The organism is Bacillus sp. MMSF_3328 (assembly GCF_030733525.1).
GTDB classification, from domain to species: domain Bacteria; phylum Bacillota; class Bacilli; order Bacillales; family Cytobacillaceae; genus Bacillus_AB; species Bacillus_AB infantis.
Genome location: NZ_JASHIV010000011.1, coordinates 1 through 57,671 on the forward strand (window position 1 = coordinate 1; position 57,671 = coordinate 57,671).

The 57,671-nt window shown below is 48.8% G+C and carries 53 protein-coding genes and 3 pseudogenes; 7 read left to right on the top strand and 49 right to left on the bottom strand.

Annotation, left to right across the window (positions count from 1 at the left end; translation table 11 throughout):
* The 8 genes and pseudogenes from RBB45_RS16850 to rpiB all read right to left on the bottom strand — a co-directional run.
* Window positions 1-359, bottom strand: a pseudogene (locus RBB45_RS16850) (group II intron reverse transcriptase/maturase); the annotation flags it as partial.
* A 530-nt stretch (window positions 360-889) separates the two neighbouring features.
* The gene (gene wecB / locus RBB45_RS16855) at window positions 890-2,038 is read right to left on the bottom strand and encodes a non-hydrolyzing UDP-N-acetylglucosamine 2-epimerase (RefSeq protein ID WP_022544502.1); all 1,149 of its coding nucleotides are present in this window, start codon (window positions 2,036-2,038) and stop codon (window positions 890-892) included.
* A gap of 15 nt (window positions 2,039-2,053) precedes the next feature.
* Window positions 2,054-2,683: a uracil phosphoribosyltransferase gene (gene upp / locus RBB45_RS16860; protein ID WP_009792624.1), complete on the bottom strand. Its 630-nt coding sequence runs from the start codon at window positions 2,681-2,683 to the stop codon at window positions 2,054-2,056.
* Window positions 2,684-2,846: 163 nt separating this feature from the next.
* Window positions 2,847-4,088 carry a serine hydroxymethyltransferase gene (locus RBB45_RS16865; protein WP_306010000.1) on the bottom strand — a complete coding sequence of 414 codons (1,242 nt, stop codon included), beginning with the start codon at window positions 4,086-4,088 and terminating at the stop codon, window positions 2,847-2,849.
* A gap of 132 nt (window positions 4,089-4,220) precedes the next feature.
* Window positions 4,221-5,219 (bottom strand): anti-sigma factor, encoded by a 999-nt coding sequence (locus RBB45_RS16870; protein WP_009792622.1) that lies wholly within the window; start codon window positions 5,217-5,219, stop codon window positions 4,221-4,223.
* A complete protein-coding gene (locus RBB45_RS16875; protein ID WP_306010001.1) occupies window positions 5,200-5,745 on the bottom strand; it encodes a sigma-70 family RNA polymerase sigma factor in 546 nt (181 codons plus the stop codon). Before RBB45_RS16875 ends, RBB45_RS16870 begins: the two co-directional genes overlap by 20 nt.
* 440 nt (window positions 5,746-6,185) lie before the next feature.
* The gene (locus RBB45_RS16880) at window positions 6,186-6,749 is read right to left on the bottom strand and encodes a TIGR01440 family protein (protein WP_009792620.1); all 564 of its coding nucleotides are present in this window, start codon (window positions 6,747-6,749) and stop codon (window positions 6,186-6,188) included.
* Between the two features lie 20 nt (window positions 6,750-6,769).
* Window positions 6,770-7,210, bottom strand: a complete 441-nt coding sequence (rpiB, locus tag RBB45_RS16885; RefSeq protein WP_094769150.1) for a ribose 5-phosphate isomerase B — start codon at window positions 7,208-7,210, stop codon at window positions 6,770-6,772.
* 209 nt (window positions 7,211-7,419) lie between these two features.
* On the opposite strand from rpiB, the gene RBB45_RS16890 reads away from it, so the two are divergent.
* Window positions 7,420-7,935: a C40 family peptidase gene (locus RBB45_RS16890; protein ID WP_009792618.1), complete on the top strand. Its 516-nt coding sequence runs from the start codon at window positions 7,420-7,422 to the stop codon at window positions 7,933-7,935.
* 27 nt (window positions 7,936-7,962) lie between these two features.
* On the opposite strand, the gene RBB45_RS16895 is transcribed toward RBB45_RS16890, so the two are convergent.
* The 20 genes and pseudogenes from RBB45_RS16895 to RBB45_RS16985 form a co-directional block, all read right to left on the bottom strand.
* Entirely contained in the window at window positions 7,963-8,595 is a 633-nt protein-coding gene (locus tag RBB45_RS16895) for an NUDIX hydrolase (protein WP_009792617.1), read from the bottom strand.
* Window positions 8,596-8,713: 118 nt separating this feature from the next.
* On the bottom strand, window positions 8,714-9,661 hold the full coding sequence (locus RBB45_RS16900) for a methyl-accepting chemotaxis protein (protein WP_410110759.1): 948 nt from the start codon (window positions 9,659-9,661) through the stop codon (window positions 8,714-8,716).
* Window positions 9,653-10,006: pseudogene (locus RBB45_RS26425) on the bottom strand (HAMP domain-containing protein); the annotation flags it as partial. The gene RBB45_RS16900 and the pseudogene RBB45_RS26425, both read right to left, overlap by 9 nt.
* A 16-nt stretch (window positions 10,007-10,022) precedes the next feature.
* The gene (locus RBB45_RS16905) at window positions 10,023-10,460 is read right to left on the bottom strand and encodes a low molecular weight protein arginine phosphatase (RefSeq protein ID WP_306010002.1); all 438 of its coding nucleotides are present in this window, start codon (window positions 10,458-10,460) and stop codon (window positions 10,023-10,025) included.
* Window positions 10,461-10,893: 433 nt separating this feature from the next.
* Window positions 10,894-11,451, bottom strand: a complete 558-nt coding sequence (locus RBB45_RS16910; protein WP_022544503.1) for a manganese efflux pump MntP — start codon at window positions 11,449-11,451, stop codon at window positions 10,894-10,896.
* Window positions 11,452-11,856: 405 nt separating this feature from the next.
* A complete protein-coding gene (locus RBB45_RS16915) occupies window positions 11,857-12,897 on the bottom strand; it encodes an L-threonylcarbamoyladenylate synthase (protein ID WP_094769145.1) in 1,041 nt (346 codons plus the stop codon).
* Between the two features lie 176 nt (window positions 12,898-13,073).
* Window positions 13,074-13,514, bottom strand: a complete 441-nt coding sequence (locus tag RBB45_RS16920) for a GNAT family N-acetyltransferase (protein ID WP_009792611.1) — start codon at window positions 13,512-13,514, stop codon at window positions 13,074-13,076.
* Window positions 13,515-13,671: 157 nt separating this feature from the next.
* A complete protein-coding gene (gene gsiB / locus RBB45_RS16925) occupies window positions 13,672-14,055 on the bottom strand; it encodes a glucose starvation-inducible protein GsiB (protein WP_306010003.1) in 384 nt (127 codons plus the stop codon).
* A gap of 186 nt (window positions 14,056-14,241) precedes the next feature.
* Window positions 14,242-14,940 carry a stage II sporulation protein R gene (gene spoIIR / locus RBB45_RS16930; protein WP_306010004.1) on the bottom strand — a complete coding sequence of 233 codons (699 nt, stop codon included), beginning with the start codon at window positions 14,938-14,940 and terminating at the stop codon, window positions 14,242-14,244.
* Window positions 14,941-15,272: 332 nt separating this feature from the next.
* Complete coding sequence (gene prmC, locus RBB45_RS16935; RefSeq protein ID WP_306010005.1) at window positions 15,273-16,172, bottom strand: peptide chain release factor N(5)-glutamine methyltransferase; 900 nt, start codon at window positions 16,170-16,172, stop codon at window positions 15,273-15,275.
* Complete coding sequence (prfA, locus tag RBB45_RS16940) at window positions 16,165-17,238, bottom strand: peptide chain release factor 1 (protein ID WP_009792606.1); 1,074 nt, start codon at window positions 17,236-17,238, stop codon at window positions 16,165-16,167. The genes prmC and prfA overlap by 8 nt, the downstream gene beginning before the upstream one ends.
* Window positions 17,239-17,589: 351 nt before the next feature.
* The gene (locus RBB45_RS16945; RefSeq protein WP_141195050.1) at window positions 17,590-18,051 is read right to left on the bottom strand and encodes a hypothetical protein; all 462 of its coding nucleotides are present in this window, start codon (window positions 18,049-18,051) and stop codon (window positions 17,590-17,592) included.
* 139 nt (window positions 18,052-18,190) lie between these two features.
* Entirely contained in the window at window positions 18,191-18,811 is a 621-nt protein-coding gene (locus RBB45_RS16950) for a thymidine kinase (protein WP_094769143.1), read from the bottom strand.
* A 163-nt stretch (window positions 18,812-18,974) separates the two neighbouring features.
* On the bottom strand, window positions 18,975-19,187 hold the full coding sequence (rpmE, locus tag RBB45_RS16955; RefSeq protein ID WP_009792603.1) for a 50S ribosomal protein L31: 213 nt from the start codon (window positions 19,185-19,187) through the stop codon (window positions 18,975-18,977).
* A gap of 156 nt (window positions 19,188-19,343) precedes the next feature.
* Complete coding sequence (gene rho / locus RBB45_RS16960) at window positions 19,344-20,618, bottom strand: transcription termination factor Rho (RefSeq protein ID WP_009792602.1); 1,275 nt, start codon at window positions 20,616-20,618, stop codon at window positions 19,344-19,346.
* Window positions 20,619-21,048: 430 nt separating this feature from the next.
* Window positions 21,049-22,011 carry a class II fructose-bisphosphatase gene (gene glpX / locus RBB45_RS16965; RefSeq protein ID WP_009792599.1) on the bottom strand — a complete coding sequence of 321 codons (963 nt, stop codon included), beginning with the start codon at window positions 22,009-22,011 and terminating at the stop codon, window positions 21,049-21,051.
* Between the two features lie 37 nt (window positions 22,012-22,048).
* Window positions 22,049-23,335, bottom strand: a complete 1,287-nt coding sequence (locus RBB45_RS16970; RefSeq protein WP_306010006.1) for a UDP-N-acetylglucosamine 1-carboxyvinyltransferase — start codon at window positions 23,333-23,335, stop codon at window positions 22,049-22,051.
* 319 nt (window positions 23,336-23,654) lie between these two features.
* A complete protein-coding gene (gene fsa / locus RBB45_RS16975; RefSeq protein WP_009792597.1) occupies window positions 23,655-24,302 on the bottom strand; it encodes a fructose-6-phosphate aldolase in 648 nt (215 codons plus the stop codon).
* A 110-nt stretch (window positions 24,303-24,412) separates the two neighbouring features.
* Complete coding sequence (locus RBB45_RS16980) at window positions 24,413-25,270, bottom strand: class II fructose-bisphosphate aldolase (RefSeq protein WP_009792596.1); 858 nt, start codon at window positions 25,268-25,270, stop codon at window positions 24,413-24,415.
* Window positions 25,271-25,570: 300 nt separating this feature from the next.
* Window positions 25,571-25,945: a response regulator gene (locus RBB45_RS16985; RefSeq protein WP_009792595.1), complete on the bottom strand. Its 375-nt coding sequence runs from the start codon at window positions 25,943-25,945 to the stop codon at window positions 25,571-25,573.
* A 442-nt stretch (window positions 25,946-26,387) separates the two neighbouring features.
* On the opposite strand from RBB45_RS16985, the gene RBB45_RS16990 reads away from it, so the two are divergent.
* Window positions 26,388-26,918 carry a DUF2529 domain-containing protein gene (locus RBB45_RS16990; RefSeq protein WP_129613014.1) on the top strand — a complete coding sequence of 177 codons (531 nt, stop codon included), beginning with the start codon at window positions 26,388-26,390 and terminating at the stop codon, window positions 26,916-26,918.
* 264 nt (window positions 26,919-27,182) lie between these two features.
* Here the strand turns inward: RBB45_RS16990 and RBB45_RS16995 are convergent, their stop codons facing one another.
* The 10 genes from RBB45_RS16995 to RBB45_RS17040 all read right to left on the bottom strand — a co-directional run bounded on the left by RBB45_RS16995 (window position 27,183) and on the right by RBB45_RS17040 (window position 41,230).
* Window positions 27,183-28,790: a CTP synthase gene (locus RBB45_RS16995; protein ID WP_009792592.1), complete on the bottom strand. Its 1,608-nt coding sequence runs from the start codon at window positions 28,788-28,790 to the stop codon at window positions 27,183-27,185.
* 221 nt (window positions 28,791-29,011) lie between these two features.
* Entirely contained in the window at window positions 29,012-29,578 is a 567-nt protein-coding gene (gene rpoE, locus RBB45_RS17000; RefSeq protein WP_009792590.1) for a DNA-directed RNA polymerase subunit delta, read from the bottom strand.
* A gap of 349 nt (window positions 29,579-29,927) precedes the next feature.
* Complete coding sequence (locus RBB45_RS17005) at window positions 29,928-30,107, bottom strand: hypothetical protein (RefSeq protein ID WP_224948820.1); 180 nt, start codon at window positions 30,105-30,107, stop codon at window positions 29,928-29,930.
* Between the two features lie 169 nt (window positions 30,108-30,276).
* Window positions 30,277-33,543 (bottom strand): fused isobutyryl-CoA mutase/GTPase IcmF, encoded by a 3,267-nt coding sequence (gene icmF / locus RBB45_RS17010; RefSeq protein WP_009792588.1) that lies wholly within the window; start codon window positions 33,541-33,543, stop codon window positions 30,277-30,279.
* Window positions 33,540-34,217, bottom strand: a complete 678-nt coding sequence (locus tag RBB45_RS17015) for a TetR/AcrR family transcriptional regulator (protein WP_009792587.1) — start codon at window positions 34,215-34,217, stop codon at window positions 33,540-33,542. Before RBB45_RS17015 ends, icmF begins: the two co-directional genes overlap by 4 nt.
* A 122-nt stretch (window positions 34,218-34,339) precedes the next feature.
* Complete coding sequence (locus RBB45_RS17020) at window positions 34,340-35,479, bottom strand: acyl-CoA dehydrogenase (RefSeq protein WP_094769199.1); 1,140 nt, start codon at window positions 35,477-35,479, stop codon at window positions 34,340-34,342.
* Window positions 35,480-35,521: 42 nt separating this feature from the next.
* Entirely contained in the window at window positions 35,522-36,652 is a 1,131-nt protein-coding gene (locus RBB45_RS17025; protein ID WP_224948817.1) for an acyl-CoA dehydrogenase, read from the bottom strand.
* 38 nt (window positions 36,653-36,690) lie between these two features.
* Window positions 36,691-37,542 carry a 3-hydroxybutyryl-CoA dehydrogenase gene (locus tag RBB45_RS17030; protein WP_224948815.1) on the bottom strand — a complete coding sequence of 284 codons (852 nt, stop codon included), beginning with the start codon at window positions 37,540-37,542 and terminating at the stop codon, window positions 36,691-36,693.
* 37 nt (window positions 37,543-37,579) lie between these two features.
* Window positions 37,580-38,767 carry an acetyl-CoA C-acetyltransferase gene (locus RBB45_RS17035; protein WP_224948812.1) on the bottom strand — a complete coding sequence of 396 codons (1,188 nt, stop codon included), beginning with the start codon at window positions 38,765-38,767 and terminating at the stop codon, window positions 37,580-37,582.
* 351 nt (window positions 38,768-39,118) lie between these two features.
* On the bottom strand, window positions 39,119-41,230 hold the full coding sequence (locus tag RBB45_RS17040) for a (Fe-S)-binding protein (RefSeq protein WP_009792581.1): 2,112 nt from the start codon (window positions 41,228-41,230) through the stop codon (window positions 39,119-39,121).
* 275 nt (window positions 41,231-41,505) lie between these two features.
* Between RBB45_RS17040 and cls the strand changes: the two genes are divergently transcribed.
* Together cls and uvsE are read left to right on the top strand one after the other, a co-directional pair.
* The gene (gene cls, locus RBB45_RS17045; protein ID WP_009792579.1) at window positions 41,506-42,645 is read left to right on the top strand and encodes a cardiolipin synthase; all 1,140 of its coding nucleotides are present in this window, start codon (window positions 41,506-41,508) and stop codon (window positions 42,643-42,645) included.
* 63 nt (window positions 42,646-42,708) lie between these two features.
* The gene (uvsE, locus tag RBB45_RS17050) at window positions 42,709-43,665 is read left to right on the top strand and encodes a UV DNA damage repair endonuclease UvsE (protein ID WP_022544510.1); all 957 of its coding nucleotides are present in this window, start codon (window positions 42,709-42,711) and stop codon (window positions 43,663-43,665) included.
* A gap of 459 nt (window positions 43,666-44,124) precedes the next feature.
* On the opposite strand, the gene RBB45_RS17055 is transcribed toward uvsE, so the two are convergent.
* The 5 genes from RBB45_RS17055 to speE form a co-directional block, all read right to left on the bottom strand.
* Window positions 44,125-44,304, bottom strand: coding sequence for a XapX domain-containing protein (locus tag RBB45_RS17055; RefSeq protein ID WP_129613044.1), 180 nt, complete (start codon window positions 44,302-44,304; stop codon window positions 44,125-44,127).
* A gap of 128 nt (window positions 44,305-44,432) precedes the next feature.
* Window positions 44,433-46,103, bottom strand: a complete 1,671-nt coding sequence (gene argS, locus RBB45_RS17060) for an arginine--tRNA ligase (RefSeq protein WP_129613019.1) — start codon at window positions 46,101-46,103, stop codon at window positions 44,433-44,435.
* Complete coding sequence (locus RBB45_RS17065) at window positions 46,100-46,552, bottom strand: YwiB family protein (protein ID WP_311225302.1); 453 nt, start codon at window positions 46,550-46,552, stop codon at window positions 46,100-46,102. Before RBB45_RS17065 ends, argS begins: the two co-directional genes overlap by 4 nt.
* 418 nt (window positions 46,553-46,970) lie before the next feature.
* The gene (gene speB, locus RBB45_RS17070) at window positions 46,971-47,846 is read right to left on the bottom strand and encodes an agmatinase (protein WP_094769437.1); all 876 of its coding nucleotides are present in this window, start codon (window positions 47,844-47,846) and stop codon (window positions 46,971-46,973) included.
* A 42-nt stretch (window positions 47,847-47,888) separates the two neighbouring features.
* A complete protein-coding gene (speE, locus tag RBB45_RS17075; RefSeq protein ID WP_009791651.1) occupies window positions 47,889-48,716 on the bottom strand; it encodes a spermidine synthase in 828 nt (275 codons plus the stop codon).
* 263 nt (window positions 48,717-48,979) lie between these two features.
* Between speE and RBB45_RS17080 the strand changes: the two genes are divergently transcribed.
* Window positions 48,980-51,052, top strand: coding sequence for a transglycosylase domain-containing protein (locus RBB45_RS17080; RefSeq protein WP_306010033.1), 2,073 nt, complete (start codon window positions 48,980-48,982; stop codon window positions 51,050-51,052).
* Between the two features lie 163 nt (window positions 51,053-51,215).
* On the opposite strand, the gene RBB45_RS17085 is transcribed toward RBB45_RS17080, so the two are convergent.
* The gene (locus RBB45_RS17085) at window positions 51,216-51,728 is read right to left on the bottom strand and encodes a YwhD family protein (RefSeq protein ID WP_022544515.1); all 513 of its coding nucleotides are present in this window, start codon (window positions 51,726-51,728) and stop codon (window positions 51,216-51,218) included.
* 72 nt (window positions 51,729-51,800) lie between these two features.
* Window positions 51,801-52,463 carry a site-2 protease family protein gene (locus RBB45_RS17090; RefSeq protein ID WP_094769435.1) on the bottom strand — a complete coding sequence of 221 codons (663 nt, stop codon included), beginning with the start codon at window positions 52,461-52,463 and terminating at the stop codon, window positions 51,801-51,803.
* 169 nt (window positions 52,464-52,632) lie between these two features.
* Here RBB45_RS17090 and RBB45_RS17095 point away from each other — a divergent pair.
* Window positions 52,633-52,857: pseudogene (locus tag RBB45_RS17095) on the top strand (2-hydroxymuconate tautomerase); the annotation flags it as partial.
* A 47-nt stretch (window positions 52,858-52,904) separates the two neighbouring features.
* On the opposite strand, the gene RBB45_RS17100 reads toward RBB45_RS17095, so the two are convergent.
* The 3 genes from RBB45_RS17100 to RBB45_RS17110 all read right to left on the bottom strand — a co-directional run bounded on the left by RBB45_RS17100 (window position 52,905) and on the right by RBB45_RS17110 (window position 55,286).
* Window positions 52,905-53,411: a YwgA family protein gene (locus tag RBB45_RS17100; RefSeq protein WP_224948810.1), complete on the bottom strand. Its 507-nt coding sequence runs from the start codon at window positions 53,409-53,411 to the stop codon at window positions 52,905-52,907.
* Window positions 53,412-53,460: 49 nt separating this feature from the next.
* Window positions 53,461-54,759, bottom strand: coding sequence for an HD domain-containing protein (locus RBB45_RS17105; protein ID WP_009791657.1), 1,299 nt, complete (start codon window positions 54,757-54,759; stop codon window positions 53,461-53,463).
* A 302-nt stretch (window positions 54,760-55,061) separates the two neighbouring features.
* A complete protein-coding gene (locus RBB45_RS17110; RefSeq protein ID WP_022544517.1) occupies window positions 55,062-55,286 on the bottom strand; it encodes a YuzB family protein in 225 nt (74 codons plus the stop codon).
* 316 nt (window positions 55,287-55,602) lie between these two features.
* Between RBB45_RS17110 and RBB45_RS17115 the strand changes: the two genes are divergently transcribed.
* Window positions 55,603-56,382, top strand: a complete 780-nt coding sequence (locus tag RBB45_RS17115; protein ID WP_094769433.1) for an RsfA family transcriptional regulator — start codon at window positions 55,603-55,605, stop codon at window positions 56,380-56,382.
* Between the two features lie 106 nt (window positions 56,383-56,488).
* Here RBB45_RS17115 and lipL read toward each other — a convergent pair whose 3' ends face one another.
* Window positions 56,489-57,343: an octanoyl-[GcvH]:protein N-octanoyltransferase gene (lipL, locus tag RBB45_RS17120; RefSeq protein ID WP_224948808.1), complete on the bottom strand. Its 855-nt coding sequence runs from the start codon at window positions 57,341-57,343 to the stop codon at window positions 56,489-56,491.
* Between the last annotated feature and the right edge of the window lie 328 nt (window positions 57,344-57,671).

Consider the following 57,671-nt stretch of genomic DNA (forward strand, 5'->3'; position numbering starts at 1 on the left):
CTAAAGTGGCTGAACTGCCTTTCAAATATAGGTGTTAACCTTTGAACCATGGCTTGCTGAATCACTCGGTCCGTCACAGTAGGAATCCCAAGTTGTCGTTTTCCACCATTAGCTTTTGGTATCTCAACCCTTCTAACTGGCTGAGGTTTGTATTTTCCTTCTCGTATCAGTTGAATAATCTCTTGTCCATTTTCCCTCAAATATAGGCGAGTAGCTTCTATATCTTTCTCATCGACACCTGCTGCTCCTTTGTTTCGTTTAACCTTTTTAAAAGCAAGGTCAAGGTTTTCAGTATCAACGATACGGTCAATTAATGTTTGGTTACATTCCATATTGTTTCCATGCTCTTGAGATTGCACAAAAGTAACTCCACGCTAGTTTAAGGTTTCCAGCTTTCCGAGCTTTCTGCCTTAAACCAGATTTGTTGGCTGTGTCATCGTTCTTTTGTAAAGTTCTCTAACATGGTAGCTCCTTTCGTTCCGCCCTTCTCAACAAATCGTTGATACTATGGCTTCTGCTGACTTCTCTTAGTTCAGCTGCTTATCACTAAGCAGGTTCTCCTTCCGGAGGTTTCTAAGAGACCTCCCGGGGTAAGTTCATCCACTTTCTCCTCATATATCTGCCACATTTATGTCTGTTCCATCCGGGGATATTTTGGACTTTGTTTTGTTTTGCAAACTCGTCCTGAAACAGTCCACCTCAAATGTGATTCGTGTACCTCAGACCGAGGATTTGCCTAGGGCTTCCTTCAGATTCCACGTCGCCATGGACACCCTTGCCTTCAGCTAATGGTTCGCATATCCCAACGCCCATAGCGGACTTGCACCGCCTAGTTGATGAACATGCCCGGCACACAAAAAAACCAGCCGCATTTCCGCGGCCGGTCCCATTAATTCGGATTATAATCTTCCGGTCTTTCTTCTGTCTGTTTGAAATAGTAACGGATGGCTTCTCCGATCCGGGCAGAGGCGTTTCCGTCTCCGTACGGGTTGGTGGCTTTGGCCATTTTTTCGTAGGCTGCCCGGTTTGTGAGAAGTTCTGTTGCCATTTCATAGATCGGCTGTTCTTCAACACCGGCAAGCTTGAGAGTGCCGGCATCGATTCCTTCTGGCCTTTCTGTTGTATCACGCAGGACAAGCACAGGAACACCGAGTGACGGAGCTTCTTCCTGGACTCCGCCTGAATCGGTAAGGATCAGCTCTGCCCTGGAGGCGAAGTTATGGAAGTCGATGACATCCAGCGGTTCGATCAGGTGGATGCGTGGGTCGTTTCCAAGGATTTCGTCCGCCACTTCCCTTACAGCCGGGTTCAAGTGGACAGGATATACCACTTGGATATCCTGCTGCTCTTCCACGATCCGCTTGATTGCCTTGAACATATTCCTCATCGGCTGACCAAGGTTTTCACGGCGGTGGGCCGTCAGGAGGACAAGTCTGTCATGGCCAAGCTTTTCAAGCACTTCATGCGAGTAGGCATCCTTGACGGTCGTTTTCAGCGCATCGATGGCTGTGTTGCCTGTCACAAAGATGCTTTCATTTTTCTTGTTTTCCCGGAGAAGGTTTTCTGCAGACATGGCTGTAGGCGAGAAGTGGATATCTGCCATGACGCCTGTCAGCTGGCGGTTCATTTCTTCCGGGAACGGAGAGTACTTATTCCATGTACGCAGACCTGCTTCCACGTGGCCAACCGTGATCTGGTTGTAGAAAGCAGCAAGGCTTGCGATGAAAGTCGTAGTTGTATCACCGTGGACAAGGACGATATCAGGCTTCGCTTCCTTCATGACCTTATCAAGGCCTTCAAGCCCTCTGGTCGTTACATCGACCAGCGTCTGGCGGTCTTTCATGATATTCAGGTCATAATCAGGCGTGATGCTGAAGATACCCAGCACCTGGTCAAGCATTTGGCGGTGCTGCGCCGTAACCGTAACGATCGATTCAAAGTGTTCCGGGTGCTTCTGAAGTTCAAGGACGAGCGGAGCCATCTTGATGGCTTCCGGCCTTGTCCCGAAAATAGTCATGACTTTAATAGGACGATTCATGTAAGACACCTCTTCTTATTTAGTTCCAAACAAACGGTCGCCAGCGTCGCCAAGGCCTGGTACAACATAGCCTTTTTCGTTCAGCTTTTCGTCAAGTGCAGCAATGTAGATGTCTACGTCTGGATGTGCTTCTTTCACTGCTTCCACACCTTCAGGGGCAGCAACCAGGCACATGAATTTAATGTTTTTTGCGCCGCGTTTTTTTAAGGAATGCATCGCTTCAATGGCAGATCCGCCTGTCGCAAGCATTGGATCGACTACGATGAAGTCCCTTTCCTCTACATCGCTTGGCAGCTTGGCATAGTATTCAACCGGCTGAAGTGTTTCCGGATCGCGGTAAAGGCCGATATGCCCTACCTTGGCAGCAGGGATCAGCTTCAAGATGCCGTCCACCATGCCGATTCCCGCACGCAGGATTGGCACGATTCCAAGCTTTTTGCCGGAAAGGACATTTGATTTTGTTACGCTGACAGGAGTTTCAATTTCGATTTCTTCCAAAGGCATGTCGCGTGTGATTTCAAAGGCCATAAGTGTTGCGACCTCATCAACCAGTTCGCGGAACTCTTTCGTGCCAGTGTTTTTTTCTCTGATGTATGTAAGCTTGTGCTGAATGAGCGGGTGATCAAAGACGTATACTTTTGCCATTGAAAATCTCTCCTTTATTCTTCGCTATGTTTCGTTTACACTTCGTCTAATTTTACAGAAAAATAAATGCAAGGGCAACTGAGAGCAGAAATTGTTAATAATTCGTAATGAGTCTTCGCTGCTCTCCGCAAAAAGAGCCCCCCGCAAAGGAAGGCCCTCCATTTTAAAGCTCTTTATAAAGGATGAATCTGCCTGTGAGTTCCTCAACACGGCTGCTTGCTTCTGCAAGCTTTGCTTCGTCTTCATGGTTCTTGAGGGTGAAGGCAATCAGGGATGCGATTTCCTTCATCTCTTTCTCGCCGAAGCCGCGGGAAGTGACTGCAGCTGTTCCGATGCGGATGCCGCTGGTAACAAACGGGCTTTCCGGATCGAATGGAATCGTATTTTTATTAACAGTGATGCCGATTTCATCAAGCACCTTTTCAGCCACTTTGCCTGTCAGGCCAAGGGAGCGGAGATCGATCAGAAGAAGGTGATTGTCCGTACCGCCGGAAACGAGGTCGATGCCTTCCTCTTTCAGTCCTTCTCCCAAAGCTTTAGCGTTATTAATGATATTTTGCGCATAATCCTTGAAGCTGTCCTGCAGTGCTTCGCCGAATGCAACAGCCTTGGCTGCAATCACGTGCATCAATGGGCCGCCCTGGATGCCAGGGAAGATAGACTTATCGATCTTCTTCGCGAATTCTTCACGGCAAAGGATCATGCCGCCGCGCGGTCCGCGCAATGTTTTATGTGTAGTGGTTGTTACAAAGTCAGCATATGGCACAGGATTTTGGTGGAGTCCCGCTGCGACCAGGCCGGCAATATGGGCCATGTCGACCATCAGGTAAGCACCGATTTCATCGGCGATTTCCCGGAAACGCTTGAAGTCGATTTCACGCGGATAGGCACTTGCACCGGCTACAATCAGCTTCGGCTTATGCTCGCGCGCTTTTTCAAGGACATCATCATAATTGATTCGGTGCGTTTCTTTATCCACCCCGTATTCAACAAAGTTGTACTGGATGCCTGAAAAGTTGACAGGGCTGCCGTGGGTGAGGTGTCCGCCATGGGACAGGTTCATGCCAAGGACAGTATCCCCTGTTTCAAGGATCGTGAAATAAACAGCCATATTCGCCTGCGCGCCTGAGTGAGGCTGGACATTGGCATGCTCTGCCCCGAAAATCTGCTTCGCACGGTCGCGCGCCAGATTTTCCGTCACATCGACATGCTCGCAGCCGCCATAATAGCGTCTGCCCGGATAGCCTTCGGCGTATTTATTGGTCAATACAGACCCTTGCGCTTCCATCACCGCTTCACTGACAAAATTCTCGGAAGCTATTAATTCGATCTTCGTTCTCTGGCGCTTCAATTCATCCTGAATCGATTGAAAAACCTGCTCATCCTGCTGTGCTAAATGCTTCATTGTAATCCTCCCTTTTTGAAAAACTACATATGTATGCTTTTTTTTGTAAAATCCTCTTACATTCTATCATGTTTTGGTTTTAAAAAGGAACCCAACTTCAACACCCCGCCAAAAACAGGCGGGGCTCTTTGATTATTCCGTCCAGTTCCAGTAATCCATCTCGCCAAGCTGGGCGCCGCGCAGCTCTTTTACCTCTCTCAGCTTCAGCAGCTCCTTGACTGGCCCCGTTACAACAGCTCCGTATACCTGAAAGCCATTTTCTTTCAGATAAGCATGCCTTTCTTCAAGATAGCCTAGTCCGAGGAATCTCTCATAATAGCTTTTCCGCTCTTCTTTTAGAAGCTTCTCCATCTGTCCGAGCATCAGCTCCTTATTTCTGCCGAGCATTTCCTGTGTAAACTCGTATTCACTTTCTGACATGCGGTCATTGCTGATTTCCCTTCCGCCCGTCAAACCGAAGGCAGGAATCGGAGAAATGGAATTGCCGCCGCTGCCTTTGTTTCCTTTAAAAGTCTTTAATTCCCCTGTATACAAAGGCATCCACAGGACATCCAAGTCATACGGCTCAAGGAGAGCGAAGAGCTCCTCCGGCTCCATAAACCGGTCTGTCGAAAAAGCTGCCTCTGCCACCGTTCCCTCATGAACCTTATCCAAGGCCTCCCAAATGCCATTATCGTCCTCGGCATCCAGTTTCCCTCCTGTCTTCGGGTCTTCAGGAAAGTAGAAACGGAAACCCCCTTCCTGATCTGGCTGATAATAGGAAAGCGTGCGCGCCGAATAGCTGTTCAATAACCCTTTCCTGATCTGCATTTCACCCGCTGGCTGTTCTTCTTTGCCGACTCGCCTTGTTACAGGATAAGAAATCTTCTGTGTGAAAAATGGTGTGATTTCCGACTGTGCGAATCCGCCAAAGTCTTTATGGATATTCGGCTGGGTCCAATCCATCGCCAGCTGGGTGTAAAAAATATGTTTCCGATCCAGGTGCAGGCTGTCATAGCTGATTGTGACGGCCAGCATATATATCCAGAAGATAAATAATGCAGCAATCAGGACTTTGACTACTCGGAAAGTCAGGGCAAAACGGTATTTCGTCAGGATTTTCTTTTCTTTATCAGGGCTCCAGTCTGCCATCCTTTTTCCATCCTTTCTTTTCTGCGATTACAGCGAGCTTTTTCCTGGCACGATGAAGATCAACCTTCACCTGGCTTTCTGTCAGGTCAAGCGCTTCCTGTATTTCCTTATAGCTGAAATGCTCATATTCTCTTAAATAGAGGACCGTCCGGTATTTTTCCGGCAGCAGCCTCAGCATGTCAGCGGCGTCCTGCTCCAGCTCGGCAGCCAGGGCTTCTTCTTCCGGCAAGCCGTATGGGCTGAGCATCTCTTCTTTTGAAAAAAGATAGTCTGCAAACGGCACCCATTTGCGCCGCTGCCGTTTTCGCCATTCGTCCAAGTAGGCATTCCGGGCCACCTTGAACAGCCAGGACCGCACATCCTCCTGCTGGTAAAAGGAGAGTGAAACAGTTGCACGCACGAAAGTTTCCTGGACAAGTTCTTCGGCCAGATGGTCTGAGCCGGAAAGCTTGAGCAGGTAGTAGTAAAGTGGTTTTGCATAGTGTGAGTATAGGTCATCGAGTTTTTCTTTTCTGCGGGCGTCCAACTGTTTTTTCCCTCCTTTCTTTGAATGGCTATAATGATAACGCAGGGGGTTGCTATTTGTTACAGGTTTTTTAGGAAAAATAAAAAACAGCCTTGGAATGGCTGCTAAATACATAGATTTATATTTATTTATGGAGCTGTTGATTTCCGTTCCAGGCACTTTACTTTCCGCGGGGCGGAGTTGAGCCTCCCCGCGCTGCGCGCTGTGGGGTTCAACTTTTCCGCTATCTCCCACAGGACGTTGAATCCGCTCCTTCGAAACTTCATCGCACGAAGAAAATGCGCAGCATTTTATGAGGAGTCTTCGTGCCTTCCGCTCCAATCAACAGAGTTTTAATAATTTTTTGCAGGTTTGCGGTACCAGGCAGTCTCTCTACAAATCAAAAAGGAGTACGTGTAATTTTACCCGTACTCCTTTCTCTAAAAAAGATATCTTTCATCTTAACACGATTCATTCTCCGGCAGCCTCTCATACACGGCGCGCCTTCCGCCGATGAGTTTTGGTCTTGTGGAGGCGAGGGTGACGTGGGCGCTGCCGATGCTTTTTTGTTTGGTTCTGATTGGAACTGCTACATGCTTCAGGTGCATGCCGATGAGGGTGTCGCCGATGTCGATGCCGGCGTCGGCCTTGATGAATTCGACGACGGCCGGGTCCTTGAATTGCCTGTATGCATATGAGGCCATGGCACCTCCGGCCTGGCGCACCGGTACGACTGATACTTCCTCAAGATTCTTCTGATCCGCAGTCTGCCTTTCCACAACGAGCGCCCTGTTCAGATGCTCGCAGCACTGGAAGGCGAGTCTGGCCCCTGTCCGTTCGGCAAAATTCTTTAGCTCTTCAAAGAGGATGGCCGCGGCTTCATCTGTGCCGGATGTGCCGATCCTTTTGCCGATTACTTCACTTGTGCTGCAGCCGACCACAAGCACGCTGTTTTCGTTAAGCGCCACCTGTCCGCCGAACTCATCCAGGATTTCTCTCAATTCAGTCTGAATCTCTTCGAACATGGTATCACCCTTCCAGTTGCTTATAGATCTTCGTAGGTTTTGATTTTTCCGATCCGGTTCGCATGGCGTCCGCCTTCAAACTCGGTTTCAAGCCAGGTTTTCGCTATTTCCCGGGCAAGTCCCGGTCCGATCACACGCTCGCCCATGGCAAGGATATTGCTGTCATTATGCTGGCGGGTCGCTTTGGCACTGAATACATCATGGACCAGTGCACAGCGGATGCCCTTCACCTTGTTGGCGGAAATGCTCATTCCAATCCCTGTCCCGCAGATCAGGATTCCTTTATCAAATTCGCCTGATGCCACCTTCTCCGCTACAGGAAGCGCATAGTCCGGATAATCAACGGAGACGCCGCACTCGCAGCCGAAATCTTCATATTCAATGCCCATTTCTTCCATCAAATGTTTCATTTCTTCGCGGATATTCACTCCGCCATGATCTGAAGCAATTGCAACCTTCATTACAAGAACCTCCTAAATAAACACGATTTCTTCCTTTATTTTGACACAAGTAAGCTGAAATAGAAAGCTGGCCGGACTGTTTCTGCTGCTAAAAAAATTACAGAAAGGTAACGCCTATTCACTGAAACTGTAAACAATGCTTAACGATTTTTTTCCCGCTGCCATTTACAATTACCAATGAAGACAAACCAAAGAAAGAAGGAATTCAAATGAAAAAGAATCTATTCAAAGGCCTTGCTGCCGCTTCTGTGCTGATGGCAGGATTGTCCTTCCATTCAGCAGGTGCATCAGCAGACGTTTTCACCGATACTTTCGGGAAGCTCCAGCCAAAACTGAATGTTGAACAAAAACTAAATGTCGTCATTGAATATGCAGATGCGCTTACCCATGCAAAAATCAAATACAAATACGGCGGCACATCAGAGAAGGGATTTGATGCCTCCGGTTTTGTTCAGCATGTGTACGGCAAAGCAGGCGTTAAGCTTCCGAGGACTTCTGCCGCAATGCAGCAAACAGGGAAAACCATTCAGAAGAAAGACCTGAAGCCGGGTGACCTTGTCTTTTTTAACACAGCCGGCGGCAGCAGCAAAAAGGCTTCCTTCGTGGGCATCTATGCCGGTCACAATCAATTCTTTGCTGTTACCGTCAAAAAAGGCGTCACCGTTGTAAAGCTGACAGACTCTTATTGGGCGAAGAAATACCTGGGTGCCAAACGGGTTATGTAACCCGGCGGCCTTTCCATCAGGAAGGGCCTATTTCTGTTCCGGCAGTTCATTGACAATCTCTATAAAATGCTGCAGGATCCGGGCGGTCAAACCCCAAATGACCTTATCCTCAAAATAGTAAAAGCATTCTTCCATTGACCTTGTCTGCCAATTATAGTTTTCGCCGCCGGCAATCCGGTCGAAAGGAAAACCGTTTTCCGGTTCCAGCCTGAAATTCATTTTATAAATTTCAGGCTTTGCCTTCAGCAGATAGGAAAGCGGTACGGTGAATACTTCCCCCACCTCTTTCGGGTTCACCTGGAAAGGCCGGGAAGGCTTCAGCATTCCTGCAAAAGGGTAGATGATCATGCCAAACGGGGATACCATATAGTCAAGGGGAACTGTCCCTCTAATTTCATCCATGGGGATTCCCAGCTCTTCGGTTGTTTCCCTGATTGCTGTATGCTTCACGTCCGGATCCGATCTGTCGACCCTGCCCCCCGGAAAACAAATCTCCCCCGGCTGCCTGCGCATTTCCATGGACCGGACCTCAAAAAGGACATGGACACCGTCTTCTTTTTCAATCAGCGGTACGAGAACTGAATAGTTTATGAATTTATTGCTTCCCAGGATGGCCGGTGTCCTGCTGCCCAATCCTGCGATAATCTCCTCTATATTCATTCACCCATCCACCTCCATTTATATTTATATCTATTCCCCTATTTATCCATCAGCAAAATCGCCTGCTGTGAAATAAAGAAGAATCCCCGCTTGTGCCGCAGAGATTCTTTCTTGTTGTTTAAACCCTGAACTTGGTGATCGTTTCCTTCAGCTTTTCCGCCTCATCCTTCAATTCAAAAGCAAGCTTCTCCACATTGGAAATGACCATTGATTGATTTTCAGTTGCAGAGGCGACCTCCTGGGCTCCGGCGGATGTTTCCTCCGCGATGGCTGCCACTTCCTGCGACTGGGTGGCAGAATGGCGGATGCCTTCCATCTGCTGCTCCACCAGGCTCGAAATCGTTGTGACAGACGAAGCCATCTGGTTGACGGTATTCGTCATTTCACCGATGACCTGATTGGTTTTGACTCCTTTTTTCCCCTCGGCCGATGCCGTTTCGACCTGGTCCGTAATTTGCCTAACAACATTTTGGACTTCATTCTGGATGTTTTTAATCAATTCGGAAATGCCCTGGACCGCTTTGGCGCTTTCATCAGCCAGCTTCCGGACTTCCTCTGCCACGACGGCAAAGCCTTTGCCGTGCTCACCTGCACGCGCAGCCTCAATCGAAGCGTTCAGCGCCAGCAGGTTGGTCTGAGCTGCAATATCTCCCACCAGCTGGATGATCTGCTCTACCTTCGCAGCATTATCTTCGAGGCGCTTGACGGTCTGCAATGATTCCTGATTATCTTCCGCCAGCTTGGTAATTCCAGTTACAAGAGAGTGGATGACTTTCTTCGATTCATTCAGATCATCGACTAGCTCACCGGAAACCTGCTGGGACGTTTTCGCCTGCTGCTGTACTTCTTCAGCAATTCTTGTTGCATCCTCGACCGACTCGGCAGTCGCCTGAATCGACACAGCTGAGCTGTCGGCACCCAGTGAAATCTCGCCGATTGTCCTGGAGATGCTTGCAGCCTGCTCGGCAGCAGCTGATGCTTCCTGTGAAATGCTGATTACTTTATCATTGGTATGCTGAAAATTTTCATCGATTTTCGCGACCATTTCCCGGAGATTTGAAAGCATATGGTTGAACGCCGCTCCGAGGGAACGGATTTCATCATCTGATTTGGAAAGCTCCGCGTCTTCCCTGATATCGCCTTCTGCCGCTTTCAGAGCTGTCTTCTCCAGCTTTTGCAGCGGTTTCGTGATAAAGCCGGCCGCAACGAATGTCAATACACCGGACCACATGGCCCCAAGAGAAAGCGTGATAATGTTAAAAGCCGCTTCCCCGAACGGCAGATACTCCTTCACAATTGGATAAAGACCATAAATGAACACCGCACTCGTGGTGTAGGTAATGAATGCCAGTATGGTCGTTAACAGCACAAGCTTTTTTCTCAACCCGAACTTATAGCGCTTCTTCTCCATAATTGCCCCCTGGTCGTTACTTCTCTAATTTGTTAATAATCTGTTCAATATGCTTTTTCAGTTCATTAAAGGTTTCTCTGTATATTTCAAGGCTTCCGCCGAATGGATCAAGGATCTCACCGCCTTGTTCCCCTGCAAACTCTGTCAGTGTAAAGGTTTTGCCCTCTGCTCCCTCAAACATGCTGACCACATTCCATTTATGCCCGGACGTCATCGTCAAAATGACATCTGCCCACTCAACCAGCTCTGCCGTCAGTGCGCTCGAGGTATGTACATGGGCAATCCCCTGCTCCTCAAGAACCTGCTTAGCATGTGCGGAGGCCTGTCCCCCATTGGCAGCAAACACACCAGCAGACTTCACCTCAATCCCCGGAAGCTCCCTGCTCTTCAAAATAGCCTCTGCCATCGGGCTCCGGCAAGTGTTACCAGTACAAACAAACAATACGCGTCTCATCGATGCAGCCCCCTTTCCCTCCATTATAAGCCAATTGTCACAGTTTCAATAGACAAGCATGGAAAAATTTATAGAAAGTTCACACGAAGTGCGGAAGGGGCTTGCTCAGAGCCGACAAGCATAAGGCGCTTAGGAATAAAAGGCGTTCTTTGCCTTTAATTCCTAAGTGACTTATGACTCGAGGCTCTAGCCCCTGGAGCCGGACATACCGAAATGCGGAGACGGCTTGCCCAGGGCCGACAAGCATAAGACGCGCTAGAATAAAAGGCGTTCTTTGCCTTTAATTCCTAAGTGACTTATGACTCGAGGCTCTAGCCCCTGGAGTCGGACAAACCGAAATGAGAAGACAGCTTGCCCAGTAAAAGGAACGCAACATAAAAAGACACCCGCCAGGATGCCTTTATTTTCTGCAATGAATGAATAGCCTCCCGCATTAAAAAAATGGCCATAACAGCTTTATGCCGAAAGCGAGGAGGATGGCTCCGCCGAGTGCTTCGCTGTAGGATCCAAGCCATCCCTGAACCTTGCGTCCGGCCAATAGCCCTGCCCATGTCAGAATCGCCGCGGCTGCACCGAAACATACCAGGACAAGCGCTGTTTTCGCTCCATAAATTCCAAGAGAGAGACCGACCGAAAAGCTGTCCAGGCTGACACTCAACGCAAAAATGAGCAGGCCGAAACCAACGGGTGTAATCAAGCTTGAATCATCATCCTTGATGCTTGACCAAATCATCTGGGCACCGAGCAGCAGCAGCAGCCCTCCCCCGATATAGGCCGCAATAGAGCCGAACTGCTCCGATAGGAACCTGCCGGCAATCATTCCTAACAGCGGCATGAAGACATGGAAAAGACCGATCGTTATTCCTATTTTAAAAATTTGCCTCAGGCGCAGCTCGAACATGCCCATGCCAAGCCCGACCGAAAAAGCATCCATCCCGAGGGCAAACGCCATTAACATCAACGTAATAAGTTCCCCAAAAAACGAAGTCATCCATTCTCCTCCTTGGACTTGCTAATTCAGCATATGCACGTCCAAGGGGAAATAGAATTAGAAAAGTAGAGGCGACTGTTCTATCGAGGAACGCGGACTAAGTACGCCACGTCCTGTGGCAACGTCCGCATGACCCGCATCCTGCGCGCCTCATGCATAAGACGAGCAGGACGGAAGGTTGTTCTGTAACCTTCTGGCCTGCTTGGCTTATGACTCGAGCACCTAGGAGCCGGAGCTGGACAATAGAAAAGCGGAGGCGACTGTTCTATCGAGGAACGCGGACTAAGTACGCCACGTCGTATGGCAACGTCCTCATGACCCGCTTCCTGCGGGCCTAAAAAATGCCAGGCACCTCCCGCGGACAAATCACATTGAAATGTCCACAGACGGTGCCTGGCACTAAAATTATTTAATGATTCGATGGCCTGCTGCTTTGAGAAGCCGGTTCATAATTGCTTCACCGACACCTTCTGCGGGGAAGGATTCGCTGAAGATCACATCCACTCCAGAGCTGTTGAAGCTCCGTAATGCTTCGTAAAGTGAGGCTGCCACTGTTTCCAGATTCGCTCTCCTGCCGCATATAAATGTAAAATCGCTGTCGTAAAATTTTTCATTTTCGGCCGTTGTAAGCACACCGGCTTTCAGGCCTTCCGCATGCTGTTCGTTCACCAATTCCTGAATCCGTTCCCTTGTTCCTTCTACTATATATAAGGGAGCATCAGGTGCATAATGCCGATACTTCATGCCTGGGGAGCGCGGCGCCTCCTTCTCATCGGCAAGCGCAGGATCGGCCGCTACCTCTCCCACTACCTGCTCGAGCTGCTCTTTCGTCACTCCGCCAGGTCTCAGGATGACCGGAATCCCTCCCGTACAATCCAGGACAGTGGATTCAACACCTACTCCGGTAGGACCGCCATCCACAATTCCTGCAATCCTCCCGTTCAAATCTTCCTCCACATGTCCGGCAGTAGTCGGGCTGGGCCGCCCGGACCTGTTCGCGCTTGGAGCGGCTACCGGAACGCCGCTTTCACGGAGAATGGCGAGAGCCACCGGGTGATCCGGCATCCTGATTCCGACCGTATTCAGCCCTGCCGTTGCTGTCTCTGAGAGCTGCCCGTCTTTTTTATTGAATATAATTGTCAGCGGACCTGGCCAAAAGGCTTCCATCAGCTTATCTGCACTAGCCGGGACACTTTCCACAATCCCCTCAAGCTGCTCCCTGTCCGCAATATGAATAATGAGGGGGTTGTCAGAAGGTCTGCCCTTCGCTTCAAATATCTTCTTGACTGCTTCGTCATTTCTTGCATTTCCACCAAGTCCGTAAACAGTCTCAGTCGGAAAGGCAACCGTCTCATTTTGGGCTAAAAGAGCAGCTGCCTGTTTAATCTGTGGATAATCATTTAAACTATCCACATTTTTATCCACTGACCAAATTTCTGTCTTCATTGTTATGCCCACCTTCAATACTGTTCAAATTCTGTGTGGTATACCCTTTGTTTCAGCTTTTAAACCACAATCACTTTTGAAAGTATAAAAGAAGATGGAGGATAACTCAAGTTTTGTCCACAATTTGTGTATAACTTTTCGATAATAGTGGATAACTTTGTGGATATATCCACAATTCATAATGAAAGCTTCAGGAATGAAAAGTTATCCACAGTTAGAATATGCTGGACATGGGCGGAACTGTACAGTTCTTCCGGAAGCTCGCTTTTTTCATCCTGAAAGCCAAGCAGTTTGAAGAACTCTGCTGCTCCTTTTTTATTTGTCGCCATATATAGTGACTCGAGTTCCCTTTCCCTCGCAAGCCGCAGAATCTGCTCCACAAGCAGCAGCAGATCTTTTTCAGATGCTCTTTCCGAAAGTACCAGTGAGCGGAGGAGGCCCACACTTCCTAGAGGCTCAATGCCTAATGTCGCTTTAATATTTTCCTCTTCATCTTCCATAAGCAAGAAATAATTGATAGAATCAGAAATGCCTTCTGTCCCCAGATTGGCTTTTTCCAAAAACGCGGCCAGTTTATTTTCGTCTCCATTTTGTGCACAGCGGATCATTGTCTCCATACGCTCACCCCACTAAGATTTTGTAATCTAGTAATATATCTATGGGGCGCGGGAAAAAGTAGAACATAAAAAGAATAAAAAAACACGGCAGCCATCAGTTAACGGGCTGCCGTGCTATCTGGAATCTTTCAATTTAAACTTCCTTTACACTATAAACTTAGTCGTTGTTGTTTCTTGAATTTCCGCCTTTTTCACCAATTTCGCGGTAGAAGTCTTTATCATGGTTTTCAGAAGTTGCTTCTCCGCCTTTTTGGCCGATCTCCTGGTAGAATTCCTTGTCATGGTTCTCAGAAGTAGCTTCTCCGCCCTTTTTACCGATTTCCTGATAGAATTCCTTGTCATGGCTTTCAGCAGTAGCTTCTCCGCCTTTTTGGCCGATTTCCTGATAGAATTCTTTGTCATGATTTTCAGATGTTGCTTCTCCGCCTTTTTTACCGATCTCTTGATAGAATTCTTTGTCATGGTTATTGCTGGTTGCTTCTCCGCCTTTGCGGCCTCTTTCCTCGCGGGACATTTTATCGTTGTTATTGTTGTTTGCCATGTCTTCCATCTCCTTTTCAGTAATTGTTGTTTTGGCTTACACTCCTTTAATATCCGCTTCTCCCAGAATCAAACATGCTCCCAGCATCTGTAAAAGGCTTGTCATGCACTTGTAACAATGGCATCAGCTTCTCTTGTGCCGTTTTTCCTACAAAAAGAAAAGCCGCTCTATGAAAAGAGCAGCATACTATCCGAAGATTTTATCCCATAATTCTTTGATAAAAAACTTAACTTCCGGCTTTTCTTCCTCTTCTTTAACAAAGACCGGCTCTTTTTCGCTAGATGGTTCTTTAGACTTACTATCTTCCAGCACATTCCCATCTAGTTCTTTTTTACCAACTTCTCCTTTTTCCTGATTTTCCTCTTCGAATCCATCACTTACAGCTACTCCATTCGAGAAATCAAGGAAGCATAGAGGAGGAAAAAGAACACACCACCAGTTCGCTCCATCGCCTTCACCAAGTGTGATTAAAATTGCTTCGTATTCGCCGGCAGGATATAGAAACTGGCCATAGAGCTTAGTAGGAAAATCCACTTTGCCGAAATTGGCTTTAACTGTCTGATCTGAATTTTCTTCTTCTACCACGTTCTCTGCTATCTCCTGGATTTCCGGCAGGCGCGACTTGATTAATGAACGGGCTTCTTCTATTGAAGTCAGTTCGCTGACCCATTCAGTGATTTCCTTATTGACTGCGTCCCTCACCAGCCGTTTCAGCGCCTGGTCTCCTTCGCTGTCACTGTTTGCGAGGATGCGTAGGCGGATGGCTTCCTGCGGTATGACGAGCGGGTCTTCCGCTGCTACCTCTGTTTTTGGTATGTATAGGCTTAGCATTGTTCCTAAGGATAAGATAATGATATATAATTTCGCTAATGATTTTGCTGTCATTTCCGACACCGTCCCTTCACTAATCCATTGTGGACAGGAAGGGGGATTCTTAAACTAGCAAAATATAAAAAAAAAAATCCCGTGTTTGAGATCTGTCATTTAGATTGCTTATAAATGGGGTCTGTTGATTTCCGTTCCAGGCACTTCGCTTTCCGCGGGGCGGCGCTGAGCCTCCTCACCGCTGCGCGTCTGCGGGGTCTCAGCTTTGCCGCTGCAATCCAGCAGGAGTCTTCGTGCCCTCACGGAAATCAACAGGCTTTAATATTTAGATGGCAGGTTTGTGTTTCATTCGTTTTCAAACGAAGAACAATGGCTTGCTCTTTTATAAAAACTTAGCAATCTTTCTTCACCCCATCAAACTGCCAGCCAATCTCAGCAAAAACCATCCGGTCCTTCCCATTGATGTCGTAGACTATGTCTATGTTGGCATCTGGGAATGCGGTCCGCAGCAGTTCTGATACGGCTTTGCTTTGGCCGGCGCCGACCTCGAAGCCGACGAGTGATTTTTCTTTTAGGACGAGCGGCAGTTCTTCCATGAAGCGTCGGTAGAGGTCGAGTCCATCCTGGCCGGCGAATAGGGCGCGGTGGGGCTCGTTTTCGGTGACGACTTCAGACATCCCTTCCATATCGCTGAGCGGGATATAGGGAGGATTGGATATGATAATATCGAATTTCCGGCTTTCCTCTATGAAAGGCTGCAGCAGGTCTCCTAAAATAAACTCGATTTCAGCACCGTTCTTGTCTGCATTTTCCTTTGCCGTGTCAAGGGAAGGCCCGTACACATCTGTGGCAGTTACCTGGAGGTCAGGCGATTCCAATTTCAGGGTTACCGCAATCGCTCCGCTTCCGGTTCCAATATCAGCAGCCGCAGAGGCAGCCTCTCTGCCGAAAAGCTTTTCCTTCCTCTTCAGGGCTTCCAGCACCAGCTCTTCTGTTTCCGGACGGGGGATGAGGACATTTTCATTCACAAGGAATGTCCGCCCATAAAATTCTTCTTTTCCAATGATATATTGGACCGGCCTGCCGTCCGCGTGCAGCTGAACTGCTTCTTTGAAGGCCCCTTGTATCCTCGTATCCAGCTCTTCCCTCATCTCCGCAAGCAGGCGGGAACGGCTCATATTCAGAAAGTGGCCCAGGAGGATTTCACCCGCGTTGGAATCTCTCCCTGCCGTTTCTAAAAAAGAAGAAGCCCACTTCAGGGCTTCATAAACTTTCATAGGCTGATCAGGCATCTGAAGCTTCCTTCAGCTTGGCTGACTGCTCTTCCATGATCAAGGCATCAATCACTTCGTCCAGCTTGCCTTGAAGAATCTGGTCAAGCTTCTGGATGGTCAGGCCGATGCGGTGATCTGTTACACGGTTTTGCGGGAAGTTGTAGGTGCGGATCCGTTCAGAACGGTCACCGGTGCCCACTGCGGATTTCCGCTGCTGGTCGTATTCCGCCTGTGCTTCCTGCTGGAATTTATCATACACACGGGCACGAAGAACCTTCATTGCCTTTTCTTTGTTCTTGATCTGTGATTTTTCGTCCTGGCAGGAAACAACCGTCCCTGTAGGCAAGTGGGTCAGGCGCACGGCTGACATCGTCGTGTTAACGCTCTGGCCGCCTGGTCCGCTTGAAGCAAATGTATCGACGCGGATATCTTTATCGTGGATCTCGATTTCAACTTCTTCCGCTTCCGGCAGAACCGCAACCGTTGCTGTCGAAGTATGGATGCGGCCGCCAGATTCAGTTTCAGGCACACGCTGAACACGGTGGGCCCCATTCTCGAACTTCAGCTTGCTGAAGGCACCGTTTCCGTTGATGATAAAAATGATTTCTTTGTAGCCGCCGACACCTGTTGAGCTGGCCTCGATCACATCTGTTTTCCAGCCCTGCACCTCGGCAAAGCGGCTGTACATGCGGTAAAGATCACCGGCAAACAGAGCAGCCTCGTCGCCGCCTGCCGCTCCGCGGATTTCCATAATAACGTTTTTATCATCGTTAGGGTCTTTCGGGATCAAAAGGATCTTCAGGCGCGCTTCCAGAGCTTCCACTCTGTCTTCGAGCTCTCCTATCTCTTCCTTCACCATCTCGCGCATTTCTGCATCGAGCTTCTCTTCGAGCATCGCTTTTGCATCCTGGTATTGCCCGCGGACTTCTTTATACTCGCGGTATGCCTCCACCGTTTCCTGGATGCCTGACTGCTCCTTGGAATATTCGCGCAGCTTCTTTGTATCATTAACAATCTCAGGATCGCTCAAAAGCTCATTCAGCCTTTCGTAGCGATCTTCTACAGCTTGAAGACGATCGTACACAGTCCTTCACCTCATTTTGATTCTATTCTATATAAATCGGCTTTCACACCTAAAAAAGCTCATAAATTCATAAAATAAGTCCATTAAACCATCATGCCCATAACATTCTAATTATAGTATACAGCGCATCCCAGGTCAAAACCTAAAAAGCCCCGGAAAACCAGGGCTGGAAGTGCATAGGCAGTGGTATAGGTGACAGGCACCTTTCAAAAAAGAAGTGGTATAGGTGACAGGCACCCAATTCAATACAAACCTACCCAAATCAAGGTCTTCGCACAGAAAGGTGGTACAGGTGCCTGTCACCATTTCAAAGAAGTGGTACAGGTACCTGTCACCATTTCTTCACTTCTCCTACCGCTCACTCAACCGCACTTCAATGTTATACCGTGGAAGGGCTTTGGTGAGTGTTTTGTGCAGTTCGGCCTGGGCCTTGCGTTTTTCTTCGGCTGACAGGCTTTTGTCTGTGTGGGCCGTGACCCACATGCGGCCACCGTTGATCCAGACTTCATCCGGCTCATATTCTGTGTATTGATTGACGACCTGGCGCGCTTTGTCGACATCAGATTGATCGTTGACCCGCCCTCCATCGATATTGAGGAAGTTCGGGTTCTGATCGCTCATCGTCCTGTCGCGGTCATCGTCAGACACTTGATCAAGGCCCCTTTTTACCTGGCCCCCGCCGTCAGTGATCAAGTTTGTCCCATTCTGGTCTTCGTTCTGCTCATGGATCCCCGCCACATTATCATCCTGTGCACATCCTCCCAATAGAGCGGCCAAAAGGACTGCTGCAGCTGCGAAAATGGATTTCATCATTTCAAACACCTCCATTAATAGGTTTTCCTTTCCCGGAGGTGAATCCGCAACCCAAATTCAGGCAGTTTGCTGGAGGAATCCGGCCACTCGGACAGCAAAAAACCCTGCTTTCACTAAGCAGAGCCTGAGCTTTCATCTATTAGGATAACGTACGGGTCGTTTCCGAACTGTTGAGGACATTCGGCGATTTCGGAACTTCGTGGTGGTGGCGGCAGCGCGGCTCATAAGCCTCTGATGCTCCGACAAGAATGACCGGATCATCGTATGAAGCCGGCTTTCCGTTAATGAGGCGCTGGGTCCTGCTGGCAGGCGAACCGCACACTGCACATACTGCCTGAAGCTTTGTCACAAGTTCTGCAATTGCCATCAAAGCCGGCATCTGGCCAAACGGCTCACCGCGGAAATCCTGGTCGAGCCCGGCAGCGATCACCCGGTATCCGCTATCAGCTAAATGCTGAATCACCTTCACAACTTCATCATCGAAAAATTGCACTTCATCAATGGCGATAATCTCCATATCTTCATCAATATGCTTGAAGATGTCCGTTGAATGGCTGATGGGTTTGGCAATGACTGATGTTCCATTGTGGGAGACAACTGCTTCCTCGCTGTAGCGGTTATCGATCTGCGGCTTGAACACAGCTATCTTCTGCTTTGCAAATTGCGCTCTTCTGACACGGCGGATGAGCTCTTCCGATTTTCCCGAAAACATGCTGCCGCAGATAACCTCAACCCAGCCGTGGTGCTTCATTACATACATGAGTGGCCTCTCCTTCCTTGCTAAAGAAAACACGGCGCCAAAGCGCCAATTCCCCTTTTACAACTTACACTTTTTGTTAAAAGTATAAACCTATCTAATCATCATATTCTTCTATCGGCAATAAAAAACAGGCAAGAAGTAAAAACTTGCCTGTTTCTTATCATTATTGCTGTTGACCTTTAAGACCGTATTTTTTGTTGAAACGATCCACACGTCCGCCTGCTTCAGCGAATTTCTGACGGCCAGTATAGAATGGGTGGCATTCAGAGCAAGTCTCAACACGAACCTCATCTTTTACAGAACCAGTTTCAAACTGATTGCCGCAAGCACATGTAACCGTGATTTTCTTGTAATTAGGATGAATTCCTGCTTTCATTTCTTTCATCTCCTTTTGCCCTGAGTCTTGCGAAACAGAGTTATATAGTACGATGCTTGGACACACCGTATAATTCAAAAACACACTGTTGTTATTATAACAAGGACATCATGTTTTTGCAAGATGGGATTTACTGACTTTCAGATTGTGAACAGATCAGGATTGGGAACGCCTGCCGTTCTTCATTTCTTCGCCGAGATTGGCAAAGAACTCCTCATTGGATTTCGTCTGCTTCAGCTTGCGGAGGAACTTCTCAGCAAAATCAGGCGCATCCGACATCGACTTCCTGATCGCCCACAGCTTGTCCAGATGCTCTTTCGGAATAAGCAGCTCTTCTTTCCGTGTACCTGAACGGCGGATATCGATGGCCGGGAAAATACGGCGCTCTGCAAGCTGGCGGTCAAGGTGAAGCTCCATGTTTCCTGTTCCCTTGAACTCTTCGTAAATGACATCATCCATCCGTGAGCCGGTATCAACAAGGGCTGTTGCTAGGATGGTCAGGCTTCCGCCTTCTTCAATATTCCTCGCCGCCCCGAAGAAACGCTTCGGACGGTGGAATGCTGCAGGGTCAATCCCCCCGGACAGCGTACGTCCGCTTGGCGGGATGACCAGGTTATAAGCACGAGCAAGCCTTGTGATGCTGTCCATGAGGATGATGACATCCCGTTTATGCTCCACGAGGCGCATTGCCCGGTCAAGGACAAGCTCGGCCACTTTAATATGGTTTTCGGGCACTTCGTCAAATGTCGAGCTGACTACATCACCGGCAACAGAACGTTCAATATCAGTCACTTCTTCCGGGCGCTCATCAATGAGGAGAACAATCAGCTCTGCCTCAGGATGATTCGTCGTGATGCTGTTGGCGATTTCCTTTATCAGCATCGTTTTACCCGCTTTCGGCGGAGCGACAATCAGTCCGCGCTGACCGAATCCAACCGGTGCAAGTACGTCCATGATCCTTGTGGACACATGCTTCGGCGTTGTTTCCAGCTTCATCTGCCTATCAGGATATAAAGGCGTCAAAGCCGGGAAGTGGACACGCTCCTTGGCAGATTCCGGATCGTCGCCATTGACAGCTTCAACCTGCAGGAGGCCGAAGTAGCGCTCATTCTCCTTCGGCGGGCGGACTTTTCCGGATACTTTATCTCCATTCCTTAAATCAAATCTCCTGATTTGCGAAGCAGAAATGTAGATATCCTCTGAGCTTGGCGAGTAATTGATTGGCCTTAGGAAGCCAAAGCCCTCAGACTGGATGATCTCCAGCACGCCTTCCATGAAAAAGTAGCCTTCCTGCTCAGCGCGGGCTTTCAGGATGGCAAAAATCAGCTCTTTCTTTGTCAGCTTGCTGTAGTAGGAAACTTTATATTCCCGGGCAAGTTCATAGAGCTCTTTTAACTTCATATTTTCTAAACTGGATATATTTAATCCCATATTGACACCACTCTTTTGAATTTTAAATCATTTTCCCCATATAAAATGACAATATCGTACTGTATTAAGAATATGAAAGGAAAAAGGAAAGAAAGCGTTTGAGGTTCATCGAAGCATTGGAAGGATGATTCAGCTTGTTAAAAAGGATAGTATCTTTGGTATGTTCCTGGCACTCAGGCTTAAACAGACCATATCTGCACTGCATAATCATCATAACAGATTTCAAAAACAATCTCTATTTTACCCTTATACCTGAAAGTTAATCAATATAATTTTTTCGCTCTTTCATAGATTGCCTTGTTTCGGGGGAATATATAAAGGGACCGGCTTCAGCCGGCAAGCCAGGTCCCCTCTCTTATATCATTTTTTCTGCAGGCCGATTCCGATTCCCTTCAGTGAAAGGGTTTGCACCGGCATGCAAAAAAAATCTTTATTTCATGACAAGATGCGGCTTCTTCTTCAGGCTGTGACGCCCGTCGATGAAGCGGACCGTGCCTGATTTGGCGCGCATGACAAGTGAATGCGTAGAACCGTAAGAGCCCTTGAACTGGACCCCTCTCAGCAGCTCGCCGTCTGTGACGCCTGTTGCTGCAAAGATGGCATCATCACCTTTGACAAGGTCTTCCATGCGAAGAATCTTTCCAAGGTCAAGGCCCATGCTTTGGCATCTTTCAACTTCAGCATCGCTGTGCGGAACCAGCTTGCCCTGGATTTCGCCGCCCAGGCATTTCAGCGCAACTGCAGCGAGCACCCCTTCCGGCGCACCTCCGGATCCGAACAGAATATCTACACCTGTATGGTCAAAAGCGGTATTGATGGCACCTGCAACATCGCCATCATTGATCAGCTTGATCCTTGCCCCTGCTTCACGCAGCTGGCTGATGATATGCTGATGACGCTCCCGGTTCAGCACGGTTGCCACGACATCTTCAATATCTTTGTTCTTGGCCCTGGCGACAGCCCTCAAGTTATCGATAACAGAAGCATTGATATCAATTTCACCGACCGCTTCGGGACCGACTGCAATCTTATCCATATACATATCAGGTGCATGAAGAAGATTGCCATGATCAGCGACAGCCAGGACAGCAAGCGCGTTCCAGCCTCCGGAGGCTACGATATTGGTGCCTTCGAGCGGATCTACCGCTACATCGACGCGGGGGCCATAGCCTGTCCCAAGCTTTTCTCCGATATAAAGCATTGGCGCCTCATCCATTTCCCCTTCCCCGATTACAACAGTACCCTTCATTGGCACCGTGTCGAACACATCCCTCATGGCAGAGGTAGCAGCATCATCAGCTTCATCCTTTACGCCTCTTCCCATCCAGCGGGCTGAAGCAAGTGCTGCTGCTTCTGTAACACGGATAAGCTCCATCGATAAACTTCTTTCCATTCTGTTTTCCTCCCCGGGTTGTTTTCTCTATCTGTCTTCAGGCGTTTTTCATCTGCTCCATTTCTTCCTTGGTCAGATTCTCGCGCCAGATGGTCGCACCCAGCCCATTAAGTTTTTCAACAAGATGGCTGTAGCCGCGGTCTATATGCTCAAGTCCTGTCACTTCCGTTATACCTTCGGCTTTCAGCCCGGCAATGACGAGGGCGGCTCCCGCTCTGAGATCGCTCGCCTTCACCTTGGCCCCCTGCAGACGGATCGGGCCATTGATGATCGCTGAACGGCCTTCGACTTTAATGCTGGCATTCATTCTCCTCAGCTCATCAATATGCTTGAAGCGGGCACCGTAGATGGTGTCCGTCACCATGCTTGTCCCTTCGGCCCCTGTCAGCAAAGACGTGAAAGGCTGCTGGAGATCGGTCGGGAATCCCGGATACACAAGCGTTTTAATATCAACGGCCTTCATTTTTTCAGCTGGGCTGACAAAAATCTGGTCATCTCCCGCCTCTATGTTCACGCCCATTTCACGCAGCTTGGCAATCAGTGATTCCAAATGCTGGGGAATGACATTATCGATCAGGATCCCTTCACCCGCAGCAGCACCGAGGATCAGATATGTCCCTGCTTCAATCCGGTCCGGAATGATGGTGTGACGGCAGCCGTGCAGCTGGTCCACCCCTTCAATTCTGATGACATCTGTACCCGCTCCCTTGATTTTCGCACCCATATTGGTGAGGAGCGTTGCCACATCGATGATTTCCGGCTCTTTCGCCGCATTTTCAATAATCGTCTTCCCTTTGGCCCTGACCGCAGCCAGCATAATATTGATCGTGGCACCGACACTGACGACATCCAGGTAAATTCTTGCACCTTTCAGCTCGTCTGCGCGGAGATAAATGGCACCCTGCTCATTTGTCACGCTGGCACCGAGCGCTTCAAAGCCTTTAATATGCTGGTCGATAGGGCGCGGTCCCAGATGGCATCCGCCAGGCAGGCCGATCACCGCTTTTTTAAAGCGTCCGAGCATCGCCCCCATCAAATAATAAGAGGCACGCAGCTTTTTAACTTTTCCATTGGGCAAGGGCATGGAAATCATCGAAGAAGGATCAACGGTCATATCGTTATCAGTAAAACCGACACTTCCGCCAATTTCCTCCAAAAGCCCTTTCAGTATTTGAACGTCAGAAATATCCGGCAAACCTTCAATTGTTACGGGGGAATCTGCGAGAATCGTAGCAGGGATCAATGCTACCGCACTGTTCTTGGCTCCGCTGATTCTAACAGTTCCTTTTAAAGGGTAGCCGCCCGCAATCATAAGCTTTTCCATTTTCGACTTCCTTTCCTGCCCTTAAGTGCCTTTGCAAATCTCTGAACATTGATTGCCAGCCTGCCGCTGCAGGCGAAAGTATAGCACCGTTGGACTTTTCATTCTCAGTATGGGATAGCTTGTCCATTATATCAAAAGCTACCGTATAGGGATAATTTTCCATGAGCAAAAGACGAATTCCGACATTATCCTCACCATCTAGTTTACACGAAAATTTAAACTTCATGTATGAGAATTGAAAAAAGTTAAATATTTGAAGTATGCACTTACATTTCCGCCTATTCAGATAATTCCCGGCGCAGCAGTGCTCTCTTCGGGGTTATTCAGAACGCTTGTCCCAGTCAGCCAAAAATGCTTCAATCCCTTTGTCAGTCAGAGGGTGATTAAACATTTGATTGATGACCTTAAGCGGGACGGTGGCAATATGGGCGCCTCTCAAGGCTGAATCTGTGACATGCTGCGGATGGCGGACTGAAGCTGCAATGATTTCTGTCTCGATTCCGTGGATATCAAAGATTTCCCTAATGGAAGTTACAAGGTCAAGACCATTATGGCCAATATCATCAAGCCGGCCAAGGAATGGAGAAACATAGGAAGCACCGGCCCTTGCTGCAAGCAAAGCCTGATTGGCGCTGAAAATGAGGGTTACATTCGTTTTGATCCCTTCTTTTGAAAAAGCATGGACAGCCTTCAGTCCATCCGGTGTCATTGGGACCTTGATGGTGATATTAGGGGCGATTGCCGCCAGTTCCTTCCCTTCTTTGATCATGCCTTCTGCATCAAGTGCGATGACCTCTGCGCTGACAGAGCCGGGTACAAGCTCGGCAATTTCCTTCAGCCTGTCATGGAATGAAATATTTTTTTCTTTTGCCACTAAAGAAGGATTGGTCGTTACTCCTGCCAGTATTCCCAGAGCATGGGCCTCTTTAATCTCTTCCAGGTTTGCCGTATCAATAAAAAATTTCATTTCGCTTCCCCCTAAGATTATTCGACTTATTTTTTAAAATCGACATAAATGAATTGAAACCGCCTTTCAGAAAGGCGGTTTCAAGTCTATTTTAACATACTGGATCTGTATTAAGCTTTGTTAGAAGAACCGAATTCGCGCATTTTGCCGATTACTGTTTCTTTAATCGCTTCACGTGCAGGTCCTAAGTATTTGCGCGGATCGTACACTTCTGTGTCAGCCGCCAATACTTCGCGCACGCGCTTCGCGGAAGCAATCTGGTTCTCAGTGTTTACGTTGATTTTCGCTGTTCCAAGGGAAACAGCTTTCTGGATGTCTTTAGTAGGAATGCCTGTACCGCCATGAAGGACTAAAGGCATGCCTGTAAGCTTTCCGATCTCTTCCATTTCAACAAAGCCAAGGTTTGGCTCGCCTTTGTAAGGACCGTGAACAGAGCCAAGTGCAGGAGCAAGGCAGTCAATGCCAGTGCGCTTGACAAGCTCGTCACATTCTTTAGCATCAGCATAGATGACGCCGTCAGCTACTACATCGTCTTCCTGCCCGCCGACAGTTCCAAGCTCGGCTTCAACAGAAACACCTTTTGAGTGTGCATATTCTACCACTTTAGAAGTGATTTCCACGTTTTCCTCGAAAGGACCGTGTGAAGCATCGATCATGACAGACGTGAAGCCTGCATCGATTGCTTCTTTACATTTATCGAAGCTTGAACCGTGGTCAAGGTGGATGGCAACAGGAACAGTGATCTTATAGTCCTCAAGAAGCCCTTCTACCATTTTCACAGTTGTCTTGAAGCCGCCCATATAACGAGCTGCACCTTCGGAAACACCAAGGATAACAGGTGATTTCTCTTCTTCTGCAGCCTGAAGGATCGCTTGAGTGAACTCAAGGTTATTTAAATTAAATTGACCTACAGCATAGCCTTCTGATTTAGCTTTGTTCAGCATATCAGTCATGGAAACTAAAGGCATATTTCTTCCTCCTTATTAATGATTGCATCGTTCTTTACAGGGATTCACATAAAGTTTTTCCCAGCATGCCCATGAATATGTACCCTATCTTGCAATAGGCAAAACGGACGCAATCCTTTGGAATTCATTTGTATCATACCAAAAGAGAATCAGAAATTCCATTAATCCAGCGCTATTTTTCGCTGCAGGACAGAATATTTTAAAGCAAACGCTATCATTTTAAATATTCATTTTTTTGGACCGGACCAGCATATTTTTTTAACCAGCTGGCATTTAATATTAGAATTTATCCAGACTCTCCTAAAATGAATTCGTGATAGGGACATACTTTTTGACAGCAGCCCTGATGTCATCAATATCAAATGGCTTGGCAAAATGGGTCAAAGCCCCCAGGTCCTTTGCCTCCTGGATCATGTCGAGCTCACCATAGGCAGTCATGATGATCACACGGATATCCTGGTCGATGACTTTCATTCTCTTCAGGATTTCAATGCCGTCCATGCCGGGAATTTTCATATCGAGCAGGACAAGATCCGGAGAATGTTTTGTAACGATTTCGAGGGCCTGGACGCCATTTGCAGCCTGATAGGTGTCATAGCCTTCCTTTTGCAGCACTTCATTCAATAGAATGCGGATGCCGAACTGATCGTCTACTATTAATATTTTCCCTTTCATACAGCCACCTCTTCCCTAAAATAGTTACATCTGATGCTGATAGACAGAAAGCGGAATTCTTATGTCCTGCCGGGCTTAGATAACCCTTCTATATTTTTGACAGCACATAAGAATTCCCGCTTTCCCGATAAGATAAGAAGCTCACTGCTGACACTTGCCGCTTCCCGCACGGAAGCTATGCAGACTGCTGTTATGCGGGATTCCAGCGCCAGTGAAATCAAACTCCTGCTTTTTTAAAAGTGACCATTGGTCATAGAAAATATATCCACTTCTCAACATTCTCCCTTTCCCGTCTGAATTCCTGCTTCTTTTTGTTCGATTCTGCCGAATATTTTACCTTTAGCTTTCATTTCACTATAATAAGACCACAAATAGTGTTCATGATCCTGCCGGGTTTATGACCTGCAGATTGATTATTGCACCAATTAGGAGGAAGTTCACATTGCTAAAAATGTTTTCAACCCAGCTGACGGGAATCTTCAAAAAGCTGATGGAAAAAGAAGAATTCAGCATTGAGGACGCAGCCCGGCTGCTGGCCCAGGCCCCTGCAGGCGAAGGCAGGATCCAGATTTATGCCACCCGCGAAATGAAGGCTGCTGCCCTGGAGGCCACGGAAGGAGCAGAACCGCTCGCATCCGCTGCCCATTGGACTGATGCTCATTCAGAAAATGATATCGCTGATACAGACCGCTTTCTGATCATCTCCCGCCACTCTAATGATGGACAGGCAGTCGCCCTGGCAAAAGCACTTTCTGAAAAAATGATTCCGTTTGCCGCCATTTCCACTGCTGTGGAAGGAGAAGGCCCATCCCTTGCTGAGCTTGCGGATGTCCATATCGACCTGAAATTAACAAGGGGACTGCTTCCCGATGAAGAAGGGAACCGCTTCGGCTACCCCTCTGCCATCGCTGCACTCTTTGTGTACCATGGTCTGAAGTTCACGATTGATGAGATATTGAGTGAGTATGAATAGCAGAACAGATGACTCCAAGTACAGTTTTCTGCCTCTAATGGGGCTGTTGATTTCCGTTCCAGGCACTTCGCTTTCCGCGGGGCGACGCTGAGCCTCCTCACGCTTACGCGCTGCGGGGTCTCAGCATTGCCGCTACTTTCCCGCAGGAGTCTTCGTGCCTTCCACTGCAATCAACAGGGTTTCTTACACTCTTTGGGCATCTTGCAGTTATTCACCCAGTTAAAAAACTAAGCCCCCTCAAATCCAGAGGGGGCTTTTGTATACTTAGTTATTTTCCTGATGCTTCAAGGATGCACCGACGAAGTCGCGGAACAGCGGCTGCGGGCGGTTTGGCCTTGAGATGAATTCAGGGTGGAACTGGGAAGCGACAAACCAAGGGTGATCCTTCACTTCAATGATCTCAACAAGACGGCCGTCCGGGCTTGTACCAGAGAAGACAAAGCCTTTCTCCTCCATTGCCTGGCGGTAATGGTTGTTGAACTCATAGCGATGGCGGTGGCGCTCATAGACAACCTCATCCTGGTAAGCAGCATATGCATTTGTTTCTTCATTCAGCTTGCATGCCTGCAGGCCAAGGCGGAGCGTCCCTCCGAGATCTTCAATGTCCTTCTGCTCAGGCAGCAGGTCAATGATCGGATGCGGTGTAGAAGGATCAATTTCCGCTGAATGCGCTCCTTCCAATGAAAGGACATTGCGGGCAAATTCAATGGAAGCAAGCTGCATGCCAAGGCAGATGCCAAGGAATGGGCGCTTCTGCTCGCGTGCATACTGAATGGCAAGGATCTTCCCATCAATGCCGCGGTCGCCGAATCCGCCCGGAACAAGGATTCCGTCAGCATCCTGAAGAAGCTCCTCCACGTTACCTTCTGTTACTTCTTCTGAATTGACCCATTTGATTTCAATATCAGAATCAAAAGAATAGCCGGCATGTTTCAATGCTTCCACAACAGAAATATAGGCATCCTGCAGCTCAACATACTTTCCGACAAGGGCAATCTTCGTTGTCTTGGACAGATTGCGGACCTTGTTCAGAAGCTCTGTCCATTCAGCCATATCTGCCTGTCCGCAATCCAGCTTCAAGTGATCACAGACGATCTGGTCAAAATTCTGCTCCTGCAGGGCAAGTGGGACTGCGTATAATGTATCGGCATCACGGCACTCGATAACAGCCTTCGGATCAAGGTCACAGAACAGACCGATTTTATCCTTCATATCCTGGGAAACCGGCATCTCAGTACGAACGACAATGACATTTGGCTGGATCCCGAGGCTTCGCAGTTCTTTTACGCTGTGCTGTGTCGGCTTTGTTTTCATTTCGCCTGCAGCTTTGATGTAAGGAATCAAGGTACAGTGGATATACATAACGTTGTCGCGGCCGATATCACTCTTGATCTGGCGGATCGCCTCAAGGAATGGCAGGGATTCGATATCCCCTACTGTACCGCCGATTTCTGTGATGACGACATCGGCATTGGTCTCATGACCTGCACGCATAACTCTTTCTTTGATTTCATTGGTAATATGCGGGATAACCTGGACTGTTCCGCCCAGATAGTCGCCGCGGCGCTCTTTTTTCAGGACAGTGGAATAGATTTTTCCAGTTGTCACATTATTGAACTTAGTCAGATTGATATCGATAAAGCGCTCATAGTGGCCAAGATCCAAATCCGTTTCGGCGCCATCGCCTGTAACGAAAACTTCACCGTGCTGGTATGGGCTCATGGTTCCCGGGTCAACGTTGATATAGGGGTCAAACTTCTGAATGGTGACATTCAAGCCTCTGTTTTTCAGCAAGCGGCCCAAAGACGCAGCGGTGATCCCTTTTCCCAATGACGACACAACGCCGCCTGTTACAAAAATATACTTTGTCATGTTATTTCCCCCTCATATTCAGTTTGTGCATTTTCTGCATCCTTTAGGTAAGGCTTTTCCTAAAAAAAATTTGCTGTTCCTGGTTGTAGCCAAGAACAGCTAAAAATAAAAAGCGCTCCCTACCAAACAGTAAGGGAGCGCTATTGCATATACATTCATATGGTCCTTTTTTAAGGAGCCCAAAAATGATTCTACAAGCCTGGCTTGGAAAAGTCAAGCGATTATAGATCTTCTTCGTCTTCGTCGAGGTCCTCGTCTTCTTCATCAAGGTCTTCGTCTTCTTCAATATCATCTTCAAGAAGTTCATCATCATCTTCGAAGTCGTCGTCCGAGTCCTCATCAAGATCGTCTTCGAGTAGATCGTCGTCATCCTCGTCCAGATCATCATCGTCATCAAGGTCATCGTATTCGATGTCTTCCTCGTCGAGCTCATCATACTCGTCCAGATCAAGATCAATGTCTTCAGCCTTCGCCGCTTTCTTGGCCTTTTTCTTCTTCGGCTTCGCTGCTGTCATTGTATCTTCTTCCATTGTATCAACAGGGTACCAGCTGCGAAGGCCCCAGCGGTTTTCTCCCATTGCAATAAAGCGGCCGTCAAGGTTCAGGTCAGTATAGAACTGGGCGATCCTTGAGCGGATTTCCTCATCTGATACTTCAAGACGCGTTTTATATTCGTTCATAATGTCGGTAAAAGAAACCTGCTGCTTTGTGCCTTTAAGCAGTTCGTAGGCAATATCGATAAAGGACATTTCCTGCAGCTCTTCTTTTGTGAATTGGTCTAGACTCACTATACGCACTTCCTTTCCCTATATAACACTCGCTATCGGAGCGCAAAATACTGTAAAAACACCGGGGCTTCCCGGATATGCATTGCTTTTAAAAAGGCATAGGATTCAGCCGCTCCAAAAGCATCCCTAGATGAATAAAAGGCATAAGAATGCCTTTTGCAAGCTGGATAGACAGCTTATGTAAAATACATATTCTTCATTATAAACAAATTGCTGGTGTTTATGCTAGTTCTATCTCCAGTTTCCTTGCATTTTTGCTGTGAGACAAACTTTTGGAAGGCTTGCTGCTGCAGGTCTCCCGGATGGCTTTCTTCTTTTGCACGGGAAGAGCTTCTATCCGGGGACCCTTTCAGGTCTTTTTCCTCTTCCCCGGCCCCCTGCCTTTTCTTCCGGAGAGCTGGCCCATGGCCAGGTACAGAAAGTAGATGGACAGCAAAAAGAAAGCGACCGCACCAAGCTGCCTCTGGTATAAGAAGTAGAAGGCCGCTATCGCAGCAGCAAAAGCGCCTATTGAAAATATCTGTCTCAATCCGTTCACATCCTGCATATCAATATCACTTAGGACTGCATTCCCTTTCATTATAGCGGAGAAAAGCCTTTTATCCTAAACACATTATGATGTTTTCCAGAAAAATATATCCTTTTTCCGAATACAAGACAGAGCCATGGGCTGTCTTTGGCCCCTGGCTCTATCCTTGCTACATATTGCGGCGGTATTGTCCGCCCACCTCATACAGCGCCCTCGTGATCTGTCCGAGGCTTGCATACTTGACGGTTTCCATAAGCTCGGCAAAGATATTGCCGTCTGTCACCGCTGCTTCTTTCAGGCGGGACAGGGCTTCACCTGCATGATCCTTGTTCCGTTCCTGGAAGCTCCTGAGATTCCTGATTTGTGTTTCTTTTTCTTCCTTCGTCGCCCTTGCGATTTCCATGCTGTCCATCTGCTCTTCTGACGGAGGATTTGGATTCAGATATGTGTTCACGCCGATGATCGGGAGCTCACCGGTATGCTTCTTCATTTCATAATACATAGATTCATCCTGGATCTTGCCCCGCTGGTACTGCATTTCCATGGCACCGAGCACGCCGCCCCTGTCGTTGATCCGTTCGAACTCCTGCAGGACCGCTTCTTCCACCAGGTCTGTCAGTTCATCGATGATGAAGGCCCCCTGCAGAGGATTTTCATTCTTTGTAAGGCCATGTTCTTTTGTAATGATCATCTGGATGGCCATCGCCCGGCGGACAGATTCCTCCGTAGGCGTGGTGATTGCTTCATCATAGGCATTCGTGTGCAGGGAGTTGCAGTTATCATGGAGAGCCATTAATGCCTGCAGTGTTGTCCGGATGTCATTGAAATCAATTTCCTGGGCATGGAGTGAGCGCCCTGAAGTCTGGATATGGTACTTCAGCTTCTGGCTCCGCTCATTGGCTCCGTATTTATCCCTCATTACAGTTGCCCAGATGCGGCGGGCCACCCTGCCGATGACGGTGTATTCCGGATCGAGCCCATTTGAGAAAAAGAAGGAAAGATTCGGCGCAAAATCATCGATCTTCATGCCTCTGCTCAAATAGTACTCAACATAAGTGAAGCCGTTCGCCAGCGTAAAGGCCAGCTGTGACAGCGGGTTTGCCCCTGCCTCGGCGATATGGTAGCCGGAAATGGAGACAGAATAATAGTTGCGGACCTTTTTATCGATAAAATACTGTTGGATATCACCCATCATTCTGAGGGCAAATTCTGTTGAGAAGATGCAAGTATTCTGTCCCTGGTCTTCCTTCAGGATATCCGCCTGGACGGTACCGCGCACCGTCTGCAGAGTCGCCGCCCTTACTTCTTCATGCTCCGCTTCGTTAAGCTTTCTGCCAAGCTCTCCTTCTTTCTTTTCCACCTGCTGCTCGACCGCCGTGTTCATGAACATAGCCAGAATGATCGGTGCCGGTCCGTTAATGGTCATTGAAACAGATGTGGACGGATGGCAAAGGTCAAAGCCGGCATATAATTTTTTCATATCATCAAGCGTACAGATGCTGACACCGCTCTCCCCAACCTTGCCGTAAATATCCGGGCGGTAGTCCGGATCCTCGCCGTATAAGGTGACGGAATCAAACGCTGTGCTCAGGCGCTTTGCCGCATCGTCCTTTGATAGGTAATGGAAGCGGCGGTTCGTCCGTTCCGGTGTCCCTTCCCCGGCGAACTGGCGCTTCGGATCCTCTCCCTCCCGCTTGAACGGGAAGACGCCTGCGGTATATGGGAAGGCACCCGGCACATTCTCTCTGTAAACCCAGCGGATGATTTCGCCGTAGTCCCTGTATTTCGGGAGCGCGACCTTAGGGATCTGCAGGCCTGAAAGGCTCTTTGTCTTCAGGATGGTAATGATTTCCTTATCGCGGATCCTTGTTGTGAACTGCTCCCCGGAGTATTTCTCCTTGAGGTTTTTCCAGCCTTCCAGGATCTTTTTTGATTCGGCTGTCAGCTTTTCTTTTGTTTCCGCAGCCAGGTCCTCTAAGGAAACCAGAGTCTCTTCGCTTCCGCCTGACTCTTTTACGGCCTGGATTGCTCCTTCAAGCTGGAACAGCTTCCTGGCAAGGGCTGCCTGGTCTTCCGCTTTTTTATGGTAATTGCGGACCGTTTCAGATACTTCGCGCAAATAATAGCGCTGTTCATTCGGAATGATGACATTCTGCTTTTCGACCACTTCATTTTTGGAAAAAGAAGTGCTCCAGCCGAGGCCCGCTTTTTCATTCATTTTTTCGACCAGCGCGGCAAATAAAGCATTGGTGCCCGGATCATTGAACTGGCTGGCGATCGTGCCGTAGACCGGCATCTCTTCCAGCTCTTTCTCAAACAGCATATGGTTGCGCTGATATTGCTTCTGCACCTGGCGGCGGGCATCCTCTGAGCCCTTGCGCTCGAATTTATTGATGACGATCAGGTCAGCGTAATCGAGCATATCAATTTTTTCAAGCTGGGAAGGCGCCCCGAATTCACTTGTCATCACATACATGGACAGATCGCAGATTTCCGCGATTTCAGCATCACCCTGCCCAATCCCGCTCGTTTCGACGACAACCAGGTCAAAGCCGGCAGCCTTTACGACAGAGATGGCATCCTTGATGGCCAGCGACAGTTCGCTCTTGGACTTCCGTGTCGCAAGGCTCCGCATATAGACGCGCGGCGAAAAGATGCTATTCATGCGGATCCGGTCGCCAAGCAGCGCTCCGCCTGTTTTCTGCTTTGTCGGATCGACAGAAAGGATGGCTACTTTCTTTTCAGGGATTTCATTGATGAAGCGGCGGATCAGCTCATCCGTCAATGAGCTCTTTCCTGCTCCGCCAGTCCCGGTGATTCCTATAACCGGTGCTGTTTTTTCCAGTGTCTTGATTCTTTCCATGAGCGATTCTGCCGCAGCTGCCGCTTCTTTTTCAAGCCCGACGCCATGCTCGGCAAGCGTGATCAGCCTGGCGATGCTGTTCACTTCGCCTGCTTCAAGCTTTTCAAGCTCTGCTGCACTCTCCACTGAAACGGTCGGATAGTCGCACTCAGCGAGCATTTCATTGATCATGCCCTGCAGACCCTTCTGGCGGCCGTCTTCCGGCGAGAAGATACGGGCAATCCCGTATTCATGAAGCTCTTTTATTTCGCGCGGGATGATGACGCCTCCACCTCCGCCGTAGATGCGGATATGAGAAGCTCCCCTTTCCTTCAGCAAATCGTACATGTATTTAAAATATTCAACATGGCCTCCCTGATAGGAGGAAATCGCGATTCCCTGGACATCCTCCTGGATCGCCGCATTCACGACCTCTTCCACTGACCGGTTATGGCCAAGATGGATGACCTCTGCCCCGCTCGCCTGGATGATCCTTCTCATAATATTGATGGAAGCGTCATGCCCGTCAAAAAGGCTTGAAGCGGTAACGAATCGCAAGTGATGCTTCGGCCTGTAAATTTCTGCTGTACTCATTCGTCTGACTCCCCCTGTTCCTGGATTTTACTGCCGGCAGGCACTTTTGCCTGATCATGCTTTATCCCTTGAATCAGAAGCTCTGTCTGCAGTTCAATATATTCATCAAGACTGTACACCCTCTGCAGCGCCCAGCGGCGGAATCCCCACATCTGGCCCTGCACGAAAATATTGTGGGCGATCATCTTGACCTCTTTTTCCGTCAAATGGAGTTCCCCGTTGTCCACACATCGCTGAATGACATCTTCAAACATGGAGACCATTTCAATTTCTTTTCTCAGCACATATGGAAGGGCATCCTTTGACAGGGATTTTGCTTCCTGGTACATGACCAGGACTTCATCCTGCATATCATCCACAACCCGGAAATAGTAGGCGATCCCGAGCTTCAGGCTATCGAGCGTCCCCCTGTTGGCATCAAGGGCCTCCTGCAGCCTGTCGCGGACCGAATCATAGATGCTGTCACAGACAAGGTACAGCACATCCTCCTTTGTGCGGATGTACTCATAGAGCGTTCCGATGCTGAATCCGGAGGCCTTTGCAATCTCCCTTGTCGTGGTGCGGTGAAAGCCTTTTTGCTTAAAAAGATTCACCGCTCCCTTGATCATTTCGTCCCGCCGCTTTTTCACCAGCTTTTCATCTTTTACAGAAGCATGGACTTCCCGTTTTTTCATAAATTTGCACTGCCCTCCTCTGGCCGCTCTTTATGAGGCAAAAGTGGACCTTTCCCTACTGGTGGCTGTTTTCGCGGAGGTTGTTTATTTTAAATTAGGAAAGAGCCCTATCCTCTTATGTTCTATTTGGTTATCATCCTGGAAATGACAAGGCGCTGGATTTCCTGAGTGCCTTCATAGATCTGCGTAATCTTGGCGTCACGCATATATCGTTCGACCGGATAGTCCTTGGTGTAGCCATAGCCGCCGAAGACCTGTACGGCCTCAGTTGTCACTTTCATTGCCGCATCGCCTGCAAACAGTTTGGACATGGCCGATTCCTTGCCGTACGGCAGACCTTCCGACTCAAGCCATGCAGCCTGATAAGTCAGGAGCCTTGCTGCCTCTACACTTGTCGCCATATCGGCCAGCTTGAAGCCGATTCCCTGCTGAAGGGCGATCGGCTTGCCGAACTGCTCCCGCTCTTTCGCATAATCGACAGCAGCGTCCAATGCCCCCTGGGCAATGCCGACTGCCTGGGCTGCAATGCCGTTCCTTCCGCCATCAAGAGTCATCATGGCGATTTTAAAGCCTTCTCCTTCTTTGCCGAGCATATTTTCCTTTGGCACACGGCAGTCTTCAAAGATGATTTCGGTTGTCGGCGAAGATCTGATGCCCAGTTTCTTTTCCTTTTTGCCGACAGAGAATCCAGGAAAATCACTTTCAATGATGAAGGCTGTGGTGCCTTTCTGCCTGCTCTCCGGATCTGTCAGGGCAAATACGACATAGATGTCGGCGATTCCGCCGTTTGTGATAAAAATCTTTGAACCGTTCAGCACATAATGGTCACCGTCAAGGCGGGCCGTCGTCCTCATACCGCCTGCATCCGAGCCGCTGCCCGGCTCTGTCAGGCCGTATGCACCGATCTTTTCACCCTGCGCCATCGGCTTCAAGTATTTCTGCTTCTGTTCTTCACTTCCGAACTTATAGATTGGCCAGCCTGCAAGCGATGTATGGGCAGACAAAGTCACCCCTGTGGATGCACAAACCCTTGAAAGCTCCTCGACTGCAATGCAGTATGCCAGATAGTCGCTTCCAATTCCGCCGTACTCTTCAGGCCAAGGGATTCCTGTCAGCCCGAGCTCGGCCATCTTATCGAAGATTTCACGGTCAAAGCGCTCTTCCTCATCGCGCTCTGCCGCGCTCGGCGCCACTTCATTCTTTGCAAAATCGCGGACCATTTTCCTGATCATTTCATGTTCTTCCGTCAGTCGGAAATTCATCGTATTTTCCCCCGTCCATTTCAATATTGGCCTGCCTCTTACTTACAGGTTTTTGCTGATGACAATTCTCTGAATCTCACTTGTGCCTTCATAGATTTCGGTTATTTTACTGTCGCGGAAATACCGCTCGACAGGGTAATCTTCTGTATATCCATAGCCGCCGAACACCTGGACAGCTTCTATGCTCGTTTCCACTGCTGTTTTCGAGGCAAAAAGCTTTGCCATGCTGGCCTGCATCCCGCAGCGCTCGCCATTCTGGCGCATCATCGCTGCCTGGTAGACCAGCAGTCTTGAGGCTTCTACATTTACGGCCATATCAGCCAGCTTGAAGCCGATGCCCTGCTGATGGCTGATCGGCTTCCCGAATTGGCTTCGTTCCTTCGAGTAGGCAACCGCTGCTTCCAATGCCGCCTCCGCGATGCCAAGGGCCTGGGCTGCAATGCCGATGCGCCCCGCGTCCAGATTGGCCATGGCAATTTTGAAGCCTTCCCCTTCAGCACCAAGGAGATTTTCTGCCGGAACCCTCATATCCTCAAAGTTGAGCTGAACAGTCCGGGAACCGTGAAGCCCCATCTTCTCCTCGTCCTTGCCGATCACAAGGCCGGATGTCCCTTTTCCAACAATGAAGGCAGAAACGCCCTTTGTCCCAAGCTCAGGGCTTGTGGATGCGAAGACGATATACACATCCGCTTCGCCGCCGTTTGTAATGAATACCTTCGAGCCGTTGAGGATGTATTCATCCCCGTTTCGGACCGCCTTTGTTTTCAAACTGCCTGCATCAGAGCCTGCCCCGGCCTCTGTCAGGCAGAATGCGCCGAGATATTCTCCCGCAGCAAGTTTCGGTACATACTTCTGCTTCTGCTCCTCCGTCCCGAAATACAGGATCGGGTTGGTGCCGACCGATGTATGGACAGACAGGATGACCCCGACGGTTGCGGATACCTTTGACAGCTCATTGATGGCAATGATGTAGGAGGTAAAGTCCATTTCTGCCCCGCCATATTTTTCAGGCACGGGAATTCCCATCAGCCCGAGTCCGCCCATCTTTTTCAATATGTCACGGGGAAACTCCCCTTGCTCCATTTTTTCAATGAATGGCGCAATCTCGCTCTGGGCGAAGTCACGGACCATTTTCCTCATCATTTCCTGTTCTTCTGTAAACCGTAAATTCATGGCTAATCCCTCCTGGTGTCCATTCTGGGCTTTCCAGTTCAGCTGTACTGATAAAAGCCGCGGCCGGACTTCTTCCCGAGCCAGCCGGCCTTCACATATTTCCGGAGCAGCGGGCATGGGCGGTACTTATCATCGCCAAACCCTTCATGAAGCGTTTCCATAATGTAAAGGCACGTATCTAGACCAATGAAATCCGCCAATGTGAGCGGCCCCATCGGATGGTTCATGCCAAGCTTCATGACTTCATCGATTGCTTCCTTTTCTGCAACACCTTCATAGAGGGTATAGATGGCCTCATTGATCATCGGCATCAGGATGCGGTTTGAGACAAATCCCGGAAAATCATTTACCTCGACCGGCACCTTGCCGAGCTTATGAGTCATTTCCTCGATCGCTGTGTATACCTCATCGGCTGTAGCAAGCCCGCGGATGATTTCAACAAGTTTCATAACCGGGACCGGATTCATGAAATGCATCCCGATTACCTTTTCCGGACGCTTTGTCGCGGCAGCAATTTCCGTAATTGGCAGGGAAGAAGTATTGCTTGCCAGGATTGCATGATCCGGGGCAATCCCATCAAGCCGTTTGAAGATATCGGCTTTAATTTCAATATTTTCTACGGCAGCCTCGATTACCAGGTCCACCCTGCCTGCGTCTTCCAGATTGTCAGAAGGCTGCAGGCGGCGGAGCACCTCTTCCATCTCCGTCTCTGTCATGCGCTCCTTGGAAACCTGACGGGAAAGGTTCTTCTTAATGACACCAAGCCCCCGCTCAATATATTCAGCCTTTAAATCATTCAGCAGCACCTGATAGCCTGCCTGTGCACATACCTGCGCGATTCCAGAGCCCATCTGCCCTGCACCGATGACCATTACTGTTTTCACTTCCACGGTTACTCCTCCATTTCTCTTCCAGTCTTCTAATCTATCAGTTCGCCGGAACCTCAATCATGATGGCATCTCCCTGGCCGCCGCCGCTGCAGATTGCCGCGATGCCGGTTCCTCCGCCCCTGCGCTTCAGCTCATAGATCAGCGTCAGGATAATCCTCGCGCCGCTTGCCCCGATCGGATGTCCGATGGCAACGGCCCCGCCGTTCACATTCACTTTATTTTCATCCAGATTGGCAATCTTTCCGCTCGTCAGGGCAACTGCCGCGAATGCTTCGTTTATTTCAAACAGGTCAATATCATCGAGGGACTTGCCTGTTTTTTTCAAAAGCTCGTTGATGACAAGTCCTGGTGTTTTCGGAAAATCCTTTGCCTCAACAGCGATTGCCGTGTGGGCCAGTATATAAGCCTGAACTTCCTTGCCTTCCCGTTCAGCCCGCTCCTCGCTCATCAGTACAAGTGCGGCTGCGCCGTCATTCACTCCCGGTGCGTTACCGGCAGTGATCGTTCCATCCCCATTGAATACAGGGGCAAGCTTTGCCAGCTTTTCAATGGAAGTATCCTTGCGCGGTGCTTCATCCTGCTTTACGACAAGCGGATCGCCTTTGCGCTGCGGCACCTCTACTGCCACAATTTCTTCAGCCAGCCTGCCGCTTTCGATCGCTTCGACAGCCCGCTGGTGGCTTCTGTATGCCCAATGGTCCTGTTCCTCCCGCGATATTTCCATTTCCTTTGCCGTTGAATTTCCGTAAGTCCCCATATGGACGCCTGTAAAACTGCAGCTGAGGCCGTCATGAATCATCAGGTCCTTCACAGTCGAATCGCCCATCCGCAGGCCCCATCTGGCTTTAGGCAAAAGATATGGCGCATTGCTCATCGATTCCATCCCGCCGGCCACAATCACTTCTTCATCACCGGCCCTGATGATCTGGTCGCCAAGCGTCACACTCCTCATTCCTGAGGCGCAGACTTTGTTGATCGTTTCTGTTTTAACTTCCCATGGAAGACCGGCTTTATTGCCTGCCTGCCGGGAAGGTATCTGGCCCTGGCCTCCCTGAAGGACCGATCCGAGAATCAGCTCCCCAACCTCTTCAGGACGGACATCGGCACGCTTCAATGCTTCCTTGACGGCTGCAGCTCCCAAATCAGAGGCAGTCAGGCTGCTTAATGCCCCTCCCATTTTTCCAAAAGGTGTCCGTGCTCCGCTAATAATGACTGTTCTTCCCATCTGTATCCTCTCCTCAAGGCAAATTGGTCTTTAATTTGCTGGGCAAATTTAATTTTAATTTGTGGGCAATTTTTGATTGCCAGGTGAATTTGGTGTTCTGTTTTGACTGAACGCTCGCTCGAAATGAAATCAAAGCCTGCTGAACTCAGCCTGTCTTCCAAGTCTTAAACAGAATAAGGACAAAAAGGAGACCATTCGAAAAGGTTCTCCATCTTTGTAAGCGCTTTATTTATATTTCCATCTTACTCCATCCGCAGTGAAAATAAAAATATTTTCCTGAAGATTCTTAATAATCACGGCATTATTTTTCTAAGAAAGGCCCGGTGCGCCAGGCCTTTCTCAAGTTTCAGCTCAGGATACAAGAGTCTGCGGCTCGCCGATCACGGCTTTTTCAAGCAGCTCTGCCACATCATAGGTTTGGACTGTTTCTTCCGCTTCTTTAGCCTTCGTGCCATCTGACAGCATGGTCAGGCAGTACGGGCAGCCGGAAGAAATGACTGAAGGATTGACAGCCAGTGCCTGCTCTGTGCGGGCAACGTTGACGCGGTGTCCTGTTTCTTCTTCCATCCACATAAGTCCGCCGCCGGCTCCGCAGCACATGCCTGTCTCCCGGTTTCTTTCCATCTCCACCAGCTTCACGCCAGGAATGGACTTAAGGATTTCGCGCGGCGGATCATACACCTCGTTATAGCGGCCGAGGTAACAGGAATCATGGAAGGTGATCGTTTCATTCACATCAAATTGCGGCTTCAGCCTGCCCTCTTTCACCAGCTCAGCAAGCAGCTCTGTATGGTGATACACCTCTGCCTCAAGCCCGAAATCCGGATACTCGTTTTTGAAAATGTTATAGGCATGAGGGTCGATCGTTACAATTTTTTTGACTTCATTTTTCTCGAATTCCTCAATGTTCTTTGTGGCAAGCTCCTGGAACAGGAATTCATTGCCGAGGCGCCTTGGCGTATCTCCGGAGTTTTTCTCCTTATTGCCAAGGATCGCAAATTTCACACCGGCTTCATTAAGGAGCCTTGCAAATGATAAAGCGATTTTCTGGCTCCGGTTATCATAGGAACCCATACTGCCGACCCAGAAGAGATATTCGAATTCTTCGCCGGATTTCTTCATTTCCTTCACAGTCGGGACGGATACATCTTCCCTTGCCTCGCGCCAGTCCTCGCGCTCTTTCCGATTCAAGCCCCATGGATTGCCCTGGCGTTCAATATTGGTCATCGCACGCTGTGCATCCGCATCCATTTTTCCTTCTGTGAGAACAAGATAACGGCGCAGGTCGATGATTTTGTCCACATGCTCATTCATGACCGGACATTGGTCTTCACAGTTCCGGCAAGTCGTACAGGCCCAGATTTCTTCTTCTGTAATGACATCGCCGATCAGGCTTGGGCTGTATGCAAGGCCGGCTGCCGCTTCTTCGGCACCTTTCCCTGCAGCTGCCAGTGCAAGCTGGTTGCCTTTCGTATTAGAGAAAGCAAAGGTCGGAACCCATGGCTGCCTTGATGTTACGGCGGCCCCATGGTTTGTCAGATGGTCGCGCAGCTTCAGGATCAGATCCATTGGCGACAGCATCTTGCCTGTACCTGTCGCAGGGCACATATTCGTACAGCGGCCGCATTCCACACATGCGTAGAAGTCGATCATCTGCAGCTGGTTGAAATCCTCGATTTTGCCGACTCCGAATGATTCCTGTGACTCATCTTCAAAGTCGATTTTCTTCAGCTTCCCGGCATTCTCGGTCCGGTCAAAATACACATTTGCAGGCCCGGCAATCAAATGAGCGTGCTTGGACTGCGGTACATAGACCAGGAAAGCGAGGAGGAACAGCAGGTGGATCCACCAGGAAATATAGAAGATGACGATGCTGGCTGTCTCCCCGATCCCTGAAAATGCCCCGGCTATCAGCGAAGCAACCGGCTCTGTCCATGTCCCCTCATGGCCGTGCCAGATCATGCTCATACCGTTTCCAAGGAGAACGGACAGCATCAGTCCGCCGATGAAGATGAGAACAAGCCCTGCCTTGAAGTTGCGCTTCAGACGGACAAGCTTCTCCACATAGCGGCGGTGGAAAGCCCAGAGAACGGCGACAAGAATCATCAGCGTCACAATTTCCTGGAAGAAAGTGAACCCGGGATACAGCGGCCCAAGCGGCAGATGCGCCCCAGGCTTGATTCCTTTGATGATAAAATCGATCGCCCCGAATTGGACAAGGATGAATCCATAGAAGAACATAACGTGGATGGCCCCGCTCTTCTTGTCCTTCAGGAGTTTTTTCTGGCCAAAGACATTCACCCATATTTTCCCCAGGCGTTCTTTGACGTTTTTATCAAACTCCGCTTTCTTGCCGAGCTTAATATATTCAATTCTGGTTTTAACCACATAGACAAACAGGCTGACTGCGTAAGCGGTTACAAGCAGGAACGCAATTAAGTTGATCCATAGTAATCCATTCATGGCTGATAATCTCCTTTCGTCCTTTTTCCACCAGAAAATTTACAACCAACCAAATTTTCTGAAAAGATTCTTAGTACCATTATATAATGAATGAGCATTCAGTCAATAACTTTTTCTGCATTTTCCCACTTTTCCCAGTCTGCTCTCCTATTTCATAGAAACCGCCTTCAAAGGGGATGCTATCAGGAAAAGATCCGAGGGGGACATGCGACTTGAAAACTGCCATTATCATACTTGCCATAGGATTGGCGCTGCTGCTTTGGGTGTCATGCGATATGGCGCTCGGCCGGCGGAAGCAGCTGTCAAAGGTCCAGAGGAAAAACTATCCGGTCAGGCAGAGCAGGATTGATTTGATCACCGCCGGCCCGGACTTATTCGAGAAGCTGTTCCTTGATATCAAACATGCTAAAAAGCATATCCATATTTTATTTTATATTGTAAAAAATGATAAAATCTCAGGCGAGTTCCTTTCCCTTCTGAAGAAAAAGGCCGAGGAAGGCGTCGAGGTCCGGCTGCTGCTTGATTGGGTAGGCAGCCTGCGTGTAAAAAGGAAGCTGATCACCGGCCTGAAGGAAGCCGGGGTCCGTTTTGCTTTCTGTCATGTACCGAAGCTCCCCTACCTGTTCTATTCCTCCCAATCGAGGAACCACCGGAAAATAACCGTCATAGATGGGAGTATCGGCTATTTGGGCGGGTATAACATTGGCAAGGAATACGTCAACCTGGATTCGAAGCTGTGTCCATGGCGGGATTATCACCTTAGGATGACAGGAGAAGGCGTCAATGATCTTCAAAGCGAATTTCTTTGTGATTGGCGGGATGCATCCGGAACAGACCTGCTCAGGGATGCGGCCTATTTTCCCAGGCTTCCACAGGAAGGCCTCCGGCACCAGCATATCCCATCAGAGGCCGGCTATCTGGAAGAAACCTTCCTCGCCATTATCCGGAATTCCAGGAGGAAGATCATCATCGGCACTCCGTACTTCATCCCGAGCCCCGCTCTTTTCCAGGAGCTGCGGCGGGCATTGGACAGAGGCGTAAGGCTGAGCATTATCGTCCCTTCAAAAACAGACCATCCCCTTGTAAAGGAAGCTTCCTATCCTTATCTCAGGGTGCTGCTGAAGGAAGGGGCACGGATCTACCAATACATGAACGGCTTCTACCATGCGAAGATCCTTCTTTCGGATGATACAGTATGCGATATCGGGACGGCCAATTTTGATAAAAGAAGCTTGTATTTAAACCATGAACTCAACTGTTATATATATGACAAAGCATTCATCCAGAAAGCTGAGAAAGTCCTTGAGCAGGATATGAAGGACTCAAAACTGCTTATGCTCAAAAATATTTCGGGCTTTAATGCAATCCGGTGGCTGCGGGAAGGAGTGGCGAAATCTGTTTCGTACTTTCTCTGATAGCTAACGCCTCTCCTCCCTCCAGTGGTGCCGGACCCAGGCCATTTTTTTAAAGGAGTAATTATGAAAATACGATTCGGCTATGTGTCCCAGGCGGTAAGCCTATGGGAGGCATCCCCTGCGAGAACACTGACATTTACGAGATACAAGCAGATGACAAAGGAAGAAGGCATGCAGAAGCTGCTGGCTGCAACTGCAGAGAATCTGCGGAGCACGAGAAGGATGCTTTATTATAACCTCGCCCACGATATAGAATTGTACCGATTCTCTAGCTCTATCGCCCCCCTTGCCACCCATCCGGAGGTCATGTGGGATTTTGTCGCCCCCTTCCGCGATGAATGGCAGGAGCTCGGCAGACTGGTAAAGGACAATGGCCTGCGGGTCAGCTTCCATCCGAACCAGTTCACCCTTTTTACCTCTCCCCGCAGCGAAGTCACAGCAAATGCGGTAATTGATATGGAATACCATTACCGCATGCTCGAGGCAATGGGACTTGAAAACCAGGCGCTGATCAATATCCATATCGGCGGAGCCTATGGCGATAAAGAGACATCCATTGAACGTTTTTATCAGAACTTGAAGACCCTTCCTGCACATATAAAAGCGGTTATGACCCTTGAAAATGACGATAAAACCTATAACGCCGAAGAAACGCTCGCCGCCTGCCAGCGGGAGCAGATACCGCTGATCTTCGATTATCACCATCATATGGCGAACTTGAGCGAAAGGCCGCTTGAGGATATGCTCCCGGATATTTTCCGGACCTGGGATCATTTCGGCATGAAGCCGAAGATCCATGTGTCTTCCCCTAAATCGGAAAAAGCCTTCAGGTCGCATGCTGACTATGTGGACGCCGAATTCCTGAAGCCTCTGCTGGATCACCTTCATGCGATCGGCGAGGATGTGGATTTTATGATAGAAGCAAAGATGAAGGACAAAGCTTTATTGAAGCTTGTTGAGGACATCAGCCGGATCCGCGGCGTGAAGCGGATCAGCGGCGGGGCGGTTGAGTGGAAATAGGTTTTTAGGATACACGAGGTGGGGTTTTTCGGCCGGGTCATGTACCTGTGGCTGCTTTTGGGATACATGAGTCGGGCTTTTTTCGCCGGGGCATGTATCTTAGGCTGCTTTTGGGGTACATGTGTCGGGCTTTTTTCGCCGGGTCATGTATCTCAGACTGGTTATAGGGTACATGAGTCGCGATTTTTTCGCAGCGTCATGTATCTCAGACTGCTTTTGGGATACATGAGTCGGGCTCTTTTCGCCAAGTCATGTACCTCAGGCTGCTTTTGGGATACATGAGTTGCGCTTTTTTCACCGGGTCATGTACCTCAGACTGCTTATGGGATACATGACTCCCTCGTTTACACAAATTTTATGTACTACAGTGGCCACATGCTCACTCTTTTCCGGCGGGTCATCGCCCCCTGCCTCTCCTCGCTTACAGGATTCCGCACTCTCCCCCTGCATCCCAATTCTTTATTTTAAAAAGCTTTCAAACCAAGGGCCCACTTGTTCAAACGCCTTAAATCCCAAATAGATGCCGATGATTCCCACTACTCCAGCCAGTGCTGGCGGGGCGGGTATCGGCAGTTTGAACAGGGCAAAAATAAAGCCGACCGCAAAGCCTGTTATAAGTGACAGCAGAACAATTTTCATCATATTCCTCCTAAAAGTAGGCTCGTGTTGTTCCATAAATATCCTTTATTATGTGCAATAAACGCTCCATCATTCTACCGCCACTAAAACAGAAAAAAACCCCACTTCCAGGAAGCGGGGCATGAGTCTTACATTTTTTCAGGTGCGGATACACCAATTAATTTAAGTGCGTTTCTTAATGCTGTTTGTACAGCCTTGATCAGGCCAAGACGGGCTTTTGTTTTTTCCGGATTGTCGCTATCAAGCACTTTTTCGGCATTGTAGAAGCTGTGGAAGGCAGATGCGAGCTCGAAAATATAGTTTGTGATGCGGTGCGGCATACGCTTTTCTGCAGCCTCTGCAACTGCCTGTGGGAATTCACCAAGCTTCTTCAGCAGGTCGATTTCCTTCTCAGCAGAAATGAGGGAGAAATCAGCGTCAGCACTTAATGCCATCCCCTGCTCTTCACCCTGGCGGAGGATGCTCGAGATGCGCGCATGTGCGTACTGGGCATAATAAACAGGATTATCATTGGATTGGGACACAGCCAGATCAAGGTCAAAATCCATATGAGTGTCAGCACTTCTCATTGCGAAGAAATAGCGGACTGCATCGAGTCCAACCTCGTCCACAAGGTCACGCATGGTAACAGCTTTTCCTGTCCGTTTACTCATCTTCATCTTTTCACCGTTCTTGTACAGGTGTACGAGCTGGATGATTTCGACTTCAAGGGCATCCTTGCCATAGCCAAGCGCCTGGATGGCAGCCTTCATACGCGGGATATAGCCGTGGTGATCGGCGCCCCAGACATTGATAAGCTTTTCGAAGCCGCGCTCAAGCTTGTCTTTATGGTAGGCGATATCAGGCGTCAGATACGTGTAAGATCCGTCATTCTTGATAAGCACGCGGTCTTTATCATCGCCGAATTCGGTTGAGCGGAACCAGGTTGCGCCTTCTTCTTCATATACATGTCCGTTCTCTTTGAGTGCTTTCAAAGCATCGTCAATCTTGCCGTTCTGGTAAAGGGAAGTTTCAGAGTACCAGACATCAAAAGGCACTCGGAAATCTTCCAAATCCTTTTTCAGCTTTTCCATTTCGTATTTAAGGCCGTATTCGCGGAATGCATCGAAGCGTTCCTTTTCATCGGCATTCACATATTTGTCGCCAAATTCATCGGCAAGCCTTTGGCCGATGCCGATAATGTCTGCCCCATGATAGCCGTCGGCCGGCATTTCTTTTTCCATGCCAAGCGCCTGGAAATAACGGGCCTCAACTGACAATGCCAGATTATTGATCTGGTTTCCGGCATCATTGATATAATATTCGCGGGATACATCATAGCCTGCTTTGGCCAGGATGCTGCTCAGGGAGTCGCCGACTGCTGCACCGCGGGCATGTCCCAGGTGAAGGTCGCCTGTCGGGTTGGCAGAAACAAACTCAATCTGCACCTTTTGGCCATTACCTGTATTCGTTTCTCCGTACTGATCTCCGGCGTTAAGGACGGTCGGGATCAGGTTCGTCAGGTAGCTGTTGTTCATGTAAAAATTGATGAAGCCCGGCCCTGCGATTTCAATTTTTTCAATGGATGCTTTGCTGCTGTCAAAATTCTCGATCAGCTGCTCGGCAATCATGCGCGGCGCCTTTTTGGCTACACGTGCAAGCTGCATCGCCATATTGGTAGAATAATCGCCATGCGCCTTCTCTTTAGGCGTTTCCAGGATTACATCCGGGATCTGCTCTTCTGCAGCAAGGCCTGCTTTAATGACCGCCTGCTTGATTTCCTCTTTCAGATTGCTTTGCACTTGTTCGACTATATTCATTTTTCTTCCTCCTCAAACGTAATCGCCAAATGATATGTACCTGCCTGTGATCCCTGCATTTTCATTTCATATAGAAGGTCAAAGGCCCCTGTTCCGCTGCCGTCGTCAAAGGACTGTGAGAGCCCTTTGGTCAGAGTCAGCATTTCCATGGTGCCGAAGGGCATTTCATAGCTTCCCCTCATCTTTTTGTTCATCCGGAAGGGCAGCCTCATTTTCACTGCTCCTGAACGGAGGATCAGGGCTTCTCCCTCTGCCATTTTTACAATCGTTTTAACTGTCCCCGCTTCATTTTCTTCATCATATTGAAGAAAGCGGGAGCCGTTTTTTTTATAGTATCGGCCAAACGCAGTCAGTTCAAAAGTTTCTTTGCTGCCTCCGCTGCGAATATCCGTTTTTACTTTTATTTTAACAGGTGTCTGTTCCGCTGGGCTATTGAGCAACGGGCACACTTCCTTTTCGTTTAACTCTTTAGTATAACTTTTTAATTATAATTTTTTTGGGGTGGAAGTGCAAATGAAGTTGGGCAGTGACAGGGATTGGTTTAATTATGGGGGCTGTTGATTGAATTTTTTTCCAGGTTGGTTATAACGCTCCAAAAAGTTAAGTAAGCCCTGTTGATTGCAGTGGAAGGCACGAAGACTCCTGCGGGATTGCAGCGGCAATGCTGAGACCCCGCAGACGCGCAGCGGTGAGGAGGCTCAGCGTCGCCCCGCGGAAAGCGAAGTGCCTGGAACGGAAATCAACAGGCCTATTTATTAATGCAAACCCGCCCGTCTAATAGGATTTTATGAATGTAGTTCCATTACAAAACAAAAGAGATACAGAATCCTGTACCTCTTTTGTTCAAAGGCATTAGCCTCCGCGTTTCTATTTCACCCAGCCCAATATCATCTCACGAATCAACTTGCTGGCTGTGTTAGCTGTTTGTTCTGACGGGTCGTAGATTGGTGCTACTTCCACGAGGTCGGCTCCGACAACTTTTACTTGTGAGCGGGCGATTTCGTGGATGGACGCCAGGAGCTCCTTGGATGTGATTCCGCCGGCGTCGACGGTGCCTGTGCCTGGTGCGTGTGCCGGGTCAAGGACGTCGATGTCGATGGTTACGTATACCGGGCGGCCTGCCAGCTTAGGAAGGATTTCCTTGAGCGGCTGGTGCACATCGAATTTTGAGATATGCATTCCGACTTTTTTTGCCCATTCGAATTCTTCCTTCATTCCTGAGCGGATGCCGAAGGAGAAGATATTCTGAGGGCCGATCAGGTCTGCGGCCTTGCGGATCGGTGTTGAGTGGGATAATGGCTCCCCTTCATAATTCTCGCGCAGATCTGTATGGGCGTCCATATGGATGATGGCCAGATCCGGGTATTTCTTATACATCGCCTTGAAAACCGGCAATGAGACAAGATGCTCCCCGCCCATGCCTAGCGGGAACTTGCCGGCAGCCAATAGCTTATCGACAAACTCCTCGATCAGATCAAGGCTTTTCTGCGGATTCCCGAAAGGAAGCGGAATATCGCCGGCATCGTAATATTTAACCTCCGCAAGCTCGCGGTCAAGATACGCGCTGTATTCTTCAAGTCCGATTGAAACTTCCCTGATGCGGGTCGGGCCGAAGCGTGAGCCCGGGCGGTAGCTGACTGTCCAGTCCATCGGCATTCCGTAAAGGACCGCCTGGCTTTCCATAAAATTCGGATGGCTCCCGATGAATACATTTCCTGAATAAGCTTCATCAAATCTAACCAAAATGACTCCCTCGCTTTACATGCTGGTGCCTGGCACCAATCTTTATTTTACAAGATCCTGCACAAACTTAGGCAGCACAAACGCTGCTTTGTGCAGTTCTTTTGTGTAGTACTTTGTGTCGATTTCGTGGAAGCGCTCTTCGCTTACTTCAAGCGGATTGTGCTTCTTGCTTCCGATTGTAAATGCCCACAGTCCGCTTGGGTATGTCGGGATGTTGGCCACATATAAGCTTGTGATCGGGAAGATTTCTTTTACATCCTTCTGGACGGTGCGGATCAGGTCTGCCTTGAACCAAGGGTTGTCAGACTGCGCAACAAAGATGCCGTCTTCCTTCAAAGCCTTGGAAATGCCGGCATAGAAGCCTTTCGTGAACAGGTTCACAGCTGGCCCGACCGGCTCAGTGGAATCTACCATGATGACGTCATATTCATTTTCGCTGTTGGCGATATGCATGAAGCCGTCGTCAACCTTCACTTCTACTCTTTCATCGTCAAGCATGCCTGCGATTTCAGGAAGATACTTCTTGCTGTACTCGATTACCTTCCCATCGATTTCAACCAGTGTTGCTTTCTTAACGCTTGGGTGCTTCAGCACTTCGCGGATAACGCCGCCGTCGCCGCCGCCCACTACAAGAACGTTCTCAGGGTTCGGATGCGTGAATAACGGCACATGGGCCACCATTTCATGGTATACGAACTCATCCTTGATGGATGTCATGACCATATCATCCAAGAGGAGCATATTGCCCCATTCTTCTGTCTCTACCATATCAAGCTTTTGAAAATCAGTTTGCTCTGTATGTAAAGTCTGCTTCACTTTCATTGTGATGCCAAAGTTCTCTGTCTGTTTCTCTGTAAACCAAAGTCCCATTCTGAACATCCTTCCATTTTAAAAATTTGTATAGTGCGCATAAAACGCTCTCAAAACTTTTTAAAAGTTGTGCGGTTATCTTTATGCTTCCCTAACTGTTTAATTACAAACATGAGAAAAAGTATAGATGAATCTAGCAAAATTGCAAGAAAAAAATGAAACTCGCGAATAAATTCCTTCTCTTATTTCAATACTAGGAATAAAGACCAAATTTGGGTGCCGGAAACCATACGCGCACCGTTTATAAAAAGGGGTGAATTATGATGGAAGTCATGGCCGGTCAGCGGTACAAGAGAGCGAAGAAATATGTGCGGGCAGCCGCTGTCATCAGTTTAATAGGAATGATTGCTACCGGGCTTGCCATCGGCGCCGTCCTGATATATGCCAAGATCCTTGGCCCTCCTCCGCTGGCCGTACCGCAGTCGACCTTGTATTACTCTGAGGACGGTGAAGTGATCGGGGAAAGCAGCAATGGCCAGAAGCGGTATTGGGTGGCGCTTGACCATATTTCCCCTCATCTGATTGATGCAACGGTTTCAGTCGAAGACCAGAATTTTCATTCCCACCACGGCTTTGATTATAAACGGATTGCCGGGGCTGCGCTTGCCGATTTAAAAGCGATGGCAAAGGTCCAGGGAGCCAGCACCATCAGCCAGCAGTATGCCCGGAACTTGTTCCTCGCACACGAGAAGACATGGAAACGGAAAATGATGGAGGCCTTCTACACAATCAGGCTTGAGATGAACTATTCAAAAGATGAGATTCTGGAAGGCTATATCAATACGATTTATTATGGCTATGGCGCTTATGGCGTACAGGCAGCAAGCCAGTACTATTTTGGGAAAGATGCTGAGGAGCTTAACCTTGCCGAGGCTTCCATGCTTGCCGGGATACCGAAGGGCCCTGGCGTCTATTCCCCGCTCGCTTCTTTCGAAAGGGCCAGGGACCGCCAGCGCATCATTCTGGATACAATGGCCATGCAGGGGAAAATCACCGCGGAGGAAGCTGATAAAGCTTTTGGGTCAGCGCTCAAGCTTGTCGGCGAATTTCCGCATAAAGCAATCGAAAAGGCGCCGTATTTTCAGGATGCGGTCAAAAATGCGCTGAAGAATCAGCTTCAGCTTGATGACCGCACAATAGAACTTGGCGGCCTGAAGGTATACACAACACTTGATACAAAAATCCAGGCTGCTGCTGAAAAAGCGGTAACCGGCAATATTAGCAAAGATTCGGAAATCCAGGTCGGGCTTGTGTCAGTCAACCCGAAGAACGGACATGTAAAGGCAATGGTCGGCGGAAGAGATTATAGCGAGAGCCCGTTCAACCGGGCGGTTCAGGCAGTCCGCCAGCCTGGCTCGACGATTAAGCCGCTTCTTTACTATGCTGCCCTCGAACAGGGATTCACCCCGGCAACCATGATGAGGAGCGAGCAGACCACCTTCCGTTTTGATGACGGCAGGCAGGAATACACACCGCATAATTTCAACAATCAATATGCGGATGGTGATATCACCATGGCACAGGCACTCGCTTTGTCGGACAATGTGTATGCTGTAAAGACCCATCTCTTTTTAGGCGAAAATACGCTTGCAGAAACAGCGAAAAAATTCGGCATCACTTCCAAAATGGCTGAGGTTCCTTCCCTGGCGCTTGGGACATCGGGTATTAGGGTCATTGAACTGGCCAATGCGTACAGCCTTTTTGCCAATGGAGGAAAAAAGGTTTCCCCTGTCCTGGTGACAAAGGTTGAAAATCATAAAGGCGAAGTGATTTATGAAGAAAAGAAAGAGCCTCTGCCGGTGCTGAAGCCGGAGGATGCATATGTTATGACGCAAATGATGACCGGCATGTTTGACCATAAGCTTGACGGCTATTCCAGCGTTACGGGCAGCACCATCATAAACAAGATGACAAGGCCATATGCCGGCAAATCAGGGTCCACCGACACAGACAGCTGGATGGCCGGGTTCACGCCCCAGCTCGTTTCCGCCGTCTGGACCGGATATGACCAGGGCAAGCCCATCACATTGACGGCCGATAAAGCTTATGCAAAGAATATTTGGATACAGTTTATGGAGGATGCCCATAAAGATTTGCCCGTCAAACGGTTCAAAGGTCCAAAAGGAACGGTCGGCGTGTATATCAATCCGGAGAACGGAAAAATCGCCACCGACCATTGCCCGGTTCAGCGCCTGACCTATTTCACCGCCGGGACCGAGCCGACCGAATATTGCACCGATCATCTGGAGCATATGGAAGAAGAGCCGGAACAGCCTGTGAAAAAAACCAAGGAGAAGAAAACCTGGTATAAAAAGCTGTTTCAGTGGGGATCTTAGCATAGTCAATAAAAGGAAAAACCCCGGGTTTCCGCCCGGGGTTTTTCGTGTCCTAGTTCTATACAGTGCATCAACACTGTAAATAAGTTTACTTTTTTTATCGCCGCTCGGCAAGTAGGTTGGAATTTAAGTTCGAAAATCTGTCACAATTTCGTCAAATTTTTTAACTGGAAGCCAAATCTTTTTTCAGCTGGTCTTCTGCCCTTTCCCACATGCCCATATCGTGATTCTTCAGGAAGTCTGCAAGGATTCCTTTAGACTTGTCATCCATATGGTCGACGATGATATGGCGTTTGATGCTTTTATCAAGCCTGTTGACATGCTCAGGCAGCAGTTTATAGCCGCGGCGGATTTCCCGGTCCACCGTCATAAAGCAGGCAGTGACACCGGCATAATAAGGGCCTTCCTGCTTGCGGTCGATCGTCACCCATACGAGCCAGTATGGCTTTCCGTTCGGAACGTCCTCCTGGTTGGTCAGGAACTTGATTCCTTTTTCTACAGTGCTTCTTGCATGCATGGCGCCGATATCAACATGGGCATCTCCCGCTTCCACATCCACAAAGACCGGTGACACATTATCAAGGCTGAGGGAGCCTCCCCCAAAGCCGCCATGCCCGTCTGTCGGGTCGCTCTTAATGATGTTGAAGCCAATATTTTTTTTCTTCTTTTCTTCCATTTGATTTATCCTCCTTTTAAAAAGGTCAGTTATCATAATTTGATCTTTAATTTTGGCCTGATTTCCGAATCGTCAGCCGCGCAGGAACAGTCCCGAGAAGAAGTCGTGCATCCCGTTGATCAGGACCGGCAGTACGGTGCCGAAGATCGGCTGGATCGTATACTGATCGAGCGGTGTGATGACAAGAATCAGGAATATAATCGAACCATATGCCTCAAACTGCGTCAGCTTCGGCCTGATACCAGCCGGGGCGAGATCCTCAATGATCCGGTATCCGTCAAGAGGCGGAAAAGGCAGAAGGTTAAACACAAACAGCATAAGATTCAAGTAGATGAACAAATCCAGGAACTCGGGCACAAAATCAGGCAGGCCCGCTGCTGCTCCGGCCGCGGCCAGTCCGTACCAGATGCCGAGGCCCAAGCCAGCCATCAACAGATTGCTGAGCGGTCCGGCAAGCGAAACCGATATCCCCGCAAGCCTTGGATTTTTGAAATGGAAACGGTTCACCGGCACAGGCCGTGCCCAGCCGAATCCCGCTATAAAAATCAGGATGGTCCCAAGGGGGTCCAGATGGTGGATCGGATTGAGCGTCAGCCGCCCCTGCTTCTGTGCAGTCGGGTCGCCGAATTTATAAGCAACAAACGCATGGGCAAATTCATGGACCGTAAAAGCGATCATTAACGTCAGTGCTACATAGGGAATCTCCCTTAAAGAAAAGGCTAAGAATTGTTCCAACGGCAATACCCCTTTATGTGAATGAATAAAGTCCTTAGGCAGCAGGCACACGCCTGCATACTTATCTATTTTTCAGTATACATGAAATGCCTGGCGAAGGGAAAACTCCGCTTCCGGGAAAAGCCCGGCATCAGCCCGCGCCCCGAACTGGCACTTCCCTCAAGCCTTCTGCTATAGTAAAAAGTATAAAAAGGAGGAAGTTATTATGCCATATGTAACAGTCAAAATGCTTGAAGGACGTACAGAAGACCAGAAAAAAGCTCTTGTTGAAAAAGTGACCGATGCGGTCAGCGAAACGACCGGTGCTTCTAAAGACAAAGTCGTCGTATTTATCGAAGAAATGAGCAAGAACCACTATGCCGTAGCAGGCAAACGCTTAAGCGACGAAGACTAAAATGCCCTTGTAAGGCCCGCAAACTAAAGAAAAAGCTAAGCACATCCCTAGTGCTTAGCTTTTTCTTTCAGCTTTTCAATATATTGATAGGCCTCTTCAATCTCTTCTTCTGTGTACTTCTGCTTGCTCTTTAAAGTGAATACCTTCTCCTGCACCTCTTCGCGGGGAAGATTATCAAAATATAAAACCGTTGAGACAAGCTCCAGGAATCTTGCATTCTGGCTGTTCATATCCTCCAGGCAGTCCGGCAGGCAAGGCATATCAACCTGGTTAACGGATAGAAATTCCCGGCCGTTGTCCGTCAGTGTGTACCGGTATTGAAAATAGCCGCCCTTCTTCTCTTTCACTTCATTCAGGAAGCCCATATTGCAAAGCTCCTCCACCCTCAATGTCAGCTCCTCTGAATAAGGCCCGTAAAAGTGGAACTGGAACCGCTCCTGAAAAGGAAAAGAAATCTTCTTTGCAATAAAAATCATCTTCTGAAGCTTTTTCCGGCCGATGACTTCCCCGGAAGCCGCCAAAGCGTGCACCAAATTGGCATGATCTTTTAACAAAACCCCTCATCTCCTACTCCAAAGTAATTACCGCTTCTATGTATGTCGATTAGATCTCCAGCATTTCACGGATTTTTTTCTTAATAGTCTTCTTGCTGCCCTCGTCCATAATCAAATCAGCAGGATAATATAATTTGTGGTCCGTCCGCCTTTTTCCGGATATCGCATCAACAATTTCCGATTCGCGCGACAGTTCCCGCAGGTCCCCGTTTTTCATCTGCAGGTGGATCGGAAGACGCTCCTCTTCCTCTCCCGGCCTGTAGAAGTCATACGGAAGATCTGAGGAGGAATCGACAACCAGATAATACTCAGGATCAAGCCCTGCCTTGCTGAACAGCACAGACAGCTCGGCCAGCTTCTTGTATTCCTTCGCCGGGTCAAATTCCACATATTTAAAGAGATTGCGGTCCATATACCTTTTGCACAAATCCCTCAGAATTGGATCTTCTTCTTCCTGCCACATCTGGAAATAATAGAGTATCACGGCTTCATCAAGCTTCAGATAGTCTTCCAGCGTCACTTCGCCTTCAAACAGTGTATAGAAATGGAGGGGAAGGTACTTGAATGCATAATAATTTTCATGGAGCTGTTTGGCCCTGTGCAGGATTTTCGTCAATATGACTTCCGCACTTCTTGTTACCGGGTGGAAATAGACCTGCCAGTACATCTGGTAGCGGCTCATGATATAATCCTCGACCGCATGCATCCCGCTCTGCTTGATGACAACCTGGTCCTCCCTCGGGCGCATGACCCGGAGAATTCTTTCCATATCAAAATGGCCATAGCTGACACCGGTGAAATACGCATCGCGCTGCAGATAGTCCATCCTGTCGGCATCGATCTGGCTGGAAATCAGGCTGACGACCTGCTTATTCCGGTAAGTCTTCGCAATCACGTCGGCTACATCCTTCGGAAAATCCTTCCCTGCTCTTGAAAGGACAAGATTTACTTCGGTATTGCCAAGGATGATTGCCTGTGTGTAATGCTCATGATCCAGGTCGAATACCTTTTCGAATGAATGGGAAAAAGGGCCATGCCCCAAATCGTGCAGGAGCGCCGCACAGAGGGATACAAGGCGTTCATTGTCATCCCACTCTTCCCGGCCGGCAAATACATCATCGATGATGCGCCTGACAATCTCGTAGACTCCAAGTGAATGATTGAAGCGGCTGTGCTCTGCCCCGTGGAAGGTCAGATAAGTCGTCCCCAGCTGCTTGATCCGCCGCAGGCGCTGAAATTCCCTCGTCCCGATCAAATCCCAGATCATTCTGTCACGAACATGGATATAGCGATGGACAGGGTCCTTGAATACTTTTTCTTCGCTTAATTTTTCCGTTGAATATGGCATCTTTTCCCCTCTTCCTGTGCACCAGCCCGGCCTATTCCCGTTTTTTTCCTTTGTATCTATTATAGCCAGTTTTCACCGCTAAATCATTACAAAATCTGCTGTAATTCCCTTTTCTTCGACAAAATCCAGACACAGCAAGGCTTTCGGAAAAATAAAATTTTCCCTGTGTTCAGATGATGTTCTTTTTCCACAAACAGGCAGCAGGCTAAACGTGCCGGGAAGAAAAGAAATTGCCCCATCTGCCGGAGCCGCACAGCATTTGGCGAATAAAAAATCACCTTAAGACAGGTGTCAAAGGCGATTTATTTTTTCAGCTTTTTTTCGATTTTCTCTCTTAGCTCTTCTTCTGACAATGCTGCCAGAGGACGGTTGTTGACAAATGCAAAAGTCTTCTTCCTGCCCGGCCCGCAATAGGATTGGCAGCCTACGTCCACTTTTGCCTCAGGGTCGATATCCTTCAGCATGGGGATCAGTGTTTTCAGATTAACTGCCTGGCAGTCGTCGCAAACACGGAATTCGTTTGCCATTTCGTACATCCCTTTCTCGGTCTATCATTTTTAAATTATCTATAGAAAATTTTAGTTGCTATCTCAATTAATCTGCCCGGAGGCACTAAAGGGTATTTTACATTTTCTGAACTTGTATTGCAAGCTGCAATCTTTAGCACCGCTGGCAGGCTGCAGGCATTTTTTCCAGCACATTCTCCCTTCTCCCCAGTCCCTGAATATATCAGAAAAAAAAACTACTATCCTTTTATTCCCTCTGTATAAAGAAAGAAAGATGTGGCCATGCTAGTGCTAGAAGGTTATATAAACCAATTTTGCCCAGGGAGTTGAAGAAAAAATGAAAGTAAGACAGGATGCATGGTCAGAAGAAAATGATTTATTGCTTGCTGAGACGGTATTAAGGCATGTCAGGGAAGGAAGCACCCAGCTGAACGCTTTCGAGGAAGTCGGAGATAAGCTGAACCGCACTTCTGCCGCCTGCGGATTCCGCTGGAACGCTGTTGTTAGGCACCGCTACGAAAAGGCGCTGCAGCTCGCCAAGAAACAGCGCAAACAGCGCAACAGGCTGCTCGGGAAAGAACAGGGCGGCAAGAAAAAGCTGCTGTACAATCCTCCGGTCCCAGCTGTTGAAGAAGTTGAATTGCTCACTGCTGATACACTGCCAATGCCGGAAGAAACAGAAGTCTATACGGAGACTTATACAGAAATAGATATAGATGCCGATGGAGATGCTGAAGAAGAAACAATCGAAGCTCCAGAACCAGTATTCTCTTATCCTGCTTATCAATCGGCGCCGCAGCCGCGGGCCCAGCTGAATCTGGATTCGGTTATCAGCTATTTGCAAAGCCTGAACGGCTCCACCCTCAGCGCTGATCTGTTAAAAAGCGAGAATGAAAGATTGAGGCGCGAAATCGCCATGCTGAGGAGCCAGAATGAGGAATTATCCGGAAAAATCGGCATGCTGGAACAGAATACCGTCACGATCCAGGAAGATTACGAGACGCTCATGAAAATTATGAACAGGGCAAGAAAGCTGGTACTATTTGACGAGGAAGAACGCCCGGCCACCAAATTCAAGATGGACCGCAACGGGAACCTGGAAAAGGTAGCAGAATAAGGGACCCCGCTGTTTTATAGACTCGGAGAGAAGAAATGGCAGCAGCCTGCCCCCTTAAACAGAAAACCGCCCGGATTAAAGGGCGGTTTTTTCTATTCCTGGATGGTCAGGCGGGATCCTGAAGGGTGCCGAATACTTTTTCATTCCGCTCGGCGACCCGCTCATAATAGCTTTCATAAAGGACGGCTTCTTCTTCATTCAGCCCTCCGGCATACAGCCTGCCTGATCTGCTTTTCAGCACGTTCAGGAACCTCATCATCACATCTGCGACCGTCAGCTCGGACTGGAGCAGCTCGCTGAGCGATGCCATGACCGGCGGTGTAATGTCAGGGTACAGGAACTTCGTTACCGCATCCTTTTTCGCCCTGCTGTAAAACTCCCGGACCAATGCAGCCCGCCCGCTGCCGCTGCCGTTTACGCATAAATAGATCTGGACTGCCACACCCTTGCGCAGCCTGCGCTGGGAAATGCCGGCGAACTTCCTGCCGCCGATGCTCAGATCATAGCTGCCGGGGCAATAAGAACCGACAATTTCCCTTGCTTCTATTTCATATGGAAAGTCGCTGAACATTTCTTTTATCAAAAGCCACATAGCATCATAGCCGCGGTTGATATCAATCCCTTTTTCTGATTCCGGAAAAATGAGCGACAGATTCAGTACACCCTCATCCAGCACAACTGCCAGGCCGCCCGAGTTGCGGACAATCGCCCGGTAACCCTGATTTTGCAGCCAGTCCACCCCGTCTTCCAGGTATGGGAGACGTGAATCCTGGATGCCGAGCACGATTGTCCGGTCATGAACCCATGCTCTTGCCGTTGCAGGGGTTTTTCCCGATCCGACAGAAGCACAGAGCGTATCATCCATCCCGAACGAATGCATCGCATTCAAATGCAGTCCCGCACTCGACTGGTCTATTATCCGCCACTCCGGCTGCTGCAGCAGCTCACTTGCTTCGTTCATCTTCAGTACTCCTTTAAATAAACAATATGGGATTATTATAGCATACGGGCGGCGGGAAGAAGAAAAGGGGCGGAGCCGCTGATCGGGTGCGCAGTTGGTTATTGAGTTCAGCTTTTTGACTGCTTTTTCTGCTTTAAAACTGATCTCTCTGCCTGAAAACAGCCTATCTTTGGGGGTGCAAACAGCGCGGGAGCAGCTTTCTGTCCAATTCGGGGCATATTCTACCGGGTCCCCCCGGGAATCTACCAACTTGACGCTATATTCTACCGACTTTACACTGTAATCTACCGAATTGAGCGTTTTTTCTACCAACTGGCAGCTGACAGCC

Coding starts and splice junctions, on each gene's coding strand:
- wecB (WP_022544502.1), bottom strand. CDS start 2,038: ATGAATCGTCCTATTAAAGTCATGACTATTTTCGGGACAAGGCCGGAA.
- upp (WP_009792624.1), bottom strand. CDS start 2,683: ATGGCAAAAGTATACGTCTTTGATCACCCGCTCATTCAGCACAAGCTT.
- RBB45_RS16865 (WP_306010000.1), bottom strand. CDS start 4,088: ATGAAGCATTTAGCACAGCAGGATGAGCAGGTTTTTCAATCGATTCAG.
- RBB45_RS16870 (WP_009792622.1), bottom strand. CDS start 5,219: ATGGCAGACTGGAGCCCTGATAAAGAAAAGAAAATCCTGACGAAATAC.
- RBB45_RS16880 (WP_009792620.1), bottom strand. CDS start 6,749: ATGTTCGAAGAGATTCAGACTGAATTGAGAGAAATCCTGGATGAGTTC.
- rpiB (WP_094769150.1), bottom strand. CDS start 7,210: ATGAAGGTTGCAATTGCTTCAGATCATGGCGGAGTGAATATCCGCGAA.
- RBB45_RS16890 (WP_009792618.1), top strand. CDS start 7,420: ATGAAAAAGAATCTATTCAAAGGCCTTGCTGCCGCTTCTGTGCTGATG.
- RBB45_RS16895 (WP_009792617.1), bottom strand. CDS start 8,595: ATGAATATAGAGGAGATTATCGCAGGATTGGGCAGCAGGACACCGGCC.
- RBB45_RS16900 (WP_410110759.1), bottom strand. CDS start 9,661: ATGCTTTCAAATCTCCGGGAAATGGTCGCGAAAATCGATGAAAATTTT.
- RBB45_RS16905 (WP_306010002.1), bottom strand. CDS start 10,460: ATGAGACGCGTATTGTTTGTTTGTACTGGTAACACTTGCCGGAGCCCG.
- RBB45_RS16910 (WP_022544503.1), bottom strand. CDS start 11,451: ATGACTTCGTTTTTTGGGGAACTTATTACGTTGATGTTAATGGCGTTT.
- RBB45_RS16915 (WP_094769145.1), bottom strand. CDS start 12,897: ATGAAGACAGAAATTTGGTCAGTGGATAAAAATGTGGATAGTTTAAAT.
- RBB45_RS16920 (WP_009792611.1), bottom strand. CDS start 13,514: ATGGAGACAATGATCCGCTGTGCACAAAATGGAGACGAAAATAAACTG.
- gsiB (WP_306010003.1), bottom strand. CDS start 14,055: ATGGCAAACAACAATAACAACGATAAAATGTCCCGCGAGGAAAGAGGC.
- spoIIR (WP_306010004.1), bottom strand. CDS start 14,940: ATGACAGCAAAATCATTAGCGAAATTATATATCATTATCTTATCCTTA.
- prmC (WP_306010005.1), bottom strand. CDS start 16,172: ATGCCTGATCAGCCTATGAAAGTTTATGAAGCCCTGAAGTGGGCTTCT.
- RBB45_RS16945 (WP_141195050.1), bottom strand. CDS start 18,051: ATGATGAAATCCATTTTCGCAGCTGCAGCAGTCCTTTTGGCCGCTCTA.
- RBB45_RS16950 (WP_094769143.1), bottom strand. CDS start 18,811: ATGTATGTAATGAAGCACCACGGCTGGGTTGAGGTTATCTGCGGCAGC.
- rpmE (WP_009792603.1), bottom strand. CDS start 19,187: ATGAAAGCAGGAATTCATCCTAATTACAAGAAAATCACGGTTACATGT.
- rho (WP_009792602.1), bottom strand. CDS start 20,618: ATGGGATTAAATATATCCAGTTTAGAAAATATGAAGTTAAAAGAGCTC.
- glpX (WP_009792599.1), bottom strand. CDS start 22,011: ATGGAAAGAAGTTTATCGATGGAGCTTATCCGTGTTACAGAAGCAGCA.
- RBB45_RS16970 (WP_306010006.1), bottom strand. CDS start 23,335: ATGGAAAAGCTTATGATTGCGGGCGGCTACCCTTTAAAAGGAACTGTT.
- fsa (WP_009792597.1), bottom strand. CDS start 24,302: ATGAAATTTTTTATTGATACGGCAAACCTGGAAGAGATTAAAGAGGCC.
- RBB45_RS16980 (WP_009792596.1), bottom strand. CDS start 25,270: ATGCCTTTAGTTTCCATGACTGATATGCTGAACAAAGCTAAATCAGAA.
- RBB45_RS16985 (WP_009792595.1), bottom strand. CDS start 25,945: ATGAAAGGGAAAATATTAATAGTAGACGATCAGTTCGGCATCCGCATT.
- RBB45_RS16995 (WP_009792592.1), bottom strand. CDS start 28,790: ATGACAAAGTATATTTTTGTAACAGGCGGCGTTGTGTCGTCATTGGGA.
- icmF (WP_009792588.1), bottom strand. CDS start 33,543: ATGAGTACAGCAGAAATTTACAGGCCGAAGCATCACTTGCGATTCGTT.
- RBB45_RS17015 (WP_009792587.1), bottom strand. CDS start 34,217: ATGAAAAAACGGGAAGTCCATGCTTCTGTAAAAGATGAAAAGCTGGTG.
- RBB45_RS17020 (WP_094769199.1), bottom strand. CDS start 35,479: ATGAATTTCCGACTGACGGAAGAACATGAAATGATCAGGAAAATGGTC.
- RBB45_RS17025 (WP_224948817.1), bottom strand. CDS start 36,652: ATGAATTTACGGTTTACAGAAGAACAGGAAATGATGAGGAAAATGGTC.
- RBB45_RS17035 (WP_224948812.1), bottom strand. CDS start 38,767: ATGGGAAGAACAGTCATTATTAGCGGAGCACGGACACCTTTTGGAAAA.
- RBB45_RS17040 (WP_009792581.1), bottom strand. CDS start 41,230: ATGAATGGATTACTATGGATCAACTTAATTGCGTTCCTGCTTGTAACC.
- cls (WP_009792579.1), top strand. CDS start 41,506: ATGGCGCTCGGCCGGCGGAAGCAGCTGTCAAAGGTCCAGAGGAAAAAC.
- uvsE (WP_022544510.1), top strand. CDS start 42,709: ATGAAAATACGATTCGGCTATGTGTCCCAGGCGGTAAGCCTATGGGAG.
- RBB45_RS17055 (WP_129613044.1), bottom strand. CDS start 44,304: ATGAAAATTGTTCTGCTGTCACTTATAACAGGCTTTGCGGTCGGCTTT.
- argS (WP_129613019.1), bottom strand. CDS start 46,103: ATGAATATAGTCGAACAAGTGCAAAGCAATCTGAAAGAGGAAATCAAG.
- speE (WP_009791651.1), bottom strand. CDS start 48,716: ATGGGACTTTGGTTTACAGAGAAACAGACAGAGAACTTTGGCATCACA.
- RBB45_RS17080 (WP_306010033.1), top strand. CDS start 48,980: ATGGAAGTCATGGCCGGTCAGCGGTACAAGAGAGCGAAGAAATATGTG.
- RBB45_RS17085 (WP_022544515.1), bottom strand. CDS start 51,728: ATGGAAGAAAAGAAGAAAAAAAATATTGGCTTCAACATCATTAAGAGC.
- RBB45_RS17105 (WP_009791657.1), bottom strand. CDS start 54,759: ATGCCATATTCAACGGAAAAATTAAGCGAAGAAAAAGTATTCAAGGAC.
- RBB45_RS17110 (WP_022544517.1), bottom strand. CDS start 55,286: ATGGCAAACGAATTCCGTGTTTGCGACGACTGCCAGGCAGTTAATCTG.
- RBB45_RS17115 (WP_094769433.1), top strand. CDS start 55,603: ATGAAAGTAAGACAGGATGCATGGTCAGAAGAAAATGATTTATTGCTT.
- lipL (WP_224948808.1), bottom strand. CDS start 57,343: ATGAACGAAGCAAGTGAGCTGCTGCAGCAGCCGGAGTGGCGGATAATA.